Genomic DNA, 57,671 nt, shown 5'->3' with positions numbered 1-57,671 from the left:
AACGAAGCAACTGAGAACAATCTTTGATTTTGAAGGTGAAAATGGCGCTACACTGGTGAATAACTATGATTGGACATCAGAGATGAGCGTTGTTACCTTCTTAAGGGACTATGGAAAGCATGTCGGCATTAACTATATGCTTGGAAAAGATACAATTGCCAAGAGGCTAGAAACGGGCATTTCGTTCACTGAATTCACTTATACCATTTTACAAGGGATGGACTTCAAACATTTATATGAGGATCATCAATGTAAACTGCAAATCGGTGGCAGTGACCAATGGGGCAATATTACAACTGGACTTGAACTTATCAGGAAGATGGTAGGAGAAGGTTCTAAAGCATATGGAATGACGATTCCGCTTGTGACGAAAGCAGACGGTACGAAGTTTGGCAAAACAGAAGGCGGAGCGATTTGGCTGGATGCAGAAAAAACTTCCCCATATGAGTTCTACCAGTTCTGGATTAATACGGCAGATGCAGATGTGATCAAGTACATGAAATACTTTACGTTTCTTTCACGGGAAGAAATTGAAGTTTTAGAGCAATCTGTTGAAACCGAAGCACATCTTCGCAAAGCGCAAAAAGCCCTTGCAGAAGAGATGACAAAACTGATTCACGGTGAAGCAGCGTTGATTCAGGCAATTAAAATTACCGAAGCCCTATTTAGCGGCGAAATCAAAGAATTAACTGCAGCAGAAATCAAAGAAGGATTTAAGGATGTTCCAACGTATAAGCATGCTTCAGCTGATGAAACAACGATTGTTGATTTATTAGTAGCAGCAAAAATTTCCCCATCGAAACGCCAAGCGCGCGAAGATGTATCAAATGGAGCAATCTATATCAATGGAGAGCGTATGACATCACTTGACTATGTTCTTGGAGAGAACGACCGGATTGAAGGTCAATTTACGGTGATCCGCCGCGGGAAAAAGAAATACACTTTAATTAAATATTAATAAGGAAAGTGTCCGTTAATTTTTAACTGCGGGCACTTTTTTTTAGTTGGAATGATTGAAGTAGTTCTAAAGCAGAAACAAACGCTTAAAATAAATCTGACGGGATAAAAACTGACTACTATGAAAGTATAAGTGTTCAATCAAAATATAGCTGATTCAGAAATAGGAATAAAAAAATGAAACTTTTCACGAAGTAAATCAGTATATGTAGTATAAATTTCCCTATCCGTTCAAGGGAATGATAGTGTCAATAATCATCTGATAGGTTCCTATTTGGAAATAAGAATACCAATGGAGGAGATTCACTTTATGAGTATTATTACTAGATTTAAAGATATTATGGCAAGCAATATTAACGCTTTATTAGATAGGGCGGAAAATCCAGAGAAAATGATTGATCAATATTTAAGAAACTTAAATTCAGACTTAGGCAAGGTAAAGGCAGAAACGGCTTCAGTAATGGCTGAAGAACAGCGCTCGAAAAGAGTATTAGATGAATGTCAAGAAGATGTTGAGAAAATGGAGCTCTACGCGATGAGGGCTTTAGAAGAAGGCAACGAAAATGATGCGAGGAAATTTTTAGAGAGGAAAGCAGCCTTGGCAACGAAGCACTCAGAATTGCAAACAGCTTATGAATTGGCTTACTCAAACTCACATCAAATGAAGCAAATGCATGATAAGCTTGTTTCGGATATTGGAGAATTGGAATCCCGCAGAGAGATGCTGAAAGCAAAATGGGCAGTGGCGAAAACACAGGAACGAATGAATAAACTTGGTTCGTCTGCAGGTCAATCGGGTGATTCATTATCTGCATTTGAAAGAATGGAAGAGAAAGTGAATCGGGCGCTGGACGAAGCGAATGCAATGGCGGAATTAAATGCCGGCCCAAAAGATGAAATAGCGGAGTTAACAGCTAAATACGATAAACCGGGCAATACAGTCGAAGATGAGCTTGCTGCATTAAAAGCGAGAATGAATAATAGCAAATAGTCTCATAGTGATAAAGCTGCAGCCTGCAGGCTGCAGCTTTATCTTAGATATAGAAACTGCTTGATCAAGAAGAGGTGGATAGAACATGATTTTGCATTACAAATGTCAGGGCTGTGGGAACGATATGAGTTTTGATGCAGCAACCGGCAAGTTATCTTGTCAAAGCTGCGGCAGGCAGGAAAATATCGAAAATCATCCTGAACGGCTCGTTACTGCGACCTTTGATGATAACGAGGTCAAGGAATATCATTGTAATAACTGTGGCGCTGGCATTATAACTGAAACACACACAGCAGCGACGAGCTGCAGCTTCTGCGGTGCAGGGGTAGTACTTGCTGATCGATTATCAGGCAATCTTGCGCCGGTAAAGGTAATTCCTTTTACAATAAGCAGAGAAGAAGCAACAGAGGCGTTTCAAAAATGGTGTCGAAAAGGAAGATTGACTCCAAAAGGTTTTATGAGTGCAGACAGAATTAAGAGCATTACCGGCCTGTATGTTCCTTTTTGGCTCTATGATTTAAACAGCAGAGCGCAGGTGAATGCAGTAGGCACAAAAGTCAGAACCTATACGCAGGGTGATTATATTTATACAGAAACCTCGTATTACGATGCCTATAGAGATATCAACCTTGATTATGTAAAAGTGCCAATAGATGCTTCTGAGAAGATGAACGATCATTTAATGGATAAGCTGGAGCCATACGAATATGGCGAATTAAAAGAGTTTAAAACGCCTTATTTAGCAGGCTATATTGCAGAGAAATACAATTATACAGATGAAGAACTTCTGCCGCGCGCGAAGGATAAGATCAACGGGTATATTGATGCTTATATTAGTCAGACATTAGGCGGCTATCGTACTGTAACATATAAAGATAAACAAATTGATACGAGCAAAGTGAAATGCGATTACGTGCTTCTGCCTGTGTGGATGGTCAGCTATGATTTTGAGCAAAAGGAGCATGTTTTTGCAATGAATGGTCAAACGGGTAAAATAATAGGCAAGCCCCCAATTAGCAAAAGCAAAGCATTTATGTGGTTTGGCGGGATCGCCGGCGGAACTTTTCTTGCAATGAAAAGCATCTCCTTTTTAGTGGGGGGTGGCTTTTGGTGAAGAGAAATTATCTTTTTTTTCTATTGATTACATGTATGATTTTAAGTTTTCTTCCATTTCAAATGGCCGCGAATGCAAATCAGCAAACATTTATTTATGATTATGCAGAGCTGCTTACAAATGATGAAATTAAGCAATTAGAATCTTTATCAAGCGAATTAAGCAAGGAAAGAGAAACAGCCTTTATTATTATTACTGCCGATGGCACAGATGGGAAAAGCATTAAAAAGTATGTCCAGGATTTTTATGATAAGCAGGCAGTAGGGTATGATCAGCCTCATGGGAATGCAGCGATTTTAACAATAGATATGCAGGAAAGAGATATCTATTTGTCCGGCTTTAAAAAAGCTGAGGAGTATTTGAATAATTCACGTTTAGATGTCATTCGCAGCCAGATTTCACCCGATTTATCAGATGCTCGCTATTTTGATGCGTTTTCAGGATTTATCAAAAAGGCTGCATCCTCCATGGAGACTGGGGTGGAGGCCGCTGCTGGGCCGGCTGGCGTGCAAACAGAGGACAACGGTCAGACTGATTCTTCCAATGCTTCTGTGTATGAGAATGAAGTTGTTAATGGGGAGAAAGCAGAAACGAAGAACATTTTCTTCGAATGGTGGTTTCAGTTAATCATCTCTGTTGTGTTAGCAGGTATAACGGTATTGCTAATGATGGCAGGCACAGGAGGCAGAATAACTGCTAGTGGAAGCACCTATATGGACCAGCGGAAAACAAGAGTGTTGAATGAGTACGATCGCTATGTCAGAAAAACCGTCACTAAAACGAAAAAACCGTCTGCTGATAACAATAATAACAGCAGCGGAGGCGGTGGCATTACTCTGGGAGGCCACTCGCATAGCGGAAGCAAGGGCAAATTTTAACGGATTTATACTTGCTGTGAATGAGGAAGGAGCAAAGAAGCAATGTCTTTTTTTAGGAACCAATTTGCCAATGTAGTAGAGTGGGAAGAATTTAGAGAAGATATGATCTTCTATAAATGGAAAAACAACGAGATTAAAAGAGGCAGTAAACTGATTATTCGTCCTGGCCAGGATGCCATCTTCTTTAATAATGGCAAAATTGAAGGGATCTTCCAAGATGAAGGGGAATACGATATCGAATCGCAAATCGTCCCTTTTCTATCTACACTAAAAGGATTCAAGTTTGGATTTAACAGCGGCATGCGCGTGGAAGTATTGTTTGTTAATACAAAGGAGTTCAATGTAAAATGGGGAACGAGAAATGCCATTAATATTCCATCGTTGGGCTTTCCAGGCGGCATGCCGATAAGAGCAAATGGAACATTTAACTTTAAAGTAAATGATTATATTGCTTTGATCGATAAAATTGTTGGCGTACGCAATCAATATTTAGTGGAAGATGTAAGAATTCGGATTACAGCAATTCTTGACCAATTATTAATGAAATGGATTACGCGTGAAGGGAAAGACATGTTTAATCTTCAGTCGAATTCCTTTGAAATCTCAAAAGGAATTAAAGAGGATTTAGATATGCAAATATTGGGAGATGGGCTGACCGTTACCGGATTCAATGTAATGAGCTTCAACTACCCTAAAGAGATTCAAGACATGATTACGAAAAATGCTTCACACGGCATGATAGGAAATATCGATCGCTATCAGCAGGTCTCAATGACCGATGGCATGGCTTCAGGAAAAATGAGCGGCGGCGGGGCAGCATCAGACATGGCTGGGATGATGATGGGGATGAATATGGCTAATCAAATGATGAATAATATGAATCCCGGAAAACAAAATGAACCCACAGCACCGAAAAATGAGCAATCTGAACAACCGAAGTCATCAGATCAAGAAAGACCAAATTTCTGTCCGAATTGTGGAACTAAAACAGGAGAAGGTAATTTCTGTTCTAACTGTGGACATAAACTTAAATAAACATTAATAATTGTCTATATCCATTTGTTGTTTCTAAAGCTGTCCCAATTAGAGGACAGCTTTTTTGTATGAAGTTTTCATTAGAAATAGCCATGGATGTTAAGTGTTAAGAAAAATTATCCAATTATGTATGTTGACGTAGTATATTATACGTCGTATAATATGATTATCACTAATGCTATATGCTGTATAATACTATACAAATAATCGGAGGGGTTCGAATGTCATTCCAGCTGGGTTCCTCTTTACTTGATGCATGCGTACTTGCCGTACTGGCGAAACAGGATGCATACGGGTATTCCCTTACACAGCAGGTGCGTGAGGTAATGGATATCTCAGAATCGACACTATATCCAGTGCTGCGCAGATTGCAAAAGAAAGAATATTTAACAACATATGATCAGTCGTTTCAAGGCAGGAATCGCAGATATTATCGAATTACTGCAAGTGGCATTGAGAAGTATGAAGAACTGCTTAAAGAGTGGGTGGTCTATAAGCAAAAAATTGATTCCGTTTTAGTAGGAGGTATAAATGGTGAGTAAAGATGAGTACTTAAAGAAACTGCAGTCGAAAATTAAGAAATTGCCAAATGAAGAAATAAATGAGGCCATAGATTTTTATCATGAATACTTTGCAGAAGCGGGGGAAGAAAATACGGATTCTGTTATTGCTAGATTAGGTTCCCCATCCTTTGTTGCATCGCAGATCTTGGCTGACTATGCGGTAAAAGACTTGGATACCAATACGAGTACAACGAAAAAAAGCTTTTCGGCTATTTGGTTTATCATTCTGGCCATATTAGCTTCTCCCATCGCTTTGCCTTTGCTCATCATAATCATCAGTCTTGTATTTACCTTAATCATTGTATGTGGGGCGTCTATTCTCACGTTTTTTGTATTTATCGTTGGATTGCCTGTTTCTGGAGCTTTCAGTATTATAGCTGGGTTTGCTGTAATCGTTCAACATTGGCAAACGTCTATTTTCTTTATAGGAATCGGCTTAGTTGCCGTTGGAATGGGAATGCTTTTATTCTCGCCCTTTGCAAATTTCTCCAAAATGGCCACCTCTAGTCTAGTGAAACTGCTAAAGAAGCTATTTGATAAACTCACATACAGACGTAAGGAGGGAATATAAATGAAACAATCGAGAAAGCCCATCACAATAATTGCTATCGGATTGGTTGTGATAGGCATCCTTCTTGCAGCCATTGGATCTTTTGCTGGAGCAAAGTTTTCTATTATAAATACAGATAACGGTTTAAAAGCAATTAGTAAAGACGATCGTAAAAATGAGGAAATTTCTTTAAAAGAATTTAAGAATGTAAAGGTTGATCTTTATGATGCCGATATAGAAATTATTCCTTCTAATGAATTCAAATTAAAAATTGAGAGGTTGGAAGGTACGAAGATTACACATGCAGTTGAAAATGATACGCTTATCATAAAAGATGATGAACATGATTCCGGTTTGAAATTTGCGATGAATTTTGCAGTGAACATTCAAAATACATCTATTAAAATTTATATTCCGAAGGATGCCAAGTTTTTAGATGTCTCTATCATCAGTAAATTTGGCGATATTCAATTAGACGGAATGGCAACAAACAAATTGAACATTCATTCAAATGATGGCGATGTAACAATCAATGACATTCAATCGAATGAATTAGCCGTTGAAAATGGATATGGTGACATTACAGGCACCAAAGTGAAAACAAATGAATTAACGATTGAAATGAATGATGGAGATGCGGTTTTAAGTTCAATAGACGCTGCGAAAACTGTTTTGAAAAATCAGTATGGGGATATCTCCTTACATGACTTTACTAGTCAAGAGGGTAAATTAGAAAGCACAGATGGCGATATAGAAATAGACGGAGAACTTTTGGGTCAAACAATCATTGATTCTAGCTTCGGAGATATTTATTTGGCGTTATCTAATAAGGAATCAGAGTTGAGTTACAATATACAGGCTGATTTTGGTGATATTTCAGTGAATGGCAGCCCAGTCGAATCAAAAGCCGTTAAATCTGCAAACACTGGTCATAAATTGGATATCACCTCAAATGATGGGGATGTAGAAGTAACATTTAAACAATCTAAATAAAATAAGATGATCGTCCAGTCATTATAAATACAAAAAATGAAAGAAATCCATTTAATACGATTTCTTTCATTTTATATTTTGTGGAAACAACTCTCACATCTCTAATGGACACCTCAATAGACGTGTGGTCTGGATATCTAACTAGATTTTCGTGTATCATGATTGCTAAAACATTGTGTATTAGAATGGAATTAATTCGAATAGGAAACTGACTTTTTATGAAGCAAGGCTACCGTGAAAATATAACGAGGAGCATGTGCTTTGGTTATTTCCTTTTAGAGCGCATTCCTTTAAAAATGGTTACATGATTGGACTTAAGAAACCAGTTATACGCATCACTTTTAACATCATATATGGCAACCTTTCCCTCACTATCATAGTGAATCCCCCACCCATATTTTTTTACTAATGGAGAGGCTCTAAAGCAAGCCTTTGGTTTTAAGAAAAATTGTTTTCGTAATTTCATTTCCTTCACTATTTAAATCCAGTTCGTTCTTGATTAAATACGTTTTGAATTGTACATCATCTTGGGTGTATTGATATGGATTGCTCTTAATCAAATCGTATTCAATTGAAGCAATTGTTGGTTTTTCGTTTCTTGGAAAAGGTATATTGGCGGAAGTCACATTTGAATCTTCAGCAATTTGGATAAACGTGTTTTTATAACTCATAATTGGCCTTCTTCCTTTCATTGTAAGTATGTTTGTTAGTTCCTAACCTATTTCCGCTTTTCCTTTTTTAGCGGAGTTCTATATTAATTCTAGCTTTAAATCTCGTCTTCCTTCTTCTTAAAACTGCTTACATAAGCCCGAAATGTTGTTTCTAGAACTGAATCATTTTTGAGGCTTTTAAGAGACTGTTGAGCGATGAAAATTCATAGAAATCATTCGTGTTCCACCAGCATACATTAGAACTAATACTCCTAGGTATTTATGACTTGTAAAAAAGGCGCAGAGTTTTACCTATACCTTGATAGATCGTCTATTTGTCCAGTTAGATTGCGAATCTGTTATACACAGGAAAAAGCTAAAATTAAACGAAATAAGAAAATGATCGTATTTACGGGTTATTGGATGGTAATAGAGATCAATCTTTCCTAATAAATCCAATAGCTGTTAACAAGTCCTTGTAAATAAAAAATAAGAAAATCTGAGTTACCAGCAAAAGGACCAAGATAATGAATCCGTTAGGGGTGTTGGCGGTAATGGGGAAAACTAAAAATATCATTGTAAAAATCATTGGGCTGGAACTTCTTTTAATCGTTTTTTATACAATAAACGGTGCATATATGACTATAAAGGAGCCGTCTAACCCTGTAATGCAATTTATCGGTCTTGTACCATTAGCAGCTGGGGTATATATATTCTTAGCATTGAAGAATAAATGGGGGGAATATTTCTTCACCCGTACTATACGGGTGACTAAATCTAATCTACTATTGATTTTTCCGCTATTTTTGGTCTTATTAATTATTTTCTTCGGCAATAAAGGATTAAACACTTCTTCTATTTCAGATTTAATATACATGTTTTTCATGCAGCTTTTAATCGTAGCATTTATTGAAGAAACTTTCTTTCGCGGAATGATATATAAGCTACTCCTGGGCAAAGGAGCAAAGCTTGCAGTCCTCATCTCAAGTTTATTATTTGGCATCACTCACTCCCTTCAGCTTCTTGGAGGACAATCCATTGAAGATACGCTTGTACAAATTGCTTATGCTTTTCTAGTCGGACTTGTATTGAGCTTGCTTATCGTCCATCAGCAATCCATTCTTATTACGATTTCATTTCATGGCTTGAATAATTTTTTGAACTTCATGGGCAAGGAAGAAGGTTCGAACACATTTGCATATATTATCATCGCAGTGTTTTTCATCTATGCTTGTTATTTATGGATGAGAATGAATAAAACAGAGTGCTGAAAACCGGCATGGGCGGAACAAGCAATGATAGAGAAAGTAAAGATAAAATACACTGTCTGATAAGGAAACTGAATTAAAAAAAATAAAGTTGGCGAGGAAAAAATCGCAAAAGTTTATGGAGCAGAAAAAAGATAGTGTAAAAGGCATGATACCGATTTCTATTAATATCCCAGAGATTGGTGTCGAGGCAAATGTCATTGAAGTGGGTACATTAGAAAACGGTGAAATGGGCGTCCCCGAAGATAATTAAACAGTCGGCTGGTATGCTCCAGGCTTTAAACCAGGCGAGCAAGGAAATGCTGTCTTGGCTGGCCCTGTTGATAGCAAAGAAGGTCCTGCAGTTTTCTTTTATTTGAAACAGCTTAAAGAAGGTGATGAAATGATTATTAAAGGGAAGGGTGAAGAGAATTATACTTTCCAAATGCAAAAAGTAGAAAGCTTTCCCACTGATGAAGCGCCAATTAAAGAAATATTTGGCTCGGAAGATAATAGAAGCTTAAACCTTATTACTTGTACGGGTACATTTAATAGAAAGACGGGAAATCATGAAGAAATGCTGATTGTTAATACTGTATTAAATGAGGAAGCTTCATTTGATAATGGTGAAAGAAGCTTGCCAGAATCACTGCAAAAGTTGAAATTCAAGGCTCATTAGTAAAATGGCATGCAGTCCGTCATGAAAATATAGTTGGATATCGCATCTATCGATTAAATGAGCAGGGGAAAGATGAGCATGTAGGAGCGTTTCGGCACATGAACGAAAAAGCTTCTACCAGGAGAATCTGCTGAATTATTCTTATTATGTAACAGCAGTTGACAGTCTTGGCCAAGAATCGGAGCCTTCTAATATAGCAGAACTGAAAGATGAAGAATGACTAGTGACTCTCCATCTTTCAGTTACAAAATGTTCGGCAGGACGTGGTGAAAAGAGGAGTGCATAAGCGTCCATCACCTGGCCAAACGGGTTACCAAAGTAAAAATAAAAGGCAGGAGGGGGGAGGCCATGTGTTAATTCAGCTCGCTTTGCTTCAAGATATCTACTTATCCGACAATCTTCATAAGATCCGTCAGCGCATGGACTTCGTACTTCGGCTTAATTTCTGTATTGTTTACTTTAAGATGTGGATTAAACCAGCAGGTGTCAATTCCGTAATTTATGCCTCCCTTAATATCGGAGGTCAAAGAATCGCCGACGATCAACACTTTGGCTTTGTCTGTAATCTGTAGCTTTGAAAAAGCATAATCAAAAATACCCTTATCAGGCTTCTGAATCCCAGCCTCTTCAGAAATAATAATATGTTCAAAAGTTTTAGAGAGAGGAGAACTAGCAATTCTTGATGTCTGCACATCTGTGAATCCATTAGTTATAATCGCGAGCCTGCAACCGGCAAGATTTTCACATAATTCTACTGCTCCCTGTACAAGGTGTGTCTCCTTACTCAAATATCCAAGATAAACGTCGCTAAACACCTCTGCATTGATTTCAAGCTCATTCGCAAGGAAGAGTCTCTTAAATCTCTCTACCCGAGTTCAGATAAAGTGGTAAGCCCCTGTTCCAAATCTCTCCACAATAATTTACTAATCTCTTTATAGTGTGCTTCATAATCCGCAAATCCTGTAGGTAATCCGAACTCGCTAAAAGCTTTATGTAGTGCCATTCCTTCCGACATACTGAAGTCGAATAATGTATCATCAACATCAAACAATATGATTTCGTATTTCATAGCTGCCTCCATTTATTATTACAGACCTCAAATAGACACTGATCTTAATTTCTCTTTATTACATTAACATTGAGTATTACCAAAAAACAGCAGCTATTCTTTCTCTGCTTTTTCTCTTATTCTATTAGAAGAGTAAAATGCAATTGCGAGTATGAAAAGTCTGGAATTGATTGCAAAAATAATTCCATTCTTCATCGAATACAGTTGGCAATCAGACTAATTAATTTTCTAAACTGACAGCAAGTACAAAAACTCAGAATTGTCCCTAATGATATTAATCAGCAGCTTCTCATTTTCCTTATTGTAACAAGATAGTGTTTAAACATCCTTCTACAAAGCTGACTAAAAAAAGAGCCTGAGAATGTTGATATTTCAACATTTTCAGGCTCTTATAGTTAACGAAGATCCTATTAACGAGAGTAGAACTCAACGATTAGAGGTTCGTTAATTTCAGCTGGAAGCTCAGAACGCTCTGGTAAACGAGTGAAAGTTCCTTCTAATTTATCAGCATCAAAAGCTACGAAATCAGGTACAAAGTTACTTACTTCGATCGCTTCTTTAACAATGTCAAGGTTGCGAGATTTTTCACGAAGTGTAATTAATTGACCTGGTTGCATGCGGTATGAAGGGATATCAACGCGTTTGCCATCAACCATGATGTGACCGTGGTTTACAAGCTGACGAGCTTGACGACGAGTGCGTGATAAACCTAAACGATAAACAACGTTGTCTAAACGTGATTCTAAAAGAATCATGAAGTTTTCACCGTGTTTACCAGTCATTTTACCAGCTTTATCAAATAGATTACGGAATTGACGCTCATTTACACCATACATGTGACGAAGCTTTTGCTTCTCTTGTAATTGTAATCCGTATTCTGATAATTTTTTACGTTGGTTTGGACCATGTTGTCCAGGAGCGTAAGGACGCTTTTCTAATTCTTTACCTGTTCCGCTTAGGGAAATGCCAAGACGACGGGATAATTTCCAGCTTGGGCCAGTATAACGAGCCATAAATGACTCCTCCTTTGTGTTTTTATTTTGGTAAAATAAAAACAGTTGTGTGTCAGCTTTCATGTCCATTTTGTTTTCATGCACCTTCGCCCTCGCAGCAGAGGGTTACACAGTACCCCATCACCATACAATGGTTGAGGAACAAAATGAGAACGTCAAAGTGCTCACATAGGCTGCGATATTTTACACAAGGTATATTATACATTTTATTATAAGGAAAAGTCAACCGTCTTTAATAAATGAAAAGCTTCTTATAGATTATCATGATTAATTGTAAAAGTTTAAGAGTAATTTAAGGAAAAATTATGATATAATATAGGTAAAATGTATCATGTTTTATACTGGATTTATTTCTAAAACCAGTAGAATCAATGGTTTGTAAAAAGCATTTTATTATGCAGTACACGAAAAATAGGTCTTTAGTCTCTTGTTTGGTCATGTAAATAGAATACGTATGAAAAACCTATGAGTTCACTTTTCTGAATTATTTGAGCAAAAAGAGTAAAACATAAAAACAACATACTTTGGACCCTTTCGCATCTGTCGCTAGCAATATTAATGAAAGTGCAAGTAAGAGACATCCTCCAATCATATGACAATTAGGTGATATGTAAATGAAAAAGAAGCTGGAGCACCAATTTATATTAAAGCTAAAAAGCAGTTTATTCAATCTCATTTATACTGGACAAACGCTCTTTCGCTATGAAGACTTTTTGTTTGAAATGCTGAAGAGTATTCGTGAGTTAAGCGGTGCGAGCGATGTCACCTTGTATGGCAGGGATGAATGGAAGCAGGAATTTTTTGTAGAATGTTCAACAAATGCAAGTCATGATCTTCTGAATTTGCCGAAATTGGTTAGCTTTCAAGAAATAAATATGCTGATGCAGGAAGCAAATAAGGCTCAATCTCGTTTTAATAGCAGGGTGCCAAGTATGAATGAGCACGGGGATATGCTGTTTCTTATGAATAATGGGTTTGTCGAGGGCTGTGTGATATTGCAATATACTCAAGGGAAGCCCTCCAACTTAACGGATTCGATGCTTAATGTTTTAGCTGACGAGTGCAGCAAAGCATTGGTAAGTGTAAAAGGAATTACGTTATTAAAAACAGAGAAAAAGCGTTTTAAAAAGCTTTTTCATGTAACTAAAAAGTTTCATGCTTCTATGCAAATGGATTTATTATTAAGTGAAATAATTGTCACATTGAAAGAAATGTATCCAAGCTTTACCTATTTTTTATTATTATCTCATGATTATGAAAGTGATATTGAGCTTCCTATTAAAGACTTGGATTATAATGATGAAAATATTGCAGCAATGCAAGCATATGTAACGGGTGTTATCCAGTTTGAAGATGAAATTGCTGATAAACGTTCCATTCTGTATGCTCCGTTAATGGGGAACCAGGGTGTCTACGGTGTTCTTCAAGTAATAGCAGCAGATACCTTATTGTTCCCAGCCAAGGAAGTTGAGTTTATTAAATATTTGGCCAATACAGCTGGCAGTGCACTGGAGAATGCGCAGCTCTATCAACAATCTCAACAGTTAATTTCCGAATTGCAAATGATTAATGAAACGTCTCATCGGTTAAACTCTGATCTGAGATTAACGGAAACAATTAAATTCATGTCAGAACAAATTATCCGCTCCTTTCAGGCCGAGGAGGTTGGATTCATCCTCTTTTCTCAAGAAAAAGAAATTGTTAGCATATTAAAAGGAAGTACAGACTTCTTTTATAAAGAAGAAGCTATTCCTTATATAGAATTTGCTGATAACAAAATTGGCAAGGACAAAGAGGCTATTTTTATTGGTGATTTGCATGTTCCCTCTTCAACGGACCTGGAAGACTTCAAATCAATAATGGCTGTTCCAATGGATCAAACAGGAGAGTTAAAGGGGCTAGCTCTAGTTTTACACCATATTCCTTATTATTTTTCATTTGATTCCTTTAAATTATTGCAGTCATTAATCCATCATTCTACCTTAGCGTTTAAAAACTCGCTTTTAAGAGAAGAGCTTGAGAAACTGGTTGTCACTGATCACTTAACAAAGTTATATTCAAGGAGCTATTTGGATGACAAGGTTGATGTGTCTATGAGTGAGGATCAAGAAGGTACATTTATATTAATTGATATTGATAATTTCAAATCGATTAATGATCGATATGGTCATCAAGTAGGGGATACCATTATCATACAATTGGCAGATATCATTAGTAAAAATATTAGAGGTTCAGACATAGGCTCTAGATGGGGTGGGGAAGAGATGGCAGTTTATCTGCCAAATGTTCCGAGTGAAACAGGCATGAGGATTGCAAACAGGCTGGTAAAAAAAGTGAATAACATGACTGATCCTGCAGTAACCATTTCATGTGGAGTGGCTTACTGGAACAACGAATATGATGATAATTATACTTCGTTATTTAAGCGTGCAGATGAAGGGCTTTATCAGGCGAAGAATACGGGAAAAAATAAAGTGGTTTTCAAACATCACACCAATCATCATTGAGCAGCTCCATATTTGCAGGAGCTGTTTTTTAATCTGGAAATAGCGGATTGCTTCCAATAAAGAAAGTTCTTTCTAAATTGAAGAAATTATCATATGCTAACAAGGAAGGGGAAATGACACAATAACCAAATGAAATGTAAGCGGTTTCAAAGGGAGGAGGAATGAATCATTGAAGAAACATGATATGTCGTTTGAAACAAAACTAATTCATGCAGGGTATGATAGCGGTGAATTTAAAGGGAGCTTGGCGCCTCCTTTATTTCAAACATCAACGTTTGCCTTTGATACAGCTGAACAAGGAGAGCGGCGTTTTGCAGGAGATGAAGAGGGATTTATTTATTCAAGGCTGGGCAATCCAACGGTTAGAATGCTGGAGGATCGCATAGCTTCCTTAGAAAATGCTGAAGCAGCACTTGCTTTTGGCTCTGGAATGGCCGCTGTATCTTCTGTTCTTATCGCTTTGACAAACGCTGGCGATCATATATTATGCTCGCAAGGTGTATATGGATGTACGTTTGGTTTATTAAAGATGATGGAAGAAAAGTATCAAATTACCCATGAATTTTCAGCGATGAAATCAAAGCAACAGTTGCTAGACGCAATTCGTCCGGAAACAGTCTGTCTCTATGTAGAAACTCCGATCAATCCAACTTTAGATTTAGTGGATTTAACGATGGTAGCTGAGGTTGCTAAAGAGAAGGGGATTTCTGTGATTGTAGACAATACTTTTTGTTCTCCATATTTGCAGAATCCGCTTTCCTTAGGCTGTGATATTGTTGTCCATAGTGCGACGAAATATATAAGCGGCCATGGTGATGTAATTGCTGGAATGGTTGCGGGCAGTAAAGAACGGATGGCACAGATTTCTATGACGACAAGAAAGGACCTCGGTGGGGTGATCTCTCCCTTTGATGCATGGCTTCTACTTAGAGGATTAAAAACTTTAGCTGTAAGAATGGATCGGCACTGTGATCATGCCCGTCAACTTGCAAAATACTTATCAAATCATTCGAAAGTTGAAAAGGTATTTTATCCAGGAGACGTAAACCATCGCGACTTCGCTATCTCCGAAAAGCAAATGAAGCAGCCTGGAGGATTAATTTCATTTACAATAAAGGGTGATAAAGAAACGGCACAAAAGTTCATGAATGAACTAAATTTAATCAAGATTGCTGTTAGTTTAGGAGATGCAGAGACACTTATCCAACAGCCTGCCACTATGACACATGCAGTGGTACCAGTAGAGGAAAGGTTTCTTATGGGAATAGAAGAATGGCTTGCTCCGATTATCTGTGGGCTTAGAGAGCCTGGAAGACATCCGAAACGATTTAGATCAAGCGTTTATGAAAATAAAGCATTGACCCGTATCGAACGAAACAAAAAAGAGGATGTTTCTAATTGCCTGTATAAAAAGCAGGTTTAGAATCATCCTCTTTACTTAAATGAACTTAACTAATTCGCTTATAAATTCTTCGAGCATTTTTTCATCTATTTCATCAAAGCGTTCTTTTTCTGGAGAGTCAATATCCAGTACGCCAAATAGTGCTCCATCCTTTATAATCGGAACAACGATTTCTGATTGTGATGCGGCGTCACACGCTATGTGGCCAGGGAATTGGTGAACATCATCTATCCGCATCGTTTCTTTGTTTGCAGCAGACGTTCCACAAACGCCTTTCCCTAATGGGATTCTCACACAAGCAGGGAGACCTTGGAAGGGACCTAAAACGAGTTCTCCGTCTTCTATTAGGTAGAATCCAACCCAATTCGTCCGATCAAGAAATTGATTCAGCAGTGCAGACGCATTACTGAGGTTGGCTATCCGATTTGTTTCACCTTCAAGCAGTGCAGCCAATTGTTTTATGACTAAACGATAATTATTTTCTTTTGTTCCGCGGTACGATTCGACGTTAAACATCAAACATCACCTTTCTTTTTTAATTATATTAGGGAGTTATGCAAAACCTTAATGAAAAACCCAAGACTTTGTCGAGATTCTTTAAAAGGATTAGATAGCTAGTAGCAAGAATAGTTTTATTATAACAAGAAAACTGTAGTATTTCACAGAAATAACGCAGGAGAGAGGTGGAGAAGAATGAAGGAAAATTCAAAAGCAGCTATTATTGAAGCCGCAGTCTATTTATTTAATCATAAAGGTTTTAGCGGTACATCCATTCGTGATATTGCCAATAAAGCTCATACGAATGTAGCAAACATCTCTTATTATTTCGGAAACAAGAATGGATTGTTGGAATATTGTTTTATTGATTATTATGAGGCTTATTTAAGCGGAATTGAAAAGGGCTACTCACTTTTAGATAAAGGAGCAGCTCAGAGCTTAAAAGCAATTGTTGAAAATATTATGGTATTCCAATATGAAAATATTCAATTAACGAGGCTTATAATTAGAGAAATGTCGATTGATTCTCAAATCGTACGAGAAATTATGTCAACATATTTAACAAAAGAAAGATTCTATTTAAGCAAAGTGTTTGAAAAGGGATTCAAAAGTAAAGAGTTCCGTATTAACACTACCAATTATTTAATCCTGCAACTGAAAAGTCTGTTAACGATGCCTTTTTTGAATAGCCATTATGTAACAGAAGTACTCCATCTTCTCCCGCATGAGAAATATTTTGCTGATAAATATATACGAGAAACTCATTCTTGGATTGATCGTGTAGTTTGCAGTTCAAATCAACCGAGGAAACTAAAAGCGAATTTATTGAAAATTTTATAAATTTATTAACGGTTCAATCTCGTTCCAGCCTTGACCGAGAGCCTTTACTTGATGGGCATCTGATCCGTAGACAAGAGGAATGCCATGCGATACCGCTTGCTTTGCAATTGAACTTGGCGGATAGGATTCCCGGCATAATGGTTTTATTGTCCCAGCGCCATTGTAATCCAGGGAGTAACCCTTTCTCTTAATAGCCGTTAGAATTGCATCCATTTCCTCATGATATTCCCGTACAGGGGGATATTTTTTTTGGAATTTCTTCACTAAGGTAATATGCCCCATCCTTTTTGGCTTGTATATCCCCAAATCGGATTCAATCGCTAATAATAACGTACTAAAATAGCCTCTATATACTTGGTCAATAGAACCGTAGCGCTCTATCATTTCACCAAATACATCGGGACTGTAATCAAGGCAATCATATGTATTATGATGCTTCAAAAAATGGACAGAGAGTATTGCCTCATCAAGCTGTGGACCAAAATGATTCAGGAAGCTTTTTGTTTCTTCTTCATAGCCTTCAATAAAATCAACTTCCAGCCCACAGTTAATTTTGATATGTGCTTGATGTTTCAGCTTTAATTCCTCGATTTCAGAAAAATACTTATCAAGTTGCGAAAAGGGCATTGCACTATCACTAGTAGGTGAAGGGTCGGAAAAGCTTGTTGGCAGAGGTGCATGCTCAGTAAATGTGATCTCGTGGAAACCGAGGGAGACTGCTTTCTTGACATACGCCGCCAAAGAATCCTTTGAACCATGAGGGCAGTATGGGGTATGAATATGGCCATCCTTTTTCAATATGATCCACCTTCCGATTCATTAATATAAGAAAGAATGCTTGTAAAACGAAAGAACTATATTTGTTGAATTTTATAGTAGGATATGAGATAAAGGAGGTTCATATCACCATTCAACGGAGTTTCACCAATTATTTCAATAAAATATGAAAATAATAGTCAAAAATTGTCGTTTACATGGTATCATAAAAGCATTGAAATGAACATGATTATAATTTATATGATATAGATTACATATACTGGCTCGGTTCAGAACAGGGGGCTTTACAGATGGAATTTGTGATTGGCGGAATCGTCATTGTTATATGCATTTATTTTACAGGATATTTTTTTAAGAAAAAATATTATAAAGAAGTGGACAGGCTTGAAACTTGGAAGATGGATATAATGAATCGCCCTGTTTTGAATGAGTTGTCTAAAGTGAAACAATTAAATATGACCGGACAAACGGAGGAGCTGTTTGAAACTTGGCGCAGCGGATGGGATGAAATTGTGACAGCTCAACTTCCTGGTGTGGAAGGCTCTTTATTTGATGCGGAGGAATACATAGATAAATATCGATTCAAAAAAGCAAAAGAAGTTCTCGTTTCCCTAGATGCCAATCTCAATAAAGTCGAAGAAAAGATTGAGGAAATATTAGCAGAATTAAACGAGCTTATCGGCAGTGAAGAAAAAAACAGATTAGAAATGGAAGCTTTGAATGAGGAATTCAAGAACTATAAGAAACGTCTCCTTACCCAGCGTCATACATTTGGCAAACCAGGAGATCTTATAGAATATCAGCTGGAAGAAGTATCTAATCTTTTCGAAACCTTCGAAGATAAGACATCAGAAGGTAATTATTTAGAAGCGCGTGAAATTGTTTTTTCCATAAAAAGCATGCTGGATGATATTCAAGTGAAATTAGAACAAATACCAAGTCTTCTCGTTGAATGTCAATCAAAAGTTCCTGCACAAATAGTTGAGTTAAAAGATGGATATAAAGATATGCTTGCAGAAGGATATATTCTGGACCATATTCAAGTCGAGCAAGATACAGAGCAAATGGAAACAGAGCTTGTGAAGCTATTGGAGTATGTTCACCAAACGAAGATTGAAGAAGTAACTGGCGGGTTGGATGAAGTAAAAGCGAGGCTTGATTCTCTATATGACCTCCTTGAGAAGGAAGTGCATGCCAGACATTTCATTCAACAAGAAGAGCCAGCTGCAAAAGACCTCCTCTTTTCAAGCAGTGAAAAGCATGTTCAGCTAAAAGAAGAGATGACCCTTGTTTGTGAAAGCTATCATGTACCTGATAAGGATTTAGAGGGTCAAGGGAAATTAGAAAAGACATTGACCACACTCATAAAAAAATACGACCTGCTTGAACATAAAATAAACAGCCAAAATATTGCTCATACCGTAATTAAAGAAGAGTTGACGGAAATTAAGCTTGAGCTCGAGTATATTAAAGAAGAGCAGGACGCCTTTACTGAAAAGCTTCATGCTCTAAGAAAAGATGAAATTATTGCTCGAGACAAAGTAAATGAACTGAAAAAGAAAATAAGTGAAATGATAAGAATTGTTTCTAAAAGCAATGTTCCTGGTCTGCCACAAGAGTATAAATATTCCTTGCAGGATGCGAATGAAAGTATTAAAAATGTTGTTGATCGGTTAGCAGAAAAGCCGCTCAATATTCAAACGGTTCATCAATATTTAGAGATTGCTGTGATGACAGTCGAGAAAACCGTCACTTATACAGATGAAATGGTAGAGACCATTTTATTAACGGAAAAAGTGATTCAATACGGTAATCGATACAGAAGTGCGTACCCATCCATTGCAGAAGGGTTGAATAAGGCTGAGGATTCATTTCGTAATTATGAATATAAAGCTGCTCTTGAACAAGCAGCTGCAACAATTGAGGAAATAGAGCCTGGTGCTTTAAAGAAAATCGAAGACCTAATAAACGAATGATAAAAAGGATTCGCCTGAGGAATTACCAGGCGAATCCTTTTTTGTTTAGCTGAGGCAGCTGAATGAAAAAACGGCCATGAAGTTTTTCTTGACCTTCATGGCAGTTCGTTATACTAACATTATTTCTGGTTCTAGTAATGCTAGTATATCTATTAGTTTTGATCTGAAGCCAACTCTTTGTTAGAGCCGAGTGTAATAGTAAGGATATAGCCAATAATTGCTCCAACAATCGCTGGTACAAGCCAGCCGATACCTTGTGCAAATAAAGGTAAGAATGATAATGAATTATTTAAAGCAGCAATCTTGATGCCTGCTGTATTTAAACCGTCTACGATGCTGATAAGACCCGTCGGAATTAGCGCACAAATGTAGACAAGAGAAGATCCTTTAAACAAGTTGTCCATCAATGAAAGGACGATGAGCACTATCGCAAGCGGATAGATAAATGTTAATACAGGGATTGAGAAATTAATGAGTTGAGTTAACCCAATATTTGCTATTCCTGCACTGAATAATGAGAAAATTATAACGTAGTTTTTATATGAAACTTTAGGCATAATCTCATGGAAATAGCTTGCACATGATGAAATTAATCCCACGGCTGTAGTTAAACATGCAAAAATGATTGCAAATCCAAGGATATATGCACCGGCTGATCCGAATAGGAACTGGGCAGCACCAGAAAGGATTGCGCCTCCATTAGCTTGTGCACCAATTGCTTCGGGAGCTGTAGAGCCAATATAAGCTAGAGAAACATAAATAATTGCTAGAGCTGCAGCTGCGATTAAACCAGCATACACACACATTTTAGTAATGGCTTTCTTGCTTGTTACACCTAAACCTTTAATAGATCCAATAATAATAATACCGAATACAAGTGCTGCAATGGTATCCATTGTTAAATAACCTTCAATGAAGCCTTTAAAGAAAGCGCCATCTGCATATGGACCTACTGGAGCTTGAGGAGTACCCATTGGAGTAATGAAAGCTTTAATTACAATAACAGCAAGGACAATTAATAATATTGGAGTCAATATATTGCCTATCATATCTACTAGCTTTGTTGGATTCATCGCTAGCCACGCTGAAATCACAAAGAAGGCAATTGAAAAGGCAAGCAATGGCCACGGTGTGCTGGAAGCGGTTTCAGATAAGAACGGAATAACCCCAATCTCAAATGAAACTGTTGCTGTACGTGGAATTGCGAATAATGGTCCGATTACAAGATACATTACTACTGTAAAGATAATCCCGTAAACAGGGTGGACGCGGTTTGCCATTGTTTGTACATTACCCGCTTTTGCGATGGCAATGATCGCTACTAATGGTAAACCAACCCCTGTGATAAGAAAGCCGATGATAGCTATCCAAACTTCGCTACCCGCTTCTTGTCCCAGAAATGGTGGGAAGATCATATTGCCTGCACCGAAGAATAAGGCAAAAAGCATTAATCCTATGGAAAGGATATGCTTTGTTGAAAGTGTGTTATTATTCATACAATTTACCCCCTAGGTCTCTAATTACAAGTCACTATGTTTTGAACATTTACCATACTAACATGGTTTTTGCAAAAAGTGTCGAATAAAATTAAAGTCGTAATTTTGGGTATATTAAAATAACGGTAGCAAGCTTTGAGAATACGCTAACGGGGTAGTTTTTTATACTCATTTTATTTCATTATAAAACACAAACCCAAAATTACCAAGAGAAATCTGTATTAATACAATAGATTTTTTTTGCAAGTGTATGGTAATAAGAAACTATATTAAAATAATATAGTGACTCATATGATACATTAAATAACATTTCTTTCTGAAGAATTTTTATGCTATGATTAAAAATTGCATAAAGGTTGGTTGAAAGGAGCAGACGATGATTTATTTTGACAATAGTGCAACAACAAAACCATATAAAGAAGCAATCGATTCATTTGTTAAGGTTTCTACCTCCTATTTTGGCAACCCATCGTCCTTGCATGGATTTGGTGAAAAGGCTGAGCGGCTCCTTAAGCAAGCACGGGAACAAATGGCAAATCTATTAGGTGTAAAAAGTAATGAAATATATTTCACCTCAGGTGGTACTGAGGCAAATAATATGGCCATCAAGGGAACCGCTCTCATGCATCGAAGTAGAGGGCGCCATATTATTACGACAAAAATCGAACATCCTTCTGTTAAAGAAACGATGGATCAATTACAAGAAGCTGGCTTTGAGATTTCGTATCTCCCTGTCGACGCTGCTGGAATTATCGATATTTCAATATTAGAAAAAGAAATTAGAGATGATACCATTCTTGTTTCCGTCATGCACGTTAATAATGAGACTGGTTCGATTCAGCCAATTGAACAAATCGGTCATCTATTGAAGTATTACCCTAAAATTCTTTTTCATGTTGACCATGTTCAAGGTATTGGTAAAGTTCCATTAGATTTTTATAAAAGTCATATTGATTTTTGTTCTATTTCCGGCCATAAATTTCATGGATTAAAAGGAACTGGTGCTTTATTTATTCATGAAGGAGTAGACATTGCTCCTCTTCTCTCAGGTGGGAATCAAGAGAAGAAAAAAAGAAGTGGAACTGAAAATACAGCTGGGATCGTTGCGATGGCAAAAGCATTGAGACTGACTATGTCTGAAATGAACAACAAGCTTGAGCAACTAATGAAAATAAAAACTTATCTGCTAAATGAACTATCTGTAATAGAAGAAGTAATGATTCACACCCCGGAGCATAAATCAGCTCCTCATATTATCAACTTTTCATTGAAAGGTTTTAAAGCAGAGGTATTTGTCCATGCATTAGAAGAACTGGATATTTATATATCTACCACTAGTGCGTGTTCCTCAAAACACTCCTCTGCCAGTGAGACACTCATGGCGATGGGCGTGACAGAAATGACTGCAAAGAGTGCGGTAAGGGTAAGTTTATCTTATGAAAACACAATAGATGAAGCGCGCTACTTCATTGAATCAGTGAAAAAGACAATCGCTCAGTTAAGGAAGGTAATGAAAGCATGATCACATATGACAGAATTTTAATTCGTTACGGAGAAATTTCTACAAAAGGAAGAAACCGCAATTTGTTTGTTGATAAATTAAGAAGAAGTATTAAAAGAGTTTTGCATGATTTTCCAAATATAAAGATTGAAGCGCAAAGAGACCGAATGTTTATTCTATTAAATGGTGAAAATAGTGAGGAAATAGTTGAATGTTTACAGGGTATTTTCGGAATTCAATCCTATAGTCCAGCGATTAAGGTAGGAAAAGATATAGATGAAATGAAAGAAGCGGCTCTGGCACTCTTTAGAAAGGTTTATCGTGAAGGAAATACCTTTAAAATCACAGCTAAAAGAGCTGATAAGGACTTTTCATTGGATACAGGAGAAATTAATCAAACTTTTGGATCACATATTCTTGTTAATATCCCGGATTTAAAAGTTGATGTGAAAAAGCCAGATATCAATATTGTAGTTGAAGTAAGAAAAGAGGCATGTTATTTATCTTGTGAAAATTATAAAGGCGCAGGTGGTCTTCCAGCAGGATCCAGTGGGAAAGCCATGCTAATGCTATCTGGCGGAATAGATAGTCCTGTAGCAGGATATTTATCAATGAAGCGCGGTATTGAAATAGAAGCTGTGCATTTTTACAGCCCGCCATTTACTAGTGAACGCTCTAAACAGAAAGTAATCGACCTCGCAAAAAAGTTATCAAGAATAAGTGGAGGCGTTGCCCTGCACATCGTTCCTTTTACAGAAATTCAGCAGCTCATTCAAAAACAAGTTCCAGATAATTATACAATGACTTCTACAAGAAGAATGATGATGAGAATAACGGATGAGATTAGAAAGAAATATGATGGTTTAGCGATTGTAACGGGAGAAAGTTTAGGTCAAGTGGCAAGTCAAACAATGGAAAGCATGTATGCAATCAATGACGTTATTAGTACACCGGTATTGAGGCCATTAATTACAATGGATAAAGGGGATATTATCGATATTGCGCATGAAATTGATACCCATGATATCTCAATTAGACCATTCGAGGATTGTTGTACAGTGTTTGTTCCCTCTTCACCTAAAACAAAACCAAAATTAGAAAAGGTTCAGCATTTTGAAAGCTTTACTGATTTTGAGCCTTATATCGCAGAAGCCGTTGAGAAAACCGAAAAACTTATAATCAAACCCAATACATTAATCGATGAGGAAATCGAGAATTTATTCTAAATTCCGATAAAAGAATAAAAGAAAGAATTACCAATAAAAATTTGTATACGGCCATGTGATTCTACACATTCTATACTCACAAGGAGGTGAAAATCACATGGCAAACAACAGTTCAAACCAACTAGTTGTACCTGGTGTACAACAAGCTCTTGATCAAATGAAATATGAAATCGCTACTGAATTTGGTGTAAACCTTGGTGGAGAAACTACTTCTCGCGCTAACGGATCAGTAGGTGGAGAAATCACTAAACGCTTAGTTCAAATGGCTGAGCAACAATTAGGTGGTTACCAAAAATAATTATTTATAAATATAAATAATATGGCTACAAGGAGCAGGACATTACGTCCTGCTCTTTATTTGTGTTTTGAGGCAGTCAATGAACGGGCTTTCTTAAAGGATAAGAAAGTATAAATTTTTCAATAAAAAAATGTCCAGCACAAGCGCCCTATCTCCTATCAAACTTCAGGTCTCCCTGTGATAAGTCAACATCGGTTCGCTCTAGCTCATTTATCAAAGAACAAGCCCCTCTGTGTTCTATGGGCCAGAGGATGCGGGTCATTTAGATTGCCAGAGGACGTGGCTCACTTAGTCAGCGATCATCGATAAAGCGAGGCGATTGCGCTTTTCTTATTGTATAGCTGATTAAATATTTTAATTGTTAAAATAATTTAGTATAATAAAATTAATCACATAATTTTGTCGATATACAATCATTTCTAAAAGGGGAGATTTTACATGAAACGTGAAGACTTATTAGCACCTGAGCAATATAACCTCGTCTCAGAAGTGGAGCAGTTTGCAAAAGATAAAGATAGATATGCAATTAAGTGGGAAGATGAGCAAGGAGATAAGAAAGAAATTACATATAATCATTTAATGAAAAATGCCAATAAAATTGGAAACGTTTTCGCAGAAAATGGATTGGAAAAAGGGGATGTTGTCCTCGTTATTGTTCCGCGTCTGATTGAGGCTTATCAAACCTATCTCGCTGCATTAAAGTCTGGATTAGTGGTTATTCCAAGCTCAGAAATGCTACGTGTAAAAGATCTTCAGTATCGAATCAATCATGGTGACGTAAAGGCAATTGTGAGCTATCACCCATATGCTGAAGAGTTTTCCTCAATCAAAGAAGCTGAAAATCTCCCTAAGTTTGTTATTGGTGGAAAAGCAGATGGATGGATTCATTTAGATGAAACAATGGAGTCAGCTTCTGATCAGCTAGAATTGGCAAATACCTTTAGAGACGATATGGCTTTCCTTTCTTATACATCAGGAACAACAGGCAATCCAAAAGGAGTCGTTCATACACATGGTTGGGCATTTGCTCATTTACGCACTGCAGCTCCTCATTGGCTCTGTATTGAAGAAGGAGATACAGTTTGGGCAACTGCTGGACCTGGCTGGCAAAAATGGATTTGGAGCCCCTTCCTATCTGTATTAGGATCAGGAGGAACCGGCTTTGTTTATAATGGTAAATTCGAGCCGAGAAAATATTTGCAATTATTAGATACATATCATGTAAATGTACTTTGCTGTACGCCTACTGAATATCGCTTAATGGCTAAGGTGGATGACATCTCAAGCTATAAGCTGCCGCACCTTCATAGTGCGGTGTCAGCAGGTGAGCCATTGAATCGTGAGGTCATTGACATATTCCAAAAGCATTTCAACTTAAAAGTGAGAGATGGCTACGGGCAAACGGAAAATACTCTGCTTGTTGGTGTGACCAAAGATATGGAATTAAGATCAGGGTCAATGGGGAAACCAACACCAGGGAATAGAGTGGAGATCATTAATGAGGAAGGGCTGCCTTGTGCGGTAGGCGAGGTTGGCGACATCGCTGTTCATGTGGAGACACCAGCCCTATTTAGAAACTATTACAAGGATCCTGAAAGAACGGCAATGCAGTTTAGAGGTGATTATTATATCACTGGAGATAAGGCAAAGATGGATGACGAAGGATATTTTTGGTTTGAAGGACGCGGGGATGACATTATTATTAGTTCTGGGTATACGATCGGGCCGTTTGAAGTAGAAGATGCGCTTGTTAAACATCCTTCTGTTAAAGAATGTGCCGTGGTTGGCAGCCCGGATGAAGTGCGTGGCCTTATTGTAAAAGCTTTTATTGTATTAAAAGATAATGTGGATCAAAATGATCCAAGGTTAATTCCATCGCTACAGGAGCATGTTAAGGAGCTTACAGCACCATATAAGTATCCACGGAGCATTGAATTTGTGGAGGACCTGCCTAAAACAACTTCAGGAAAAATCATGCGTAAAGAATTGCGAAAGAAAGAAGCATCAGCTTCGAAATAAGGTATGGAATAGACAGACGGGATACTCCGTCTGTCTTATTTTTTTGTTATTTTTACTATATAGGGAGATATACAACTTTCTGATATACTGAAGTAAAAAGCGATAAAGGAGTAATACATAATGGGAACGCTTTGGTATGGGGGAAATATTTATACGCTTCAGCAAGAAAATGACAGAGTAGAGGCAATTTTCACCCGAGGTGATACGATTATTGCACTCGGTAAAGAGAAAGAGCTTAGAGAACGATATGATAACGAACTTGATAGCGTGGTTGATTTGCAAGGATCTACCCTGCTCCCCGGATTTGTTGACAGTCATATGCATTTAATTGGCCATGGAGAAAAGCTTATTCGACTGGATTTATCGATGTATCATTCAAAGTCAAGCGCCCTCTCGGCATTAAAAGAATACGCACAAGGTTTTTCTCCAGGAGAATGGATTATCGGAGAGGGATGGAACGATAATTTATGGGATGAACCAATGCCCATTCTAGCACATGAAATAGATGAAGTGGTTCCGGACCATCCTGTGATATTAAAAAGGATCTGTCGTCATGCCATTGCTGCTAACACCCAAGCCTTGGAATTAGCAGCAATAGATAGGCAAACCATCTGTCCTCCAGGAGGAGTGATAGAAAAGGATGAAAAAGGAAACCCGAACGGACTTTTGAAGGATCAGGCGCAGGAAATTTTATTAAATGTCGTACCAGCAGTATCTTCTGCTTATATGGAAAAAGCGATGCGAGCTGCGATTGCAGATGCCCATAAACTAGGATTAACAGGCGGTCATACGGAAGACCTTAATTACTATGGTGGATTCGATCAAACCTACCAAGCCTTTCAGAATGTAGTCGAGAAAGAGGGCTATAAATTTCGGGCCCATTTACTCGTTCATCATGAAGTTGTCGAAGACATGATCCATAGCAATAACCACTATTTAAGTGGAGGTAATTGGATTGAATTCGGTGCAATGAAGCTATTTGCTGATGGGGCATTGGGAGGAAGAACAGCGTTGCTAAGTCATACTTATGCAGATGATCCTTCTGTTTCTGGCGTGGCCATTTTTACTCAGGAACAATTAGATGAATTAATATTAAAAGCAAGAAAATATCATATGCCTGTTGCGATTCATGTGATAGGTGATCTTGCATTTGAAATGGCCCTTCATGCGATCGAAAAGCACCCATTAACAGATATTGGAAGAGACAGGCTCATACATGCACAAATTCTGAGAAAGGAACTCATTGAAAGGGCAAAGAGGTTACCGCTTATCCTGGATATCCAACCTCGATTTGTCGCTTCAGATTTCCCGTGGGTAATTGATCGCATTGGGGAAGAAAGAATGAATTACTGTTATGCTTGGAAAACCCTGCTGGACGAGGGAATCCCATGTGCTGGCGGTTCGGATGCACCGATCGAGCCGCTTAATCCGCTGCTTGGAATTCATGCAGCGGTAACGAGGACAAATATAAATGATTCTGACAAGACGATTTATTATAAAAGCCAGTCATTATCTGTATATGAAGCAGTCTCGTTATTCACTAAAGGCAGTGCATTTGCTGCTTGCCATGAGCATGACAGAGGCATGATACAGGAAGGCTTTGCTGTAGATTTTACGATATTGAAAGAAGATATCTTCATGATGGCACATGATCACATACCTCTTATATCTGTTGATAAAACAGTCATCGGTGGAGAGGTAGTCTTTGGATAACTCGTCGTTTGCTTGAATGGAATTAAAAAAAGATTGCAGACTCCTTGCTTATAGGATTATAATAACAATATTTCGAAAATAGAAAGAATCGAGGATTATCGTTATGAGCAAAGAGGTTAAAACAGGTGCGTTTTATGCAGGCTTCTCGTATATTTTATGGGGAGTGCTTCCAATATATTGGAAGTTGTTGAATGACGTAAGTGCTGGGGAAACACTTGCTAACAGAGTGGTGTGGAGCTTCGCCTTTATGCTCATTTTATTGGTGCTCATGAGAAAATGGGGCGCGTTTATTCAGACGTTCAAAGGTTTATTCTCCAATAAGAAGCAATTGATGGGTCTGTTTCTTGCTTCCATTTTAATCAGCGGAAACTGGTATATCTTTATTTGGGCCGTGAATTCGGATAGAATTATTGAAACGAGCTTAGGTTATTATATCAACCCCTTGATCAGTGTACTACTAGGGATGCTCGTTTTTAAAGAGAAACTATCGGCCTCGCAGCTGGTATCGTTTATATTGGCAACTGTTGGTGTACTTATTCTCACTATTTCTTATGGCGAATTTCCTTGGGTTTCTATTTTACTTGCTCTTACCTTCGGACTATATGGATTAGCAAAAAAAATGGTGAAAGTCGATTCAGAGATTGGCCTTACTTTAGAAACGCTCGTTATTACACCGATCGCATTCATTTTTATCGTCAATCTCTTCATCAACGACAATCATTCTCTATTTAATGGAGAGATGCAAACAGATCTATTGATGATGGGTGCAGGGGTAGCAACAGCGATACCGTTGCTTTTCTTTGCAAGAGGAGTGCAAAGAATCCCGCTCTCTATGGTAGGGTTTTTGCAATATATTGCGCCAACGATCATGTTAATATTAGGAGTATTTGTATACGGTGAATATTTTTCAAAGGTTCATTTGCTTTCATTTATCTTCATTTGGATTTCACTTACACTTTACTCGATGTCTAAAACAAAGCTCATAATCCATTTGGAATCAAAATGGAAAAAAGGGAATGAAATAGGGCTCTAATTATGCAAAAAACCACCAGATGTTTTCAAACATCTGGTGGTTTTTTATGTCATTGTTCGTTTCATTCATTAATCAAGTGGATGGCAGTGGATCGGCACTTTTAGGAAGAGCATTATAAGAAAGACCGTTTTACTTTTTCCCAAAAAGAGTTATCTTTGAGCTTCACTGTTTTAATTTGCCTGTCACTTAATTGGATGTCAATTTTCTCCACATGCTGAATGCTCAAGGCCTCATTATCCATTCCCATTGTTGGATGATCATTTCCATCTTGGACAATTTTTAAGGTAAGCTTCCTTGCCCCGCCTAAAATGAAGGATGAGCCCAATGTGCGATATTTATTATTATTTAAAGAGGCCAGTTCGCTTACCTGCAGGCATGGGAGCGTTGGATCAACAACGGACCCGTTTACTGATTTATTATAAGCAGTGCTTCCTGTTGGCGTTGCAACAATCATTCCATCTCCTCTAAAAGTTTCAAAGTGGAGATCATCAATATAAACATCCATAACGAGGGTTTTAATGATTGCCGAACGTATGGAAAATTCATTTAAGCAATAGAAGGAAGTCACCCCATCGATTGTCACCTTGATTGTGGGATATTTTCTCACTTCCAGATTGTCATTTAGTGCTGCTTCTCGCATTTTATCTGTATCTTCCAGTTGGAAATCACAATAAAGACTTAAAGGGCCTGATGTAGAAATGCCGGCATAAAGACAGTCCTCTCTAAATCCAGTTTTCCGGACAGCTTGCAGGAAGGCACCGTCTTCACCAATACTGGCAATAATATTTGCAGCTTCATCATCATTTGTAACTGCAAAGCCATTATTCTCGGCTAAGTTTTTTAATGATTGGACAATATTTAAGGTTTCAATATCTTGTTTATGGTGAAAATACAAATTACGTCGTTGATTCATGTTATGTTCCTCCTTTAATAATAATTATATGACCTCGAGGCTACTGGACAAAACGACAAATGGAAGTGTTTTGCCCTGGAACTGCATACTTAAGACTTCGAGTTCTTAGCCACTATCGCTAGATTCATTCATATTCACGAAAAAGATAAATAAAATGGAAAGTAGGGCCAATAAATTTCTAAATAATTGATATTTTGCTATCATAAGGATGATTGACATTAGTCTACCTGTTTTTGGAACTTTTTAAAAGTTTAACCGTATGTAGTAATACAAAGGAGGAGTTCAACTATGACAGCAAAGCGTTGGGCAGCATTAGGCATTGCGGGAGTGATTTTATTTATTTCCGTTGTTTTCAACTTTCTCACAGCATTTGCTTTTAGGGATGTAGAGAATACGTTTTCAGATTTACTAGCTTTAGGAGATGCGAATTTTGTAGAGGAGACAATTGAAGAGGGAGACGCGATGAAGAAAATCGCTGTTCTCAATGTGAGTGGAGCGATTCAAGATACAGGTGATTCAAGTTCTGTATTTGCGACTTCTACCTACAATCATAGTAGTTTTATGAAAAGCCTTAATCATGTAAAGGATGACAATACAGTTAAAGCCATTATTTTAAGAGTAAATACCCCAGGTGGCGGCGTAGTGGAAAGCGCAGAAATACATGACAAGATTGTTCAAATTCAAGAAGAGAAAGAAAAACCAGTATACATATCTATGGGATCAATGGCAGCATCTGGCGGATACTATATCTCTGCTCCTGCAGATAAAATTTTTGCAAGTGCCGATACAATGACAGGTTCCCTTGGTGTCATAATGCAAGGAATTAATATTTCAGGTCTCGCTGAAAAATATGGTGTTGATTTTAATACGATCAAAAGCGGTGAATATAAAGATATTATGAGCCAAACGAGAGAAATGACTGAAGGGGAACATAAGATTTTACAGGATATGATTAACAATGCATATGACGGGTTTGTAGATGTCATTGCAAAAGGCCGTGATATGTCCCCAGAACAAGTTAAAAAGGTTGCTGATGGCAGAATCTATGATGGAAGACAAGCGAAAGAATTGAATCTGATTGATGATTTTGGCTATCTTGAGGATGTGATCACACAATTAAAAGAAGATAGCGGGTTGGAGGATGCACAAGTCATTAAGTATACAGAAAACGCTGGCTTCGGATCCCTGCTAAGTATGGGTGCAAACAAAATCATGGGCAATGATGTTGAAATGGCAGGAATTATGAAATTATTATCTCAGCCAAATTCACCGCGTCTCATGTATTTATATGCTGAATAGGGGGTGCGAATAATGAACATAAATGACCATGAAAATTCACAGTCATCAGATATTACTTTAGAGAAAACAGAGACAGTTTCTAATGAGAATGAGCTTCGTTCCGAACAAGTGCCTAGTACTCCTATTATTTCACATCGTTTTGCAGGATTTTGGATGCGTGTTTGGGCCTATCTCTTAGATATTGTTGTCATTGGCAGCATTGATAGAATTATTATTAATCCAATATTCAGGGCGTTAGATATTCCCCTCCATGAAATGAGTCCGTTTGCACCAATCACGATTGCTACTGCTCTCACGTTCTATTTGTATTTTGTCTTAATGACTAAGTTCTTAGGGCAAACAATTGGAAAAATGGCTTTTGGCTTGAAAGTCATTGACTTAAAGGGAGAGAAATTATCCTGGAGTACAGTTATTTTCCGAGAGTGGATTGGGCGATTTATTTCCGGCTCAATTATGGTTTTTTATATCGTTACCGCCTTTCATCCGAAAAAACAAGGAATTCATGACCTGTTTGCAGATACGACGGTTATTCATGAAAGATAAAAATGATTTAAACCTGTTAGCTTAGTCTAGCAGGTTTATTTTTTTATTTTTATGAGAATACTAAACCGTTGAAAGGCTGTGAGAAAAAATGAAGTGGCTGCTCTTTATTTTATTCATTTTAATCATATTATTCATCATAATCATTTGTACAAAACTTAAAATCACACTTCACTACTTCCACCAAGGGAAAACTCATCAGCTGCATATTCAATTTAGAATTTGGCGGTTTATAAAATACAAAGTAGAGATTCCTTTGGTAGAACTTAATCAGGATAAGCTTGCCTTAAAAATAACTGAGAAAACGTCCGCATCTGGGGGCGGGATGTCTGAAGAGAAGATGGAAGAATTCACAGCAAAGGATTTGCTTAATAGTCTTTACAACACGAGAGAGCTGCTCTCACATGTTGCTTCCTTTTATCATATTGCAAGGCATTTTATGAGTAAAATAACCATTCAGCAATTAAGGTGGCATACTGTGTTTGGCGTAGGAGATGCAGCGATTACGGGGATGTTAACCGGTGCTTTTTGGGCTGTAAAGGGCAGTTTTCTTGGAATCATCAGTCATTATATGAGGCTGAAAACAGCTCCCCAACTATCGGTTTCACCACAATTTCAATTTGCCGTTTCACATACATCATTTTTATGTATTTTTCATTTTCGTATCGGGCATGCTATGTTAGCAGGAATTAAACTGATTAAATTTTGGAAGAACGGAAAGGCCCACTTTAAATCAGCGTCCTTACCCGTTTTATCTGATGATAAGTCAAAAACATACTAGATGAGGAGGCGCAGATATGTCTGATCATCCAATACAAGGTCTCATGACAACTGCAATGGAAAATCTGAAAGAAATGGTAGATGTAAATACAATTATAGGTGACCCTGTAGAAACCCCAGATGGCAGCGTCATTATTACAGTGTCGAAAGTTGGCTTTGGCTTTGCTGCAGGCGGATCCGAATTTATCATGGAGAGCACCAAAGGAAGCGGTGGAGAATCCAGTGGTCACCCATTTGGAGGAGGTAGTGGTGGAGGAGTATCAATTACACCGATTGCCTTTTTAATTGTTAATTCATTAGGCGTTAAGATGGTCCATTTAGATGAGAGCACACATCTATATGAAAAAATTCTAGACCTCGCTCCTCAAGCAGTTGATAAAATTCAACATATGTTTAATAAAAAGGAACAAAGCCATGAAAGCCACAAGCATCATGAAGAACCGGAAAGAAAACAAGATTTAGATTTATAAGGCGGCTCCCAAAAAAGTTAACTTCATTGAAAAATGAGGTTAACTTTTTTATTGCAGCTTCTGTTTAAGCTTGTCGGGGCTGAACAGTCGCCTTCACTTTTCGAATGGGCTAGTTGCGGCTCCTAGCCCCTCGAGGTCATAAGTCAAATTGGCCATGAGGTTAAAAAGCCAACCTCCTGTCCAATTCGTCTTAAGCTTGTCGGGGCTAAACAGTCGCTTTCACTTTTCGTGATCATTTCAATTGCAAAAAAGATTCTGAAAAGATATGATTTAAAATGTACATATATATGTAAAGGAGGAAGAAAAAATGGCATCTGTTACATTCAAAGGCAATCCGATTACTTTATTAGGACAAGAAGTAAAAGTTGGTGATCAAGCGCCTGATTTTACAGTTTTAGCTAACGATATGTCAGAGGTTAGTCTCTCTTCTTCAAAAGGGAAAGTGAGATTAATTAGTGTGGTTCCTTCTATTGATACGGGTGTATGTGATGCACAAACTCGCCGTTTTAATGAGGAAGCAGCAAAGCTTGATAATGTTGAAGTATTAACTGTAAGCGTTGATTTGCCATTCGCGCAAAAACGCTGGTGTGCTGCAGCAGGAATTGAAAATGTTCAAACCGTGTCTGATCATCGTGATCTATCCTTCGGTGAAGCATATGGAGTGGTAATGCAAGAACTTCGTCTGCTTGCTCGTTCTGTTTTCGTTATTGATGCTAATGATAAAGTTACTTATGCACAATATGTAGGTGAAGGAACAGACCACCCTGATTATGAAGCTGCAATCGAAGCAGCAAAAGCTGCCAAATAATAAAAAGAATGCCCTGGAAATGTTTCCAGGGCATTCTTTTAGTGAAAATAGCGGCTGCTGCACTAACAATCTGCTCTAAAGCTATTGCCATCATTCTATAGAGGCTGGCGGCTATTTAGTTAGTCAATCTGAGAATATAGCTTGCTGCCCACACCCAAAATCCTCCATTCTTTTTTTTTGAATATTTCCAAAGACAGCGCAAAACTTGTGAATGACAAAAAAGCCCGTTACAATAGGAAAATAGAATACAGACGGGAGAGGTCTAAAATGAAAATAACTCCAGTTGAGGAATTATTCACTGCACTTAATGAAACATCAGATATGATAAAAGAAGAATTAGATTGCACCTATTTGGAAGCATTAGCTGAAACAGGTGAAAATTTATTCCATGAGAGTATCCTGCAAGAAGAGCTTAGTGAATTAACTTTGAAGAGGCTGAAGAAAAGCTATGAATCCCTCCACTTGGATAAGTTCTCTAGTGAAGAATTGCGTAAATCCTTCCAGCTTGCCATCCTTAAAGGAATGAAAGAAAATGTACAGCCAAACCACCAAATGACACCTGATTCCATTGGGATGCTAGTTGGATATTTAGTAAATAAATTTGTACAAAGAGATTCTATAAAGTTACTGGATCCTGCCGTAGGTACAGGTAATCTATTAACAACTGTCATCAATCAACAAAATGGAAAATCAGTTGAGGCTACGGGAATCGAGATTGACGATCTCCTTATCAAATTAGCTTATATTAATGCGAACCTTCAAAAGCATCCCATCCAATTTTTTAATCAAGACAGCTTAGAGCCATTATTTATGGAGGAAGTGGATGCTGTTATAAGCGATTTGCCCGTAGGATTCTATCCGAATGATTTAAGAGCGGCGGACTATGAGTTAAAAGCAGATGAAGGACATTCCTATGCCCATCATTTATTTATTGAGCAAAGCTTAAAGCATGTAAAGCCAGGAGGATATTTATTCTTAATCATCCCTAATGGATTATTTGAAAGTGAACAGTCTCCGAAACTGCACGAGTTTTTAAAAGAGCAAGTGATTATTCAAGGGCTGCTGCATTTGCCTATTTCACTATTTAAAAATGAAAAATCAGCGAAAAGTATTTTTATCATTCAAAAGAAAGCGGAAGATGTAAAGCCGCCTAAACAAGCCTTGCTCGTAAATCTACCTAGTTTATCGAAGACGGCAGAAGTAGATAAAATCTTAAAACAAATTAATGGATGGTTTAAAGAGAATAAAGAGTAGATATGAGCTGAGGGCAAACCCCTCGGCTTTTATTAAGGGTAAAAATCAGAATATAATTACTTTATATTGAAGCGGTGATTTGTTACTTAATGTCTTGAAATGTCATGGTCAGCATGGTTAAATGATACATTGGACGGTTAAAAAAGTCCTATTAACATAAAAATGCCTACAAGTGTTGACTATAAATAATATCGTGTATGATATAAAGGAGCGGTTGCCGTATGGCAAAGATCATTGCAATAAACGCCGGCAGTTCATCTTTAAAGTTTCAGCTATTTGAAATGCCAAGTGAAGAAGTCATAACTAAAGGTTTAGTCGAGAGAATTGGATTAAAAGATTCAATCTTTAGTATCTCTGTTGAAGGTAAAAAGGTAATCGATACGGCAGATATTCCAAATCATGAAGTAGCGGTACAGTTGCTTTTGCAGAAATTGACCTCACATGGAATCATTGAATCTTTAAATGAGATTGAAGGAATTGGGCATCGTGTGGTGCATGGGGGAGAGGATTTCTCAGAGTCAGTTTTAATAACTGAAACTGTACTCGACAAATTAGATGTGCTATCAGAGTTAGCCCCACTCCATAATCCTGCAAATATAACGGGAATCAAAGCTTTTCAACAAGTGTTGCCAGAAGTGCCGGCAGTAGCAGTTTTTGATACGGCTTTTCATCAAACGATGCCAGAAAGTTCATTCTTGTACAGTTTGCCTTATAATTACTATACAGATTATGGGATTCGAAAATACGGATTTCATGGGACTTCACACAAATATGTATCTGAGCGTGCCGCAGAAATGTTGGGACGTCCACTCGAACAATTGAGGTTGATTTCTTGTCATTTAGGAAATGGCGCCAGTATTGCCGCAATTGAAGGCGGGAAATCCATCGATACTTCAATGGGCTTCACTCCGCTGGCTGGTGTAACCATGGGTACGCGCTCGGGAGATATTGACCCTGCATTGATACCATTTATTATGGAGAAAACAGATAAAACAGCCGATGAAGTGCTGGAAGTGCTAAATAAGAAGAGCGGGCTGCTTGGTGTAACAGGATTTTCAAGCGACCTGCGCGATATTGAAACAGAAGCAGAGGATGGAAATGACCGAGCCGAGCTTGCTTTAGAAGTATTCGCAAACCATATTCATAAATATATCGGTTCATACGCAGCCAGAATGTATGGCATCGATGCAATTATTTTCACAGCTGGTATTGGTGAAAACAGTGATGTAATTCGGGAGCGTGTATTAAGGGGCCTAGAATTTATGGGTGTCTACTGGGACCCAGCCTTAAATAAGGTTCGCGGCAAAGAGGCATTTATCAATTATCCTCATTCACCAGTAAAAGTGATGATCATACCGACAAATGAAGAGGTGATGATTGCTAGAGACGTTGTGAGAAAGGCTTTGTAATAAGCTTTGAAAGCTTCCTCAAATGTTTTTCGCTGATTGAATAGTAATTAATGGATAACCTTTTTCATGTTTAACATGAAGGAGGTTTTTTTCTCTAAAAATAAACATTATTTTAGCCTTCTTATTAAAGTATGATGCCTAAATAAACGGGTGATAGGTATAAGGTGATGAGTCTTATGTATCGAGTGATGTAAAATGAGGCTTATAGGCAACTACATAATAAGGTTTGTAAGAGGATAATGATGAGTGTTCTTGATTATAAAGGAATGACTTCAAGTGGTTTAACAGCAGATTTGAATGCAAGGTAAAGTGCTGCTGATTGTAAACACTGCTACGAATTGTGGATTCACTCCACAATTATCTGATTTGCAAAAATTGCAAGAGGGATATCAAGATAGAGGGTTTCAAACCCTAGCATTTCCTTTCAATCAATTTGCTGATCAAGAGCCGTGGAAAGATGGATAGATTTCTGAATTTTGCGCAATGAATAATGGTGTGGATTTTTCCGATTTATAAAAAGATTGATGTGAGAGGCAATGAAGCACACCCATTATTTACTTATATAGAAAGTCAGAAGCCTTTTGAAGGCTTTAATATGAATCATCCAGTTACAAAGCTGCTAATGGCAATCTTAAACGAGAAATATCCCCACTACTTGCATGGAGACTCTATTAAAAGGAACTTCACCAAATTTTTTATTGATAAAGAAGGTAATGTTATAGAACGCTTTGAGTCTACTACTGAACCATTTGAAATGGAGAGCTATATTGAACATTTACTTTAAAGACGATTTCAAACATTTAAACACCAGCCTCAATCAATGTGTGCTCATAATTGAGGTAGTATCGCTTTACCTTATCAGCAGCAAAAGCCCTTTCTCAAAGAGAAGGGCTTTTAGTTATTATGCCAAATTTGATACTTCGACTAGTCTTTCAGCTGATGTCGCAACGTGATTGGTAGATTCACCTATTTCTTCAATAACAGCAGCAAGTTCCTTCATTTGTAGCTGGGCTCCATAGCCCTTTCCAAGCTAATAGTGGATGAGTGATTGATATTTTCCAACATATCATTCGATTGTGAGGCTTTAGATCTTCCTTCTTGAATGACTTCGTTCACTTTAATTGACGTGATCACTAATTCAGAGTAGTTTCTTGATGTGCTGATTAAGTTTTGAATATGATCGATTGAATTTACTGTTTGATCTGCCAGCTTCTTTACCTCATGCGATACAACAGCAAATCCTTTTCCATGCTCACCGGCTCTGGCTGCCTCAATCGCAGAATTTAAGGCTAGTAAATTCGTTTGATTGGCAATGTCTTTGACGATTTCCACTACTCTTAAGGCAATGCGATAATGGACTTTGGCTACGCGCAATCTCTTTTCCATAAAAGTATCAGCAATTTGACCACTGAAAAGCTCGATTATATGATCTTGCAGGGTTCCTCGCAATTTATCAGCAGTACTATGCTGCTGAATCATATTCTGCAATTCAGGTATTAGAAAAATTGTTTCATAGAACGAATCTACAACAAAAGAAATATGATCTCTAATTAAAGGCTGCAGACTTGCTATAAACCGCATTTCAGTATGATTGATCTTTAACATTTTGATTTTTGATGCCAATAAAGGATTAGTTATATTAACTTCTACTTCTATATCAGAAATCTTTTCAAGTAAAGATAGATTTTTCTTTTTAAACATTGTGATCATTGCATAACACCTCATTGTCTATATTCAATTCCATCATCTTATAAGATAGTGCTTATTACCCAATAATGATATAGACATAAACACCTATTCTCTGAAATATATATATTTTCTCTATCTTTGGTACTTACCTACTATGACAGGCAATCATGCATGGGGTTATGCTATACTAAATACAAATTTAAGAACAGAAATGGAGGAAGCTGATTATGGCATTAAAAGAGCGGGAGCAAGCGGTACTTGAGGAAATACGTGAATGGGAGCAGAAAATCTTCAGCTATGAGCCAAATGACATTGAGCGCTCGTATGAAAAATATTTAGAGCATGCCTTTTCTTTATTGTCCGAAGAGGTTCAAGCGCAATTTTTTACGGCTTTAGATAGCTGGTTATTCCATTTGCATGCATTGATTCAAGGGTCACATTTACAAATTGATGCAAAGGAACGGATATTGACAGCAGGGCGTATTTTTCAACCGGAAATACAAACGCTCGAGGATATGAATGTGCTTCAGATTGATCAGCTTCAATACATAGCTAAACAGCAAATCGCGCGTCACCGCATGTATTCATTGGTTCAAGGCGGAGCAGCAGGAACTGGCGGAGCCGTTATGCTAGGCAGTGATATACCTGCTATGGCTGTCATCAATTTAAGGTCCGTTCAGCTTATTGCGATGACTTATGGCGTTGAAGTAAACACTCCGTTTGAAATGATGAGTTCTTTAAAAGTATTCCATGCATCAACTCTGCCGCCGCGGATGCAGAGCAGAGCATGGGAGGACTTGCTAAATGATTTGGAACGGAATGAGGATCTTTATTTTTATGAGGGTAAAGATGATTTAACGGACGTGACTTGGCTGGAACAGCCTATTAAGCAACTTCTGAAAGCTATAACGATATTTATGTTAAGGAAAAAGTCAATACAAGGCGTACCTTTCATTAGCATGGCAATTGGTGCGGGAGCAAACTACCAGCTCACTCGAAAGGTAACTGATTTTGCTCATAAATACTATCAGTTAAGGTATTTAGCAAATAAGAAAGGTGAAGAATATTGAGCATCATTGAACATAAACAATCTGCACCGAAACAAGTAAGATGTAAAGTAATCACCGTCAGCGATACAAGAAATGAAGAAACGGATAAAAGCGGCAAGCTTATGAAGGTGCTTCTTCAAGAAGCCGGTCATATAACAGTCGACTACGAGATTGTAAAGGATGAGAAAACAGCTATTCAAGCATCTATTCTTGAGGGCATTGCAAATGGTCAAGTGGATGTGATTATCACAAATGGAGGAACGGGAATCGCTCTCAGGGATGTTACCATAGAAACTGCTGCAGAATTATTTGAAAAAGAAATCAATGGTTTTGGTGAATTATTTAGGATGCTCAGCTATACAGAGGATATTGGATCAGCGGCTATCTTATCCAGAGCAGCGGCAGGAGTGATTTCCAATAAGGCAGTATTTTGTACACCGGGATCATCTGGAGCTGTTAAGCTTGCGATGAATAAGCTGATTATCCCTGAAATTGGTCATATTGTTAAAGAATTAAATAAAGATTTATAAAAAGCAGACGAGTTTGGCTTGTCTGCTTTTCTTCTGCTGAACTGTGCGGAATTTAAAAATGTCTTTTATCAGATAAATTCTGATTTGTTCGATACCACAGCCATAAATCATTTATTTGAGATGCAAGCTCGGCAATCTCACTATTAAGTCTGCAGGAATGATTAAAGTCGCTTTCATTCGATAAGGCATCTTGTTTGCGATTAATTATTTTTTCGAGCTCAGCCATTCGGTCCGGAATATGACCTTTGATTTTTTCCCAGTAAAGTAAAATTCCTTGTTGCGTCTCTTTATCATACATTTCCCATTCATACTCAAAAGATGGGACGAGAATGCCGAGTCTCTCGTTTAAAGTAAAAAATTCCTTCATTAATATTTCTCCCCACAAGGTTAGTCATTTTATTTTACTTTATAGCTTGCGAATTATATATGTCTAAAGTTTGATGAATGAAGAACAGCCAAATAGGTATTCTATTATAAGCTAACATCTTAGAGATAGAACAAATGGGCTGATTTTCCCTATTCCGTTTACACAACTAGAAGAATATATTAACATAGATTTAAATATTTTAATATTCAAAATTTATATATATAAAAGTGAAGGCTGAATGTTAATTCCTTCTTCCAGGCAGCTCAAAGGCAAAGAGCGGTGAACGAGTGGCTTCCACTTTTTTAGAAAAGGAGCAGGATATGAAAAAATCTGTTGTACTTATTTTGATTTTATTACTTTTGTTATTGCCTTTAAGTAGTACAGGCTCCGATGCGGCAAATCTAATGAAAAATGATAAAGAGCAGCAATGGGCTTACCCGATAAAACATGGCTATCCAACCTTAAAAAAAGCTAAAAAACCTGAAGAAGCTGGCTTCTCCTCTAAGGGGTTGAAAAAGGTGGACCAGTTAATTGAAGCAGAAGTGAATGCCGGTTTTCCAGGCGCAGTACTTATCGTAATAAAGGATGGAAAGATTGTAAAGGAAGACGCGTATGGCTATTCACAAATTTATGAAGAACATTCTTTATTAAAGAAACCGAAGAAAATGAAAGCTTCAACAATCTTTGATCTTGCTTCAAATACAAAAATGTATGCAACCAATTTTGCCCTTCAACATCTAGTAAGCACTGGTGCCTTGGATATTAATGAAACTGTCCAATATTACTTACCAGATTTTAAAAATCAGCCTGAAGATATAATTAAAAGGAAAGAGGAAATACGTGTAAAGGATTTGCTCCAACATGTTGCCGGCTTTCCATCAAGCATACATTATCATAACCCGGATCGAGCAGGAAATTTATATTCTCAGGATCGCGAGAAAACATTTCAGATGCTGTTAAAGACGCCTCTTGAGAATGAACCAGGCACTGCGCAAATATACAGTGATATTGATTATATGCTGCTTGGAATGATCGTGGAAGAAATAACCGGCCAGCAGCTGGATGCATATGTGGAGAAGAACATTTATAAACCACTAAAATTGAAAGCAACCAAATTTAATCCTTTGAATAAGGGGGAAAAGCAAAAGAAATTCGCAGCCACGGAACTGTTAGGTAATACGAGGGATGGGGCTATTTCATTTCCGAATATTAGAAACAACACATTGCAAGGGGAAGTGCATGATGAAAAAGCATTCTATTCTATGGGTGGAGTATCCGGTCACGCCGGCCTTTTTTCAACAACTGCAGACTTAGCTATTCTTATGCAAGTCATGCTGAATGGGGGCGGTTATGGCAAAGTGCAGCTATTTGACGAAAAAACAATTCAAAACTTTATCTCACCTTCTGATTTTAGTCCAACGTTTGGGTTAGGCTGGAGGATTAATGGAAATGAGAGCATGGAATGGATGTTCAGTGAATACGCTAGTAAACATGCATTCGGACATACAGGATGGACAGGAACTGTCACAATCATCGATAAAGAAAATGATTTAGCCATTGCATTACTGACGAACAAAAAACATTCAAAAGTAATAAATCCCTCCAAAGAGCCGAATAAATTTCACGGAGATACTTACGGAATAAGTGAATATGGAAATGTTGTGAAGGCAGTATATGAGGCGATGATTCGCTAAAAAATAAGAACAGATCCACCATTAAAAAAACAGCACATGCAAGCGAGTCGCTTCCATGTGCTGTTTTTTCTTTTTGCGAATTGCTGTTTATTCTTTATAAGTTAATGCTTAGCGCTGCAATAAAAATCGTCTTGGGAAAGGCAAAGTGCAGCCAACTTAAAAACATCCATTTTATCATTTATTCTGGGAAAATATATGCTCCAATGCAAAAGGGTGATATTCATGGAGATTTTTGAGAAAATTGCACGAAACTATTGCATTTTTAAGGAAAGGTTGTTAAAGTAGTATCATAATAAGTTGAATAAAAATATATATAGATGAATATTTATACGTAAACACTTCAAGGAGGAAATAATATCATGACAAACTCAAAAAAAGTTGTTCTTGCCTATTCAGGCGGTTTAGATACTTCAGTTGCTATTAAATGGTTAGGAGACCAAGGCTATTCAGTTGTTGCCTGCTGCTTGGATGTAGGAGAAGGTAAAGATCTTGATTTTATCAAAGAGAAAGCAATACAAGTAGGTGCTGTTTCTTCATACGTAATTGATGCGAAAGAAGAATTTGCTAAGGACTTCGCCTTGGTTGCCTTACAGGCGCATGCACTTTATGAAAATAAATATCCACTTGTTTCTGCATTATCTCGTCCATTGATTGCAAAGAAATTGGTAGAAGTTGCAGAACAAGAAGGTGCTGTAGCGGTAGCTCACGGTTGTACCGGTAAAGGAAACGACCAAGTCCGTTTTGAAGTGGCTATTAATGGATTGAATCCAAATTTAACTGTACTTGCTCCTGTTCGTGACTGGAAATGGTCTCGTGAAGAAGAAATCGAATATGCAAAACAAAACGGTATTCCTATACCGATTAAATTAGATTCACCATACTCTATTGACCAAAATCTTTGGGGAAGAAGTAATGAGTGTGGAATTTTAGAAGATCCTTGGGCGGCTCCACCAGAAGACGCTTATGACTTAACGGCAAGCCTTGAAAATACGCCAGATACACCGGAAATAATCGAAATTGGATTTGAGCAGGGTGTCCCTGTTACATTAAATGGTAAAGAATATCCACTATCTAATTTAATTCTAGAGTTGAACTACATTGCAGGCAAACATGGTGTGGGTCGTATTGACCATGTTGAAAATCGTCTTGTTGGGATTAAATCACGTGAAATCTATGAGTGCCCTGGTGCAATGACGTTGATTAGAGCACATAAAGAATTAGAAGACTTAACACTTGTAAAAGAATTGGCCCACTTCAAGCCAGTGATTGAAAAACAGATTTCTGAATTGATTTATGAAGGACTTTGGTTCTCTCAATTAAGAAATGCTCTTGAAGCGTTCCTTCAAGAAACACAAAAGTTTGTAACTGGTACTGTAAGAGTGAAATTATTCAAAGGTCATTCTATTATCGAGGGAAGAAAATCACCTTATTCACTATATGATGAAAAATTGGCTACTTACACTTCTGATGATGAGTTTGATCACAATGCAGCAGTAGGCTTCATTAAACTTTGGGGTCTTCCAACAAAAGTACAAAGTATTGTGCAAAGCAACAAGCAGGTGACAGTGTGAAGAAATTATGGGGAGGCAGATTCACAAAATCTGCTGAGGAATGGGTCGACGAATTTGGCGCATCTATTTCTTTTGACCAAGAGCTTGTAAAGGAAGATTTGGAAGGAAGCATCGCTCATGTAACGATGCTTTCTGCAAATGGGATCATCGGTGAAGAGGATGCAGCAAAAATTAAACAAGGTCTTAAAGCATTACAAGAAAAGGCAGATAAAGATGAACTGTCTTACTCTGTTAAGCTTGAAGATATTCATTTAAATTTAGAAAGCGCTCTTACAGACATTGTCGGTCCTGTCGGCGGAAAGCTTCATACAGCAAGAAGCCGCAATGACCAAGTTGCTACAGATATGCATTTATATTTGAAGAAGCAAGTGAAGTTGATTATAGAATTAATCGAAGAAATGCAAACAGCACTTGTAGAGCAAGCTGAGGCAAATGTAGAAACAGTTATGCCGGGATATACGCATCTCCAAAGAGCGCAGCCAATTTCTTTCGGGCATCATTTAATGGCGTACTTCTGGATGCTTCAGCGTGATAAAGAGCGCTTTACAGAAAGCGTGAAACGCATTAACATCTCTCCGCTTGGAGCAGGTGCTTTGGCAGGGACGACTTTCCCAATTGACCGCTATCAGACAGCTGAGCTGCTAGGATTCGATGGAATTTATGAAAATAGTCTGGATGCTGTAAGTGACAGGGATTTCATTCTTGAGTTCTTATCATCCAGCTCAATGTTAATGATGCACTTATCAAGACTTAGTGAGGAATTCATTCTTTGGTCCAGCCAAGAGTTTCAGTTTATCGAATTAGATGATAGCTTTGCCACTGGAAGCAGCATTATGCCGCAAAAGAAAAACCCAGACATGGCGGAATTAATTCGTGGTAAAACAGGACGAGTTTACGGCAATATGATGGGTCTGCTGACCGTCTTAAAAGGTCTGCCACTTGCTTATAATAAAGATATGCAAGAAGACAAGGAAGGCATGTTTGATACGGTTAAAACAGTGATTGGTTCATTGAAAATCTTTGCTGGAATGATTAAGACAATGAAAGTAAAAGATGAGCAAATGGAAAAAGCGACGAAAAATGATTTTTCCAATGCGACTGAACTGGCTGATTATTTATCCGGAAAAGGCGTACCGTTCCGCGAAGCCCATGAAATTGTTGGAAAGCTTGTATTAGCTTGTGTGCAAAAAGGCTGTTACCTTGGTGACTTGCCAATAGAAGAGTATAAAGAGGTTAACACTTTATTCGAAAATGAAATCTATAAGGTCCTAGATCCATACACAGCTGTCGAGAGAAGAAATAGTGCTGGTGGAACAGGATTTGCACAAGTGAAACTTGCAATTAATAAAGCGAAATCATTGCTTAAATCAGAAGAGCACGCTGTATAATACAGCCTGCTCTTTTTTGCTTTTCATATAAAGGTCTTTCTTATCTGAAAAGGGCGTTTTTCGGTATTTGAGCTAAGAATCCAGCCCTTTCTTATCTGAAAAGGGCGTTTCTCGGCATTTGAGCTAAGAATCCAGCACTTTCTTATCTGAAAAGGGCGTTTCTCTGTATTTGAGCTAAGAATCCTAATCTTTCTTATCTGAAAAGGGCGTTTCTCGGCATTTGAGCTAAGAATCCTACACTTTCTTATCTGAAAAGGGTGTTTCTCGGCATTTGAGCTAAGAATCCAGCCCTTTCTTATCTGAAAAGGGCGTTTCTCGGCATTTGAGCTAAGAATCCAGCACTTTCTTATCTGAAAAGGGCGTTTCTCGGCATTTGAGCTAAGAATCCAGCCCTTTCTTATCTGAAAAGGGCGTTTCTCTGTATTTGAGCTAAGAATCTAGCACTTTCTTATCTGAAAATGGTGTTTCTCTGTATTTGAGCTAAGAATCCAGCCCTTTCTTATCTGAAAAGGGCGTTTCTCGGCATTTGAGCTAAGAATCCAGCACTTTCTTATCTGAAAAGGGCGTTTCTCTGTATTTGAGCTAAGAATCCAGCACTTTCTTATCTGAAAAGAGCGTTTCTCTGTATTTGAGCTAAGAATCCTACACTTTCTTATCTGAAAAGGGCGTTTCTCGGCATTTGAGATAAGAATCCTACACTTTCTTATCTGAAAAGGGCGTTTCTCGGCAGTTGAGATAAGAATCGTGTTGATTCAATCACATCTACGCCAGTCTATCAAGTCTGTCTTTGTTATTGACGGTTTTATTTGGTCTTACGACTAAAACATCACATGGCGCATGACGGGTAATATGCTCAGATACGCTGCCAATGAGGAATCTTTCTACAGCATTTAAACCAGTAGCACCGCAAATGATTAAGTCGATATTATGTTTCAGTGCAACATCTTTAGGGATTTTTACTTTAGGAGAACCATACTCAATTTCATATTCTACATGGGTGATGCCAGCTTCGAAGCATTCGTTTTTATATTTTTCCATTAATTCTTTAGCGAATGTGTCTGCCCGTTCTGCACTTGTTCGGTCATAAGCCTCAACAGCAGCGTATGTTCGAGTGTCGATAACATGAGTCAAAATCAGATTAGCTTGATTACTTTTAGCAATTTCCATCGCTTTTCTAAAAGCACATTCCGCTTCATTTGAACCATCCACAGCAACCAGTATGTTTTGATATTTTATACTCATTTTTTATCTCCTCCTTTACCTATATTATACATACCCTTTTTGCGAATAAATGTAGCAAAAAATCAAACAATAAAAGTAAATTATTTTGACAAAGGAGTGAACTGACTTGAAAAAGAATGAAGAGAATGCAATCCAAAACTTCTACAATGAAGATGAGGCAGAAAAGTCAATTAGTGATTCGATTATGGAAGCATACAATAGTGGCACAGTGGATCGAAATGAAATAAGTAATCAAGAAAATCAGGAAAATGAGTTAAGTTAATAGAGCGGAAAAAAGGTTTAAGCATCTTGTAAGAATGCTTAAACCTTTTTTTATTTACAAACTGTCATGACATTTCTTTAAAGAATTGTCAAAATGTCTAATCTCCTTTTTACCATTTTATATTAGAATAGATATTAGTATGAATATTCTATTTATTTAGAATTAAATGCTATACTATCAGAAGGAGGTTTTATTATGGACACTAGAAAAGACAAGAAAATAGATCCTCGTTTTAAGGTTTCGAATAGAGAGGCTCTTATCGCTATTGGCTTAGCAATAATAAATTTTTTATGGTGGTACGGATTTGCATATGGGATGGGCAGTGCTCCTGTTGAGGAATATACATTTGTCTTTGGCTTGCCTGCTTGGTTTTTCTATAGCTGTGTAGCGGGATTTATATTCATTACTATCCTAGTATTTATTGTAGTCCGCTTTTTCTTCTCAGATGTGCCTTTTGAGAATGAAGGGAAAGAGGAGGAGACTCAATGAATTTAGGTGTGGCTATTCCTCTCGTCATCTTTCTGGCAACACTTTTTTTAGTGGGCTTTTATGCCGCGCGCTTTGTCAAACAAGGTCCCGATTTTTTACAGGAGTATTTTTTAGGAGGAAGAAATCTCGGCGGCCTGGTTTTAGCTATGACGATGGTTGCTACATATGGAAGTGCCTCCAGTTTTATAGGAGGTCCAGGTGTTGCCTATAATACAGGCTTAGGATGGGTGTTGCTTTCGATGGCTCAGGTTGTGACTGGCTATTTCACTTTATCCGTATTAGGCAAAAAGTTCGCGATTACTGCAAGAAAGATCAAAGCAGTTACAATTAATGACTTTTTGCGTGAACGATATAACAGCAAATGGGTAGTCATTCTCTCTTCCGTCTGCATCGTCATCTTTTTATTTGCATCTATGGCTGCGCAATGGATTGGCGGAGGACGCTTACTTGAGTCCTTTATGGGAGTGTCTTATCAAACAGCCTTGTTTATCTTCACAATTTCCGTTCTGTTTTTTGTGGTAATAGGTGGATTTAGAGCGGTGGCATTAACTGATACAATTCTTGGATTTATTATGTTTATTGGAACATTAATCATTCTTATTGGAACAATCATTGCAGGTGGTGGAGTGACCAATATTATGAATGAATTAGTAGCAGAAAATCCGAACTTAATTACTCCATTTGGAGCAGATGGTTCATTGACGCCCTTATATGTATCCAGTTTTTGGATTTTGGTTGGTGTAGGAGTCGTTGCTTTGCCCCAAATCGCGGTGAGAGCTATGTCATATAAGAATTCTAAAGCAATGCATACAGCAATGATTATCGGAACGATAGTAACTGGAATAATCATGCTTGGCATGCATCTTACAGGTGTTTTTGCCAGGGCAGTCATGCCGGGGATTGAGATTGGAGATACAGTTATGCCTACACTTACTCTGAGTATTCTGCCCTCATGGCTTGCGGGCATCGTGCTTGCTGCGCCGATTGCTGCTGTAGTTTCTACTGTTAACTCCCTGCTCTTGCTTGTCAGCTCTGCTCTTGTAAAGGATATATATATAAATTATATTAAGCCGACAGCATCAGAAAAGAGAATTAAAAATGTAAGTTTAAGTGTTACAGCATTATTGGGTTTACTAGTTTATCTATCCGCTATTCATCCGCCCGATTTATTGATTTGGTTGAACTTATTTGCCTTTGGTGGGCTGGAGGCAGCATTTATCTGGCCGATTGTACTTGGCCTTTATTGGAGAAAAGGCAACGCCTATGGAGCAATTAGCTCTATGATTTTTGGCGTTGGCTCATATATATTATTAGATCGATTGTCTCCAAATCTATGGGGCATGCATACAGTAGTCGTCCCAGTTCTTTTATCACTTATCGTCTATGTGTCGGTTAGTTTATTGACGATGAACAGAAATGTTCAGCAGCAGCAAAAAATCGAAGACAAGTTTTGGTACGTTTAAGATAATTGGGAGGAGATACAATGATTAAACTTTCTGACAATCCGAGTTATTTAAGAGATAAGGATGAGGTGATTCATCTTACTCAGGAGCTTGTCCGAATAGAAAGCGTTTATCGGCCGAATGACAGAGACGGAAATGAAAAGAAAGCAGCTAATTATGTATTTGATTATTTGAAAGCACTGGGATTAGACGTTTATATCGAAGAAGCAGCACCGGGAAGACCAAATGTCATTGGTATTCTTGATTCCGGAAAACCAGGGAAAACGCTTCTTTTTGAAGGTCATACTGATGTGGTTACAGAAGGTGACAGAGAACTATGGACATATGATCCTTTCGGGGCAGTAATCGAAAATGGAATCATGTACGGTCGCGGAACGAATGATACAAAAGGGAATTTAGCATGTGCAATTACGGCGGTGCGCTCGATAATCCTAGATAAGGAGCCTTTTACAGGGAAAATCATTCTTTGTGTGCCCTGCGATGAAGAAGGAATGATGATAGGGATTAAGAAGTTTATTGAAAACGGGTGGGCAAGAGATGTAGATGGAGCAATCATATGCGAACCTGAGGAAAATCAATTATGCATTATGCAAAAAGGCGCTTTGAGAGTGATCGTCCGAACTTTCGGAAAAATGGCGCATGGAGCGATGCCTTTAAGCGGCATCAATCCCAATACGAGAATGGCAAAAATTATTTGTGAGTTGGATGAACTGGAACAAAGAGAGAAGGAGAGACTCGGGAAGCATGAATACCTCGGATGGCCAAGCATCACTCCAACTATACTTCAAGCGCCAGTCTCCGGCGAAGCGCAAATCAATGTGGTCCCAGATCAGTGCATGACTACACTGGATATACGCACCGTTCCTGGGCAGAATCATCAGACTTTGATCAGCCAAATGAATGGAATCCTCCAGAAGCTGAAAGAAAATGATCAAGATTTTAAAGCAGAGCTTGAAGTAATTGAGGACCGTCCATGGACTTCAACTGATCGAAATGATCCGGTTGTAAAAGCAGTTGCGTCTGCATACAGCGATTTAACTGGATTGCCTCCAGTTTATAATGGTGTCCCTGGGGCAACGGATGGGACATTTCTGTCTCTTGAAGGGATTCCGATTATTACAATTGGAGCAGGAGACCGTGAAGTCCCGCACCAAATTGATGAGTATATTGAAGTGGAAGAATTAGCAGTTACAACACAGATATATAAACAAGCGGCTTTAAACTTTTTGAAAGACGATCGCTTGTGAATCTATGGCTTTGCGAGAAGGAATGATGTCTAAAAGTAAAAGAAAGCGGTGAATCGCATGAGGTTATTGAATAAAACAGCTATCATTACTGGAGCAGCTGGAGGAATGGGGATGGAGACAGTAAAGCGCTTTTTAGAAGAAGGTGCATCGGTAGCTGCAACAGATATTAATACTAAGAGATTAATATCTGAAATGGGCGAACATCCAAATCTTCTGACGTTGCAAGCTGATTTGAATAATGAAGCAGAAGTAGAGGAACTGGTGTATAAAGCAGTGAACCGTTTTGGCACAGTGGATAGGCTAGTCAATATTGCAGGTATTGCCCAAAGAGCTACACCTGTTGAAGATGTCACAATTGCAGAATGGCATCGAATCTTGGATACGAATGTAACAGCTGCCTTTTTAACATCGAAGTTTGCCATTCCCGTTATGAAAAAGAACGGAAACGGTGCCATTGTAAATATAAGTTCTATTTCAGCAGTGAGGCCTCGTCCCGGTTTAAATGCATATATTGTTTCTAAAGGTGCGATCCTTTCTTTGACAAGTGCTTTGGCAATTGAACTTGCTTCAGACAATATAAGGGTCAACGCAATTAATCCAGGACCTGCAGAAACAGATATGCTGGGTCAATTTGCAGCCGCGGATGCTGATGCTGAAACTGTAAAAAATTCGATCTTCAAGGATAGCGTGCCGATGGGAAGCTTAATCCAGCCAGATGATATTGCGAATGCAATTGTTTACTTATGTTCAGATGAAGCCAAAATGGTAACGGGGGCGATTTTAAATGTCGATGGTGGACGTGGATTATAAAGGAAGCATAATGATTGGGAAGGAAAAGCATTTGCGCATGTATATTGGGGGGGAATGGGTAGAGAGCCAATCCAAAACGGTCTTTGCCACCTATAATCCGGCGAATGGCCAGCTGCTGGCCAAAATAGCCCGCGGAAGTGAGGAGGATGTGAAACTTGCAGTTGAAGCGGCGGACTCCGCATTTGAATCCAGCGAATGGCAATCCTTTCATCCCGCGAATCGCGGGAAGCTGCTTTATGATATTGCTTTAAAAATAAGAGATAAAAAAGAGGAGCTCTCTCAATTGGAAACCGCTGATACAGGTAAGCCAATCACCCAAGCAAGAGCGGATGTCGAGGCTGCGGCAAAGTACTTTGACTACTATGCCGGGGTGGCAGACAAAGTGTTCGGCGAGACGATTCCAATTGAACCGGGCATTCTTGATTACACAGTACGAGAGCCAATCGGCATCACTGCGCATATTGTTCCGTGGAATTACCCAATTCAAATCATGGCAAGAAGCACTGCAGCAGCTATTGCGACAGGAAATGCGGTCATTGTAAAACCTGCTGAGGACACGCCGCTAACAGCGTTAAAGCTGGCGGAGCTGATAGATGAAACAGATTTGCCCAATGGAATTCTTAATATCGTTACAGGCTATGGACAGGAAGCGGGTGTGGCATTGGTCAAGCATCGTAAAGTCAGCCATGTCACCTTTACAGGATCGGTCATAACAGGCATTGCTGTTATGAGTGAAGCAGCAAAAAATGTGACACCAGTTACTCTTGAATTGGGAGGGAAATCTCCTAATATCATATTTGCTGATTGCGATATGGAAGAGGCATCTGAGTGGGTGGTTAAATCAATCATTCAGAATGCAGGCCAAACATGCTCTGCAGGTTCCCGGCTGCTAATCGAAGAGAATATAAAAGATGAATTCCTTGAACTAATTAAAGTGAGAATGGAAAAGCTGACTGTTGGGCCAGGAATAGAAGATTCCGATATAGGTCCGATTATTTCAGAGAAGCAGTTTAATAGAATAGCTGAATTGGTTTCTGCTGCAAGGGAAGAGGGAGCCAGGATTGTGACTGGAGGAGAGCGCGTAATCATAGAAGGCAGTAAGGAAGGGTGTTTTTATCGTCCAACGATACTCGATCAAGTAGGTCCCAACCAATGCATTGCCCAGGAAGAAGTATTTGGCCCAGTTGTCACTGCCTTCTCATTTTATGATGAATCAGAAGCATTGGAACTTGCGAATAATAGCGAATATGGATTAGTAGCAGGCATCTGGACAAAGGATATCGGAAAAGCGCATCGGCTTGCAGGGAAAATAAAAGCCGGTCAAATTTTTATTAATAACTATGGGGCGGGCGGAGGCATACAAATGCCTTTTGGAGGCTATAAGAAGAGCGGGTTTGGTAGGGAAAAAGGCTTGGAGGCTTTAAGGAATTACACGCAGCTGAAGAATGTTGCTGTAAAATTTTAAACCAAGACGACTTTTGCCTTCAGGTGAAGCTATTAAGATTTCTCTCTTGTATTCTGTGAAGAAGTAAGCTGGCTGTACAATTAAAATTTTTTTATTAAGCAAAAAGCCTGCATACTTGATGCAGGCTTTTTGCTTGTTTATTATTTGCCGATAATCTGCAATTCTTTCGGAAACTTAGTCAACGCTTCCGCCCCATTTGCTGTTAAAACAAGGTCATCCTCAATTCTTACACCAGCAACATTTGGTACATAAATTCCCGGCTCAATTGTATAGACCATACCCTCTTCAAGCAGCAAATCATTTGTCTCTGTTAATGAAGGATACTCATGGACACTCACACCTAAACCATGTCCTAGGCGATGCGGGAAATAGTCCCCGTATCCTGCATCCGCAATGATTTTTCTAGCTGTTAAATCAACTTCTGATGCCTTAACGCCCGGCTTGCTTGCTTCAACTGCCGCCAGCTGAGCTTTTAAAACGGTGTCATAGATTTCTTTTTGCTTATCATTGATATCGCCAAATGCTACAGTTCTAGTGATGTCGGAGCAATAGCCTTTCCAAACAACTCCTAAGTCAAATAGAACCAAATCACCTTTTTGAATTTTGGTGCTGCCAGGTGTGCCATGTGGCGAAGCGCCATTTTTGCCTGTTAACACCATTGTAGAGAAGGACATTTCATTAACGCCCTTTTTCTTCAATGCAAATTCAATGGCTGCAAGCACTTCCAATTCTGATTTGCCTTCTGCAATCTCAGCACAGCCTGTTTCAATGGCAAAATCAGCTAAAGCACAAGCTTCTTTGATTATTGCCAATTCGTCGGCATCCTTCACCATTCTTAATTTGCGCAGTTTTTCTTCCGCTGAAGCGAAAGCAGCATTTGGGAATAATTCTGTTAATGCTTCATAGCGTTCAACATTCATATGCTCTTTCTCAATTGCCACTTTAGTTACCTTGCTGACTCTTTTGTTGATGGCATTATGTACGAGCTCCCATGGATTTTCGATATCGCTGTATCCAACGATTTCACCATTCCATCCGGCATTTTTGGCATCTTCTATTTCCATTTTTGGGCATACAAGAAACGGGTCTGCTTCTTGGAAGATGGCTAATCCTAGTAGACGCTCATGAGGATCGCTGAAAAATGAACTTAAATAGAAGACATTTTCAGATGATGTTAAGAAAGATACTTCTATTCCGTTATCCTTCATCCACGAAGCTACTTGATTTATTTTATGATTCATTAATAAAAACCTCCTCATTTGAGTTATATATTGAGCGTATCAACTAAATGTGAAAATGTAAACTTTAAGAACTGTTTAAATATAAAGAATAGCGGGTAATAAAAAGGGATAGGGACACTTCATGTTGAAATATCAATACATACATTCAATAGAAAGGGGATTCGTAATGAAAGTATCATTTCATGGACATTCAATCGTTAAGGTTCAAACTGAAGATAAAACAATTCTTTTTGACCCATTTATTACAGGCAATGAATTAACAGATTTAAAGGTGGAGGAAGAAAAGCCCGATGTAATCATTGTCACCCATGGCCACGGCGATCATTTGGGAGACACAATTGAGCTTGCTAAGAAAAATAACTCACTCGTAATCGGCAATGCAGAACTTGCTTCTTATCTTGGCTTTCATGGTGTGAATACACATGGCATGAGCATCGGTGGGGCGTATCAATTTGATTTTGGGAAGGTCAAGCTAACACAGGCCTTCCATGGCACAGGACTTGTGACTGATAATAACGAAATCATTTACCTTGGCATGCCTGCAGGTGTTCTGCTCACTATCAACAGCAAAACGATTTACCATGCCGGAGATACCGGATTGTTTTCTGATATGAAATTAATTGGTGATCGTCATCCAATTGATTTAGCCTTTATTCCAATTGGAGACAACTTTACAATGGGACCGGAAGATGCAGCCTATGCAGTACAGTTGCTTGGAGCGAAGCAAGTAGTGCCGATTCACTATAATACCTTCCCGCCAATCAAACAGGACCCTCATAAATTTGCTCAAATGGTAGAAGGAGATTCCGTTAAAGTACTCGAAGCCGGCGGTGTCATTGAACTGTAACAAATAAATCGCTAAAATTTGAGCAGCTAAAGGAGATTATTTTCCTTTAGCTGCTTTTTTTGACCTTCACAAAACAGTGCCCGTGACGGCGGAAAAAAGAGACTCCATTGAGTGACTAAAAAAGAGTGGGGAGTGACTAAAAAAAGGATTAGAGTGACTAAAAAAGATTTCTGGGTGACTAAAAAACGGTTTATAGTGACTAAAACGGTACCATGGGTGCTACTTTCACAATGTGGTGCCCATGAAGCTGAAAAAGAGATTAGAGAAATTCAGTAAGATACTAACCATTCCTTGAACAAGAGAAGATAGGCATCTTTCCAGCTCGTCTGCATAAATATGATAGAAAAGCTTATTGGAGGGCGTTTTATTTATGAAAAAACAACGTTATATTCTATGTTTGCTTCTATCAGGCATGCTTTTGTACTATGCTATGCCTCGATTAGATATTTATAGTGGCGGGGCTGAAGGTTTCTTCTCCATCACCTGGCTCGTTCTTGCGCTGATTGTTATCGCTGGAAATTTAACAGCGCTTCTGTATGCGCCAAAACAAGCGGGAAAAACGAGAAGAAGGCGCTCAAATACGCAGAAAAAGAAGGTCCGTTCTTATCAGTAACAAACTAAATCCATATTGATGCCAGCCGTTAATTGAACATAGACAATTTTCATCTTATAATAAGAATAAGGATGAAGATAGAGGGTGACGGTCTTGGCTACAAAACATGAACAGATTTTACACTATATTGATGAATTGCCTGTAGGTGAAAAAATATCAGTCAGACAAATTGCCAAGGCATTATCGGTAAGTGAAGGAACAGCTTATCGGGCGATTAAGGATGCCGAGAATAAAGGTTATGTGAGTACGATAGAACGAGTGGGTACTATTCGTATTGAGCGGAAAAAGAAAGAAAATATTGAGAAGCTGACTTTTGCTGAAGTGGTAAACATTGTGGATGGACAGGTTTTAGGCGGTCGTACTGGACTGCATAAAACTTTGAATAAGTTTGTAATCGGTGCAATGAAACTTGAAGCCATGATGAGATACACAGGTGCAGGGAATCTTTTAATTGTCGGTAACAGAACGAATGCTCACGAGCTGGCTCTTAGAGCTGGTGCGGCAGTCTTGATTACAGGCGGCTTTGACTCGGAGGATGATGTAAAAAAAATTGCAGATGATTTAGAACTGCCGGTTATTTCTACCAGTTATGATACTTTTACAGTTGCAACGATGATTAACCGTGCGATATATGATCAATTAATCAAAAAAGAAATTGTCCTTGTTGAAGATATACTTATGCCTTTTGAGGAAACGATTCGGCTGCAGACGACAGATACCATATCTGATTGGCTAAGATATAACCGTGAAACAACACATAGCCGTTTTCCAGTCGTTGATCAAAATATGAAGGTCCAAGGAATGGTTACATCCAAGGATATTATGGGGCATGATCCTGATACATCTATTGATAAAGTCATGACGAAAAACCCAATGACAGTTGGCGGGAAAACAAGTGTTGCCTCATCTTCTCATATGATGGTATGGGAAGGAATTGAGCTTCTGCCTGTAGTTGATGATACAAACAAGCTTGAAGGAATTATTAGCAGGCAGGATGTATTAAAGGCGCTGCAAGTGATTCAGCGTCAGCCGCAAGTTGGCGAGACCATAGATGATACGGTTACCAATCAGCTAGTGTTAACCTCAGGAAAAACAAAAGGGGACCCAGTCTATCGATGTGAGGTTACTCCGCAAATGACCAATCATATTGGAACGATTTCTTATGGAGTCTTAACAACGATTGTGGCAGAGGCGGCAAATCGCATATTAAGAAGCTATAAAAAAGGAGATCTGGTCGTAGAGAATATGACAATCTACTTCTTAAAGCCTGTTCAAATTGAAAGCATGCTTGAAATTTACCCCAAAGTGCTTGAGGTTGGGCGAAAGTTTGGTAAAGTTGATGTGGAAGTTTACAATGAGGGCGTTTTAGTAGGGAAAGCCATGATGATGTGTCAGCTGATTGAACGATAAATCTTTGATTTAAAAATTAAAACCGTCTCTTTTAAAGAGACGGTTTTAATCAACAATCATTGTTGGTTTTTAATATATTCCGCTTCTTCAATTGCGTGGGGCAGGAAGAATTTATACATTCTAATTCCGTTCCAAATGCTTAGTCCCCCTACCACAATAAATACTGCAGCAACAATATAAGAGACGGTTGTAGGGAATAAGAACAGCTGATTAATACCGAAAATCGCAACGAATATTCCAAGAGCTATTTTGGATTTGGCGGAGATCCATTGTTTTTCAGCAGGTCGTTTGGACCTGAAATATCTTACTTTATAGAAGAGATAAAATACGAACGACAAGATAATGAATACGACAAAAATGGGCATAGTTCTACCTCCAAAAAATCGACAAGCTATTTTTATTTTAACTGTATGGCCAAGAAAATTCCACATTTGTGTAATAGTTTCTTGGATATTTTCCTTAGATCCAAAATATTTATGGAAGGAGAATGAAATGAAAGAGCAAATATTAGCAGCGATTAAACGCTATGACACAATTATTATTCATCGTCACATCCGGCCAGACCCGGATGCTTATGGATCACAAGGGGGTCTGGCAGAAGTATTAAAAGCTTCCTTTCCCAATAAAAATATATATACTGTTGGAAAAGAAGAGGAGACCCTTCATTATTTACGAAGGCTTGATGATATTCCGAATAAGACCTATTCAGGGGCGTTGGTGATCGTTTGTGATACTGCAAATTCCGATCGGATTTGTGATGATCGTTATCTTCTCGGTGATCAATTAATAAAAATCGATCATCATCCCAATATGGATCCTTATGGTGATCTCATCTGGGTAGATACGGATGCGAGCTCAGTCAGTGAAATGATATATGAGTTTTATTTATTCGGAATGGATAAGGGCTTGAAGATGTCAGATGAAGCAGCAAGATTACTTTTCGCTGGAATCGTAGGGGATACGGGAAGATTTATTTATCCAAGCACATCAAATAAAACATTTGATTACGCAGGTGAACTCATTCAATTTAATTTTTCCAGAACAGAGTTATTTGACAAGATGTATGAGATGAAGCCGAATATTGTAAAGCTGCATGGTTATGTTCTGCAAAACTTTGAAATGCGTTCCGATGGAGTAGCTGTTATGGTCATTACAAAGGAACTTTTGGAAGAATATCAAGCAAAACCTGCAGAAGCATCACTCTTAGTAAGTGAGTTGGCACATATATCCGGCATAAAAGCGTGGGTGTTCTTTATAGAAGAGACCGATCAAATTAGAGTTCGCTTCCGGTCTAAAGGTATAGTCATTAATGAGTTGGCAAGAAAGTATAAAGGCGGAGGCCATCCATTAGCTGCCGGCGCTTCTATTTATAGCTGGGATGAGATGAATGAAGTGATTGTAGATTTAGTCGATATTTGTCAAGAAGGGTGAAAGAGAAGTAGGGCGGAAATGCTCTTTTCGATTCGCTTCGGGTGAGGGAGGTCCTATCGCATGTCGTTTTGTCTTGCTGCTACAGGGCCAAGGGGCTCGAGGTCTTAAGCCAAGCCTCCCATAAAGGTAAAAACCAACCTTCTGGAATTCTTGTCTTAAGCTTGTCGCCTCTCGGCAAGGCTTCCGCATTTCAGTTGTCTAGCTGCAGGGCCTAGCCCCTCGAGGTCATAAGTCAAAGGTTAAAAATCAAACCTTCCTGCCAGTCTGCCTTATGCTTGTCGTGGCTGAGCAAGGCCCTTCCGCATTTCAGTTGTCTAGCTGCAGGGCCTAGCCCCTCGAGGTCATAAGTCAAACTGCCATGAAGG

Annotated in this window: 56 protein-coding genes and 3 pseudogenes (1 of these 59 running past the window's edge); 46 read left to right on the top strand and 13 right to left on the bottom strand. The window is 38.3% G+C overall.

Annotation, left to right across the window (positions count from 1 at the left end; translation table 11 throughout):
- The 8 genes from tyrS to J2S17_RS19465 all read left to right on the top strand — a co-directional run.
- Window positions 1-958 carry the 3' portion of a tyrosine--tRNA ligase gene (gene tyrS / locus J2S17_RS19500; RefSeq protein ID WP_307477446.1) on the top strand. It extends 299 nt beyond the left edge of the window, so 958 of the gene's 1,257 nt are visible here — the last part of the coding sequence; its start codon lies beyond the left edge, outside the window; its stop codon occupies window positions 956-958.
- 309 nt (window positions 959-1,267) lie between these two features.
- A complete protein-coding gene (locus J2S17_RS19495) occupies window positions 1,268-1,948 on the top strand; it encodes a PspA/IM30 family protein (protein WP_307477445.1) in 681 nt (226 codons plus the stop codon).
- Between the two features lie 85 nt (window positions 1,949-2,033).
- Complete coding sequence (locus J2S17_RS19490) at window positions 2,034-3,062, top strand: TFIIB-type zinc ribbon-containing protein (protein ID WP_307477444.1); 1,029 nt, start codon at window positions 2,034-2,036, stop codon at window positions 3,060-3,062.
- Window positions 3,059-3,940, top strand: a complete 882-nt coding sequence (locus tag J2S17_RS19485; RefSeq protein WP_307477443.1) for a TPM domain-containing protein — start codon at window positions 3,059-3,061, stop codon at window positions 3,938-3,940. Before J2S17_RS19490 ends, J2S17_RS19485 begins: the two co-directional genes overlap by 4 nt.
- A gap of 42 nt (window positions 3,941-3,982) precedes the next feature.
- Window positions 3,983-4,975, top strand: coding sequence for an SPFH domain-containing protein (locus J2S17_RS19480; protein ID WP_307477442.1), 993 nt, complete (start codon window positions 3,983-3,985; stop codon window positions 4,973-4,975).
- A gap of 221 nt (window positions 4,976-5,196) precedes the next feature.
- The gene (locus J2S17_RS19475; RefSeq protein ID WP_307477441.1) at window positions 5,197-5,517 is read left to right on the top strand and encodes a PadR family transcriptional regulator; all 321 of its coding nucleotides are present in this window, start codon (window positions 5,197-5,199) and stop codon (window positions 5,515-5,517) included.
- Window positions 5,510-6,109, top strand: a complete 600-nt coding sequence (locus J2S17_RS19470; RefSeq protein WP_370875075.1) for a DUF1700 domain-containing protein — start codon at window positions 5,510-5,512, stop codon at window positions 6,107-6,109. The genes J2S17_RS19475 and J2S17_RS19470 overlap by 8 nt, the downstream gene beginning before the upstream one ends.
- Entirely contained in the window at window positions 6,110-7,081 is a 972-nt protein-coding gene (locus tag J2S17_RS19465) for a DUF4097 family beta strand repeat-containing protein (RefSeq protein WP_307477439.1), read from the top strand.
- Between the two features lie 265 nt (window positions 7,082-7,346).
- Here the strand turns inward: J2S17_RS19465 and J2S17_RS19460 are convergent, their stop codons facing one another.
- Together J2S17_RS19460 and J2S17_RS19455 are read right to left on the bottom strand one after the other, a co-directional pair.
- Entirely contained in the window at window positions 7,347-7,547 is a 201-nt protein-coding gene (locus tag J2S17_RS19460) for a DUF6157 family protein (RefSeq protein WP_307477438.1), read from the bottom strand.
- Complete coding sequence (locus J2S17_RS19455) at window positions 7,501-7,752, bottom strand: DUF6157 family protein (protein WP_307477437.1); 252 nt, start codon at window positions 7,750-7,752, stop codon at window positions 7,501-7,503. Before J2S17_RS19455 ends, J2S17_RS19460 begins: the two co-directional genes overlap by 47 nt.
- Before the next feature lie 533 nt (window positions 7,753-8,285).
- Here J2S17_RS19455 and J2S17_RS19450 point away from each other — a divergent pair.
- From J2S17_RS19450 to J2S17_RS19440, 3 genes and pseudogenes are all read left to right on the top strand, one after another.
- Entirely contained in the window at window positions 8,286-9,002 is a 717-nt protein-coding gene (locus J2S17_RS19450; protein ID WP_307477436.1) for a CPBP family intramembrane glutamic endopeptidase, read from the top strand.
- 88 nt (window positions 9,003-9,090) lie between these two features.
- The gene (locus tag J2S17_RS19445; RefSeq protein WP_307477435.1) at window positions 9,091-9,252 is read left to right on the top strand and encodes a sortase family protein; all 162 of its coding nucleotides are present in this window, start codon (window positions 9,091-9,093) and stop codon (window positions 9,250-9,252) included.
- A gap of 15 nt (window positions 9,253-9,267) precedes the next feature.
- Window positions 9,268-9,657 (top strand): annotated as a pseudogene (locus J2S17_RS19440) (class F sortase); the annotation flags it as partial.
- A 386-nt stretch (window positions 9,658-10,043) separates the two neighbouring features.
- Here J2S17_RS19440 and J2S17_RS19435 read toward each other — a convergent pair.
- Window positions 10,044-10,726: pseudogene (locus J2S17_RS19435) on the bottom strand (YjjG family noncanonical pyrimidine nucleotidase).
- A 410-nt stretch (window positions 10,727-11,136) separates the two neighbouring features.
- Complete coding sequence (gene rpsD / locus J2S17_RS19430) at window positions 11,137-11,739, bottom strand: 30S ribosomal protein S4 (protein WP_307477434.1); 603 nt, start codon at window positions 11,737-11,739, stop codon at window positions 11,137-11,139.
- 614 nt (window positions 11,740-12,353) lie between these two features.
- Here rpsD and J2S17_RS19425 point away from each other — a divergent pair.
- Together J2S17_RS19425 and megL are read left to right on the top strand one after the other, a co-directional pair.
- Window positions 12,354-14,246: a sensor domain-containing diguanylate cyclase gene (locus J2S17_RS19425; protein WP_307477433.1), complete on the top strand. Its 1,893-nt coding sequence runs from the start codon at window positions 12,354-12,356 to the stop codon at window positions 14,244-14,246.
- Window positions 14,247-14,430: 184 nt separating this feature from the next.
- Window positions 14,431-15,607: pseudogene (megL, locus tag J2S17_RS19420) on the top strand (methionine gamma-lyase).
- A gap of 77 nt (window positions 15,608-15,684) precedes the next feature.
- Here megL and msrC read toward each other — a convergent pair.
- Window positions 15,685-16,164 carry a free L-methionine (R)-S-oxide reductase MsrC gene (gene msrC, locus J2S17_RS19415; RefSeq protein ID WP_307477432.1) on the bottom strand — a complete coding sequence of 160 codons (480 nt, stop codon included), beginning with the start codon at window positions 16,162-16,164 and terminating at the stop codon, window positions 15,685-15,687.
- 177 nt (window positions 16,165-16,341) lie between these two features.
- On the opposite strand from msrC, the gene refZ reads away from it, so the two are divergent.
- Complete coding sequence (gene refZ / locus J2S17_RS19410) at window positions 16,342-16,986, top strand: forespore capture DNA-binding protein RefZ (RefSeq protein ID WP_307477431.1); 645 nt, start codon at window positions 16,342-16,344, stop codon at window positions 16,984-16,986.
- Here refZ and hisJ read toward each other — a convergent pair.
- The gene (gene hisJ, locus J2S17_RS19405; RefSeq protein ID WP_307477430.1) at window positions 16,981-17,784 is read right to left on the bottom strand and encodes a histidinol-phosphatase HisJ; all 804 of its coding nucleotides are present in this window, start codon (window positions 17,782-17,784) and stop codon (window positions 16,981-16,983) included. The genes refZ and hisJ overlap by 6 nt on opposite strands.
- A gap of 269 nt (window positions 17,785-18,053) precedes the next feature.
- On the opposite strand from hisJ, the gene ezrA reads away from it, so the two are divergent.
- Window positions 18,054-19,739 (top strand): septation ring formation regulator EzrA, encoded by a 1,686-nt coding sequence (gene ezrA, locus J2S17_RS19400; protein ID WP_307477429.1) that lies wholly within the window; start codon window positions 18,054-18,056, stop codon window positions 19,737-19,739.
- A gap of 152 nt (window positions 19,740-19,891) precedes the next feature.
- Here the strand turns inward: ezrA and brnQ are convergent, their stop codons facing one another.
- A complete protein-coding gene (gene brnQ / locus J2S17_RS19395; protein WP_307477428.1) occupies window positions 19,892-21,235 on the bottom strand; it encodes a branched-chain amino acid transport system II carrier protein in 1,344 nt (447 codons plus the stop codon).
- A 376-nt stretch (window positions 21,236-21,611) separates the two neighbouring features.
- Here brnQ and J2S17_RS19390 point away from each other — a divergent pair, with 376 nt between their 5' ends.
- The 6 genes from J2S17_RS19390 (at window position 21,612) to rarD (ending at window position 29,025) form a co-directional block, all read left to right on the top strand.
- Window positions 21,612-22,757 carry a cysteine desulfurase family protein gene (locus tag J2S17_RS19390; protein WP_307477427.1) on the top strand — a complete coding sequence of 382 codons (1,146 nt, stop codon included), beginning with the start codon at window positions 21,612-21,614 and terminating at the stop codon, window positions 22,755-22,757.
- Complete coding sequence (thiI, locus tag J2S17_RS19385; protein WP_307477480.1) at window positions 22,757-23,962, top strand: tRNA uracil 4-sulfurtransferase ThiI; 1,206 nt, start codon at window positions 22,757-22,759, stop codon at window positions 23,960-23,962. Before J2S17_RS19390 ends, thiI begins: the two co-directional genes overlap by 1 nt.
- Window positions 23,963-24,059: 97 nt before the next feature.
- Window positions 24,060-24,260, top strand: coding sequence for an alpha/beta-type small acid-soluble spore protein (locus J2S17_RS19380; protein ID WP_307477426.1), 201 nt, complete (start codon window positions 24,060-24,062; stop codon window positions 24,258-24,260).
- A gap of 438 nt (window positions 24,261-24,698) precedes the next feature.
- Complete coding sequence (gene mbcS, locus J2S17_RS19375) at window positions 24,699-26,279, top strand: acyl-CoA synthetase MbcS (protein ID WP_307477425.1); 1,581 nt, start codon at window positions 24,699-24,701, stop codon at window positions 26,277-26,279.
- 120 nt (window positions 26,280-26,399) lie between these two features.
- The gene (locus J2S17_RS19370) at window positions 26,400-27,992 is read left to right on the top strand and encodes an amidohydrolase (protein ID WP_307477424.1); all 1,593 of its coding nucleotides are present in this window, start codon (window positions 26,400-26,402) and stop codon (window positions 27,990-27,992) included.
- Window positions 27,993-28,095: 103 nt separating this feature from the next.
- A complete protein-coding gene (rarD, locus tag J2S17_RS19365; protein WP_307477423.1) occupies window positions 28,096-29,025 on the top strand; it encodes an EamA family transporter RarD in 930 nt (309 codons plus the stop codon).
- 112 nt (window positions 29,026-29,137) lie between these two features.
- On the opposite strand, the gene J2S17_RS19360 is transcribed toward rarD, so the two are convergent.
- On the bottom strand, window positions 29,138-29,938 hold the full coding sequence (locus J2S17_RS19360) for an NAD kinase (protein WP_307477422.1): 801 nt from the start codon (window positions 29,936-29,938) through the stop codon (window positions 29,138-29,140).
- A 288-nt stretch (window positions 29,939-30,226) separates the two neighbouring features.
- Here J2S17_RS19360 and sppA point away from each other — a divergent pair, with 288 nt between their 5' ends.
- From sppA to J2S17_RS19315, 9 genes are all read left to right on the top strand, one after another.
- On the top strand, window positions 30,227-31,237 hold the full coding sequence (gene sppA, locus J2S17_RS19355) for a signal peptide peptidase SppA (protein WP_307477421.1): 1,011 nt from the start codon (window positions 30,227-30,229) through the stop codon (window positions 31,235-31,237).
- A gap of 12 nt (window positions 31,238-31,249) precedes the next feature.
- Window positions 31,250-31,780: an RDD family protein gene (locus tag J2S17_RS19350; protein WP_307477420.1), complete on the top strand. Its 531-nt coding sequence runs from the start codon at window positions 31,250-31,252 to the stop codon at window positions 31,778-31,780.
- Between the two features lie 88 nt (window positions 31,781-31,868).
- Window positions 31,869-32,558, top strand: coding sequence for a DUF2953 domain-containing protein (locus J2S17_RS19345; protein ID WP_307477419.1), 690 nt, complete (start codon window positions 31,869-31,871; stop codon window positions 32,556-32,558).
- Window positions 32,559-32,574: 16 nt separating this feature from the next.
- Complete coding sequence (gene ytfJ / locus J2S17_RS19340; protein WP_307477418.1) at window positions 32,575-33,027, top strand: GerW family sporulation protein; 453 nt, start codon at window positions 32,575-32,577, stop codon at window positions 33,025-33,027.
- Window positions 33,028-33,334: 307 nt separating this feature from the next.
- Window positions 33,335-33,835, top strand: coding sequence for a thiol peroxidase (tpx, locus tag J2S17_RS19335; protein ID WP_307477417.1), 501 nt, complete (start codon window positions 33,335-33,337; stop codon window positions 33,833-33,835).
- A 267-nt stretch (window positions 33,836-34,102) separates the two neighbouring features.
- Window positions 34,103-35,089 carry a class I SAM-dependent methyltransferase gene (locus tag J2S17_RS19330; protein ID WP_307477416.1) on the top strand — a complete coding sequence of 329 codons (987 nt, stop codon included), beginning with the start codon at window positions 34,103-34,105 and terminating at the stop codon, window positions 35,087-35,089.
- Between the two features lie 221 nt (window positions 35,090-35,310).
- Window positions 35,311-36,498 carry an acetate kinase gene (locus J2S17_RS19325; protein WP_307477415.1) on the top strand — a complete coding sequence of 396 codons (1,188 nt, stop codon included), beginning with the start codon at window positions 35,311-35,313 and terminating at the stop codon, window positions 36,496-36,498.
- A gap of 297 nt (window positions 36,499-36,795) precedes the next feature.
- Window positions 36,796-36,963, top strand: coding sequence for a hypothetical protein (locus J2S17_RS19320; RefSeq protein ID WP_307477414.1), 168 nt, complete (start codon window positions 36,796-36,798; stop codon window positions 36,961-36,963).
- Between the two features lie 25 nt (window positions 36,964-36,988).
- Window positions 36,989-37,282 (top strand): hypothetical protein, encoded by a 294-nt coding sequence (locus tag J2S17_RS19315; protein ID WP_307477413.1) that lies wholly within the window; start codon window positions 36,989-36,991, stop codon window positions 37,280-37,282.
- Window positions 37,283-37,494: 212 nt separating this feature from the next.
- Here J2S17_RS19315 and J2S17_RS19310 read toward each other — a convergent pair whose 3' ends face one another.
- A complete protein-coding gene (locus tag J2S17_RS19310; RefSeq protein ID WP_307477412.1) occupies window positions 37,495-38,208 on the bottom strand; it encodes a globin-coupled sensor protein in 714 nt (237 codons plus the stop codon).
- A gap of 206 nt (window positions 38,209-38,414) precedes the next feature.
- Here J2S17_RS19310 and J2S17_RS19305 point away from each other — a divergent pair, with 206 nt between their 5' ends.
- Together J2S17_RS19305 and J2S17_RS19300 are read left to right on the top strand one after the other, a co-directional pair.
- Entirely contained in the window at window positions 38,415-39,257 is an 843-nt protein-coding gene (locus tag J2S17_RS19305) for an EcsC family protein (protein ID WP_307477411.1), read from the top strand.
- A complete protein-coding gene (locus J2S17_RS19300; protein ID WP_307477410.1) occupies window positions 39,254-39,766 on the top strand; it encodes a MogA/MoaB family molybdenum cofactor biosynthesis protein in 513 nt (170 codons plus the stop codon). Before J2S17_RS19305 ends, J2S17_RS19300 begins: the two co-directional genes overlap by 4 nt.
- Before the next feature lie 52 nt (window positions 39,767-39,818).
- Here the strand turns inward: J2S17_RS19300 and J2S17_RS19295 are convergent, their stop codons facing one another.
- On the bottom strand, window positions 39,819-40,133 hold the full coding sequence (locus J2S17_RS19295; protein WP_307477409.1) for a hypothetical protein: 315 nt from the start codon (window positions 40,131-40,133) through the stop codon (window positions 39,819-39,821).
- A 320-nt stretch (window positions 40,134-40,453) separates the two neighbouring features.
- On the opposite strand from J2S17_RS19295, the gene pbp4b reads away from it, so the two are divergent.
- The 3 genes from pbp4b (at window position 40,454) to argH (ending at window position 44,786) form a co-directional block, all read left to right on the top strand.
- On the top strand, window positions 40,454-41,827 hold the full coding sequence (gene pbp4b / locus J2S17_RS19290; RefSeq protein WP_307477408.1) for a penicillin binding protein PBP4B: 1,374 nt from the start codon (window positions 40,454-40,456) through the stop codon (window positions 41,825-41,827).
- Between the two features lie 359 nt (window positions 41,828-42,186).
- Window positions 42,187-43,398, top strand: coding sequence for an argininosuccinate synthase (locus J2S17_RS19285; protein WP_307477407.1), 1,212 nt, complete (start codon window positions 42,187-42,189; stop codon window positions 43,396-43,398).
- Entirely contained in the window at window positions 43,395-44,786 is a 1,392-nt protein-coding gene (argH, locus tag J2S17_RS19280) for an argininosuccinate lyase (RefSeq protein ID WP_307477406.1), read from the top strand. Before J2S17_RS19285 ends, argH begins: the two co-directional genes overlap by 4 nt.
- Window positions 44,787-45,548: 762 nt before the next feature.
- Here the strand turns inward: argH and J2S17_RS19275 are convergent.
- Entirely contained in the window at window positions 45,549-46,028 is a 480-nt protein-coding gene (locus J2S17_RS19275; protein ID WP_307477405.1) for a universal stress protein, read from the bottom strand.
- Window positions 46,029-46,134: 106 nt separating this feature from the next.
- Between J2S17_RS19275 and J2S17_RS19270 the strand changes: the two genes are divergently transcribed.
- The 6 genes from J2S17_RS19270 (at window position 46,135) to J2S17_RS19245 (ending at window position 51,764) form a co-directional block, all read left to right on the top strand.
- The gene (locus tag J2S17_RS19270; RefSeq protein WP_307477404.1) at window positions 46,135-46,290 is read left to right on the top strand and encodes a hypothetical protein; all 156 of its coding nucleotides are present in this window, start codon (window positions 46,135-46,137) and stop codon (window positions 46,288-46,290) included.
- Between the two features lie 195 nt (window positions 46,291-46,485).
- Window positions 46,486-46,779, top strand: a complete 294-nt coding sequence (locus J2S17_RS19265) for a YhdT family protein (protein WP_307477403.1) — start codon at window positions 46,486-46,488, stop codon at window positions 46,777-46,779.
- Entirely contained in the window at window positions 46,776-48,242 is a 1,467-nt protein-coding gene (gene panF / locus J2S17_RS19260; RefSeq protein WP_307477402.1) for a sodium/pantothenate symporter, read from the top strand. The genes J2S17_RS19265 and panF overlap by 4 nt, the downstream gene beginning before the upstream one ends.
- A gap of 20 nt (window positions 48,243-48,262) precedes the next feature.
- Window positions 48,263-49,489, top strand: coding sequence for a M20 family metallopeptidase (locus J2S17_RS19255; RefSeq protein ID WP_307477401.1), 1,227 nt, complete (start codon window positions 48,263-48,265; stop codon window positions 49,487-49,489).
- Between the two features lie 57 nt (window positions 49,490-49,546).
- On the top strand, window positions 49,547-50,299 hold the full coding sequence (locus tag J2S17_RS19250; RefSeq protein ID WP_307477400.1) for an SDR family NAD(P)-dependent oxidoreductase: 753 nt from the start codon (window positions 49,547-49,549) through the stop codon (window positions 50,297-50,299).
- Entirely contained in the window at window positions 50,280-51,764 is a 1,485-nt protein-coding gene (locus tag J2S17_RS19245; protein WP_307477479.1) for an aldehyde dehydrogenase family protein, read from the top strand. Before J2S17_RS19250 ends, J2S17_RS19245 begins: the two co-directional genes overlap by 20 nt.
- A gap of 140 nt (window positions 51,765-51,904) precedes the next feature.
- Here the strand turns inward: J2S17_RS19245 and J2S17_RS19240 are convergent, their stop codons facing one another.
- Window positions 51,905-53,005 (bottom strand): M24 family metallopeptidase, encoded by a 1,101-nt coding sequence (locus J2S17_RS19240; RefSeq protein WP_307477399.1) that lies wholly within the window; start codon window positions 53,003-53,005, stop codon window positions 51,905-51,907.
- A gap of 166 nt (window positions 53,006-53,171) precedes the next feature.
- Here J2S17_RS19240 and J2S17_RS19235 point away from each other — a divergent pair, with 166 nt between their 5' ends.
- The 4 genes from J2S17_RS19235 to J2S17_RS19220 all read left to right on the top strand — a co-directional run bounded on the left by J2S17_RS19235 (window position 53,172) and on the right by J2S17_RS19220 (window position 55,875).
- Window positions 53,172-53,852, top strand: a complete 681-nt coding sequence (locus J2S17_RS19235) for a metal-dependent hydrolase (protein ID WP_307477398.1) — start codon at window positions 53,172-53,174, stop codon at window positions 53,850-53,852.
- Between the two features lie 111 nt (window positions 53,853-53,963).
- Window positions 53,964-54,128: a hypothetical protein gene (locus J2S17_RS19230; protein ID WP_307477397.1), complete on the top strand. Its 165-nt coding sequence runs from the start codon at window positions 53,964-53,966 to the stop codon at window positions 54,126-54,128.
- A gap of 94 nt (window positions 54,129-54,222) precedes the next feature.
- Complete coding sequence (locus tag J2S17_RS19225; protein WP_307477396.1) at window positions 54,223-54,465, top strand: hypothetical protein; 243 nt, start codon at window positions 54,223-54,225, stop codon at window positions 54,463-54,465.
- A gap of 93 nt (window positions 54,466-54,558) precedes the next feature.
- Window positions 54,559-55,875: a CBS domain-containing protein gene (locus J2S17_RS19220; protein ID WP_307477395.1), complete on the top strand. Its 1,317-nt coding sequence runs from the start codon at window positions 54,559-54,561 to the stop codon at window positions 55,873-55,875.
- A 56-nt stretch (window positions 55,876-55,931) separates the two neighbouring features.
- Here the strand turns inward: J2S17_RS19220 and J2S17_RS19215 are convergent, their stop codons facing one another.
- Window positions 55,932-56,240 carry a YtpI family protein gene (locus J2S17_RS19215; RefSeq protein ID WP_307477394.1) on the bottom strand — a complete coding sequence of 103 codons (309 nt, stop codon included), beginning with the start codon at window positions 56,238-56,240 and terminating at the stop codon, window positions 55,932-55,934.
- Between the two features lie 127 nt (window positions 56,241-56,367).
- Here J2S17_RS19215 and J2S17_RS19210 point away from each other — a divergent pair, with 127 nt between their 5' ends.
- Complete coding sequence (locus J2S17_RS19210; protein ID WP_307477393.1) at window positions 56,368-57,306, top strand: DHH family phosphoesterase; 939 nt, start codon at window positions 56,368-56,370, stop codon at window positions 57,304-57,306.
- Window positions 57,307-57,671 lie beyond the last annotated feature (365 nt).

The organism is Cytobacillus purgationiresistens (genome assembly GCF_030813235.1).
GTDB lineage: Bacteria > Bacillota > Bacilli > Bacillales > Cytobacillaceae > Cytobacillus > Cytobacillus purgationiresistens.
The sequence above is the reverse complement of the archived record's forward strand: the minus strand, read 5'-3'. Positions and strand labels throughout refer to the sequence as shown.

Bases quoted from the DNA above. Each gene is read 5' to 3' on its own strand.
- J2S17_RS19495 (WP_307477445.1), top strand. From the start codon at position 1,268: ATGAGTATTATTACTAGATTTAAAGATATTATGGCAAGCAATATTAAC.
- J2S17_RS19490 (WP_307477444.1), top strand. From the start codon at position 2,034: ATGATTTTGCATTACAAATGTCAGGGCTGTGGGAACGATATGAGTTTT.
- J2S17_RS19480 (WP_307477442.1), top strand. From the start codon at position 3,983: ATGTCTTTTTTTAGGAACCAATTTGCCAATGTAGTAGAGTGGGAAGAA.
- J2S17_RS19475 (WP_307477441.1), top strand. From the start codon at position 5,197: ATGTCATTCCAGCTGGGTTCCTCTTTACTTGATGCATGCGTACTTGCC.
- J2S17_RS19465 (WP_307477439.1), top strand. From the start codon at position 6,110: ATGAAACAATCGAGAAAGCCCATCACAATAATTGCTATCGGATTGGTT.
- J2S17_RS19460 (WP_307477438.1), bottom strand. From the start codon at position 7,547: ATGAAATTACGAAAACAATTTTTCTTAAAACCAAAGGCTTGCTTTAGA.
- J2S17_RS19455 (WP_307477437.1), bottom strand. From the start codon at position 7,752: ATGAGTTATAAAAACACGTTTATCCAAATTGCTGAAGATTCAAATGTG.
- J2S17_RS19450 (WP_307477436.1), top strand. From the start codon at position 8,286: ATGGGGAAAACTAAAAATATCATTGTAAAAATCATTGGGCTGGAACTT.
- rpsD (WP_307477434.1), bottom strand. From the start codon at position 11,739: ATGGCTCGTTATACTGGCCCAAGCTGGAAATTATCCCGTCGTCTTGGC.
- J2S17_RS19425 (WP_307477433.1), top strand. From the start codon at position 12,354: ATGAAAAAGAAGCTGGAGCACCAATTTATATTAAAGCTAAAAAGCAGT.
- msrC (WP_307477432.1), bottom strand. From the start codon at position 16,164: ATGTTTAACGTCGAATCGTACCGCGGAACAAAAGAAAATAATTATCGT.
- refZ (WP_307477431.1), top strand. From the start codon at position 16,342: ATGAAGGAAAATTCAAAAGCAGCTATTATTGAAGCCGCAGTCTATTTA.
- ezrA (WP_307477429.1), top strand. From the start codon at position 18,054: ATGGAATTTGTGATTGGCGGAATCGTCATTGTTATATGCATTTATTTT.
- brnQ (WP_307477428.1), bottom strand. From the start codon at position 21,235: ATGAATAATAACACACTTTCAACAAAGCATATCCTTTCCATAGGATTA.
- J2S17_RS19390 (WP_307477427.1), top strand. From the start codon at position 21,612: ATGATTTATTTTGACAATAGTGCAACAACAAAACCATATAAAGAAGCA.
- J2S17_RS19380 (WP_307477426.1), top strand. From the start codon at position 24,060: ATGGCAAACAACAGTTCAAACCAACTAGTTGTACCTGGTGTACAACAA.
- mbcS (WP_307477425.1), top strand. From the start codon at position 24,699: ATGAAACGTGAAGACTTATTAGCACCTGAGCAATATAACCTCGTCTCA.
- J2S17_RS19370 (WP_307477424.1), top strand. From the start codon at position 26,400: ATGGGAACGCTTTGGTATGGGGGAAATATTTATACGCTTCAGCAAGAA.
- rarD (WP_307477423.1), top strand. From the start codon at position 28,096: ATGAGCAAAGAGGTTAAAACAGGTGCGTTTTATGCAGGCTTCTCGTAT.
- J2S17_RS19360 (WP_307477422.1), bottom strand. From the start codon at position 29,938: ATGAATCAACGACGTAATTTGTATTTTCACCATAAACAAGATATTGAA.
- sppA (WP_307477421.1), top strand. From the start codon at position 30,227: ATGACAGCAAAGCGTTGGGCAGCATTAGGCATTGCGGGAGTGATTTTA.
- J2S17_RS19350 (WP_307477420.1), top strand. From the start codon at position 31,250: ATGAACATAAATGACCATGAAAATTCACAGTCATCAGATATTACTTTA.
- J2S17_RS19345 (WP_307477419.1), top strand. From the start codon at position 31,869: ATGAAGTGGCTGCTCTTTATTTTATTCATTTTAATCATATTATTCATC.
- ytfJ (WP_307477418.1), top strand. From the start codon at position 32,575: ATGTCTGATCATCCAATACAAGGTCTCATGACAACTGCAATGGAAAAT.
- tpx (WP_307477417.1), top strand. From the start codon at position 33,335: ATGGCATCTGTTACATTCAAAGGCAATCCGATTACTTTATTAGGACAA.
- J2S17_RS19330 (WP_307477416.1), top strand. From the start codon at position 34,103: ATGAAAATAACTCCAGTTGAGGAATTATTCACTGCACTTAATGAAACA.
- J2S17_RS19325 (WP_307477415.1), top strand. From the start codon at position 35,311: ATGGCAAAGATCATTGCAATAAACGCCGGCAGTTCATCTTTAAAGTTT.
- J2S17_RS19320 (WP_307477414.1), top strand. From the start codon at position 36,796: ATGCAAGGTAAAGTGCTGCTGATTGTAAACACTGCTACGAATTGTGGA.
- J2S17_RS19315 (WP_307477413.1), top strand. From the start codon at position 36,989: ATGGTGTGGATTTTTCCGATTTATAAAAAGATTGATGTGAGAGGCAAT.
- J2S17_RS19310 (WP_307477412.1), bottom strand. From the start codon at position 38,208: ATGATCACAATGTTTAAAAAGAAAAATCTATCTTTACTTGAAAAGATT.
- J2S17_RS19305 (WP_307477411.1), top strand. From the start codon at position 38,415: ATGGCATTAAAAGAGCGGGAGCAAGCGGTACTTGAGGAAATACGTGAA.
- J2S17_RS19295 (WP_307477409.1), bottom strand. From the start codon at position 40,133: ATGAAGGAATTTTTTACTTTAAACGAGAGACTCGGCATTCTCGTCCCA.
- pbp4b (WP_307477408.1), top strand. From the start codon at position 40,454: ATGAAAAAATCTGTTGTACTTATTTTGATTTTATTACTTTTGTTATTG.
- J2S17_RS19285 (WP_307477407.1), top strand. From the start codon at position 42,187: ATGACAAACTCAAAAAAAGTTGTTCTTGCCTATTCAGGCGGTTTAGAT.
- J2S17_RS19275 (WP_307477405.1), bottom strand. From the start codon at position 46,028: ATGAGTATAAAATATCAAAACATACTGGTTGCTGTGGATGGTTCAAAT.
- J2S17_RS19265 (WP_307477403.1), top strand. From the start codon at position 46,486: ATGGACACTAGAAAAGACAAGAAAATAGATCCTCGTTTTAAGGTTTCG.
- panF (WP_307477402.1), top strand. From the start codon at position 46,776: ATGAATTTAGGTGTGGCTATTCCTCTCGTCATCTTTCTGGCAACACTT.
- J2S17_RS19255 (WP_307477401.1), top strand. From the start codon at position 48,263: ATGATTAAACTTTCTGACAATCCGAGTTATTTAAGAGATAAGGATGAG.
- J2S17_RS19250 (WP_307477400.1), top strand. From the start codon at position 49,547: ATGAGGTTATTGAATAAAACAGCTATCATTACTGGAGCAGCTGGAGGA.
- J2S17_RS19245 (WP_307477479.1), top strand. From the start codon at position 50,280: ATGGTGGACGTGGATTATAAAGGAAGCATAATGATTGGGAAGGAAAAG.
- J2S17_RS19240 (WP_307477399.1), bottom strand. From the start codon at position 53,005: ATGAATCATAAAATAAATCAAGTAGCTTCGTGGATGAAGGATAACGGA.
- J2S17_RS19235 (WP_307477398.1), top strand. From the start codon at position 53,172: ATGAAAGTATCATTTCATGGACATTCAATCGTTAAGGTTCAAACTGAA.
- J2S17_RS19225 (WP_307477396.1), top strand. From the start codon at position 54,223: ATGAAAAAACAACGTTATATTCTATGTTTGCTTCTATCAGGCATGCTT.
- J2S17_RS19215 (WP_307477394.1), bottom strand. From the start codon at position 56,240: ATGCCCATTTTTGTCGTATTCATTATCTTGTCGTTCGTATTTTATCTC.
- J2S17_RS19210 (WP_307477393.1), top strand. From the start codon at position 56,368: ATGAAAGAGCAAATATTAGCAGCGATTAAACGCTATGACACAATTATT.